The sequence below is a fragment of the Enterocloster sp. 210928-DFI.2.20 genome (genome assembly GCF_020554465.1).
GTDB classification, from domain to species: Bacteria; Bacillota; Clostridia; order Lachnospirales; family Lachnospiraceae; genus Enterocloster; species Enterocloster bolteae.
This window is the reverse complement of the sequence record NZ_JAJCHK010000012.1, coordinates 57,672-115,342: the sequence shown is the minus strand read 5'-3', so window position 1 is coordinate 115,342 and position 57,671 is coordinate 57,672. Positions and strand designations below refer to the sequence as shown.

Annotated in this window: 52 protein-coding genes (2 of these 52 cut by a window edge); 10 read left to right on the top strand and 42 right to left on the bottom strand. The window is 51.4% G+C overall.

All coding sequences use genetic code 11. The annotated features are described in order from the left end of the window. From LI015_RS12940 to LI015_RS12920, 5 genes are all read right to left on the bottom strand, one after another. Positions 1-457 carry the start of a branched-chain amino acid ABC transporter permease gene (locus LI015_RS12940; protein WP_227125293.1) on the bottom strand. It extends 563 nt beyond the left edge of the window, so the window shows 457 of its 1,020 coding nt (coding positions 1-457); its start codon is at positions 455-457; its stop codon lies off the left edge, out of view. Positions 458-471: 14 nt separating this feature from the next. After that, positions 472-1,347 carry a branched-chain amino acid ABC transporter permease gene (locus LI015_RS12935; RefSeq protein ID WP_002589537.1) on the bottom strand — a complete coding sequence of 292 codons (876 nt, stop codon included), beginning with the start codon at positions 1,345-1,347 and terminating at the stop codon, positions 472-474. Between the two features lie 23 nt (positions 1,348-1,370). Next, positions 1,371-2,615 carry an ABC transporter substrate-binding protein gene (locus LI015_RS12930; RefSeq protein WP_117565547.1) on the bottom strand — a complete coding sequence of 415 codons (1,245 nt, stop codon included), beginning with the start codon at positions 2,613-2,615 and terminating at the stop codon, positions 1,371-1,373. Positions 2,616-2,636: 21 nt separating this feature from the next. Continuing rightward, the gene (gene aroE / locus LI015_RS12925) at positions 2,637-3,485 is read right to left on the bottom strand and encodes a shikimate dehydrogenase (RefSeq protein WP_227125291.1); all 849 of its coding nucleotides are present in this window, start codon (positions 3,483-3,485) and stop codon (positions 2,637-2,639) included. A 65-nt stretch (positions 3,486-3,550) separates the two neighbouring features. Next, positions 3,551-4,537: a LacI family DNA-binding transcriptional regulator gene (locus LI015_RS12920; RefSeq protein ID WP_227125289.1), complete on the bottom strand. Its 987-nt coding sequence runs from the start codon at positions 4,535-4,537 to the stop codon at positions 3,551-3,553. 376 nt (positions 4,538-4,913) lie between these two features. On the opposite strand from LI015_RS12920, the gene LI015_RS12915 reads away from it, so the two are divergent. The 6 genes from LI015_RS12915 to LI015_RS12890 all read left to right on the top strand — a co-directional run bounded on the left by LI015_RS12915 (position 4,914) and on the right by LI015_RS12890 (position 13,940). After that, a complete protein-coding gene (locus LI015_RS12915; protein ID WP_227125287.1) occupies positions 4,914-6,845 on the top strand; it encodes a sensor histidine kinase in 1,932 nt (643 codons plus the stop codon). Positions 6,846-6,862: 17 nt separating this feature from the next. Continuing rightward, on the top strand, positions 6,863-8,431 hold the full coding sequence (locus LI015_RS12910) for a response regulator transcription factor (protein ID WP_118017429.1): 1,569 nt from the start codon (positions 6,863-6,865) through the stop codon (positions 8,429-8,431). A gap of 79 nt (positions 8,432-8,510) precedes the next feature. Further along, positions 8,511-9,926, top strand: coding sequence for an ABC transporter substrate-binding protein (locus tag LI015_RS12905; RefSeq protein ID WP_117625607.1), 1,416 nt, complete (start codon positions 8,511-8,513; stop codon positions 9,924-9,926). A 10-nt stretch (positions 9,927-9,936) separates the two neighbouring features. Continuing rightward, on the top strand, positions 9,937-10,836 hold the full coding sequence (locus LI015_RS12900) for a carbohydrate ABC transporter permease (protein ID WP_002568126.1): 900 nt from the start codon (positions 9,937-9,939) through the stop codon (positions 10,834-10,836). Next, positions 10,826-11,656 carry a carbohydrate ABC transporter permease gene (locus LI015_RS12895; RefSeq protein ID WP_227125284.1) on the top strand — a complete coding sequence of 277 codons (831 nt, stop codon included), beginning with the start codon at positions 10,826-10,828 and terminating at the stop codon, positions 11,654-11,656. Before LI015_RS12900 ends, LI015_RS12895 begins: the two co-directional genes overlap by 11 nt. A 13-nt stretch (positions 11,657-11,669) precedes the next feature. Then, positions 11,670-13,940 (top strand): glycoside hydrolase family 2 protein, encoded by a 2,271-nt coding sequence (locus tag LI015_RS12890; protein ID WP_227125282.1) that lies wholly within the window; start codon positions 11,670-11,672, stop codon positions 13,938-13,940. Positions 13,941-14,063: 123 nt separating this feature from the next. On the opposite strand, the gene LI015_RS12885 is transcribed toward LI015_RS12890, so the two are convergent. From LI015_RS12885 to LI015_RS12815, 15 genes are all read right to left on the bottom strand, one after another. After that, a complete protein-coding gene (locus LI015_RS12885; RefSeq protein WP_002568129.1) occupies positions 14,064-14,456 on the bottom strand; it encodes a NifB/NifX family molybdenum-iron cluster-binding protein in 393 nt (130 codons plus the stop codon). After that, the gene (locus LI015_RS12880; protein ID WP_002568130.1) at positions 14,434-14,829 is read right to left on the bottom strand and encodes a DUF134 domain-containing protein; all 396 of its coding nucleotides are present in this window, start codon (positions 14,827-14,829) and stop codon (positions 14,434-14,436) included. Before LI015_RS12880 ends, LI015_RS12885 begins: the two co-directional genes overlap by 23 nt. A gap of 207 nt (positions 14,830-15,036) precedes the next feature. Beyond that, positions 15,037-15,465, bottom strand: a complete 429-nt coding sequence (locus LI015_RS12875; RefSeq protein ID WP_002568131.1) for a type II toxin-antitoxin system PemK/MazF family toxin — start codon at positions 15,463-15,465, stop codon at positions 15,037-15,039. Between the two features lie 106 nt (positions 15,466-15,571). Beyond that, positions 15,572-17,530 (bottom strand): complex I subunit 5 family protein, encoded by a 1,959-nt coding sequence (locus LI015_RS12870; RefSeq protein WP_319638726.1) that lies wholly within the window; start codon positions 17,528-17,530, stop codon positions 15,572-15,574. Between the two features lie 30 nt (positions 17,531-17,560). Beyond that, positions 17,561-19,033, bottom strand: a complete 1,473-nt coding sequence (locus LI015_RS12865) for a complex I subunit 5 family protein (protein ID WP_319638725.1) — start codon at positions 19,031-19,033, stop codon at positions 17,561-17,563. 14 nt (positions 19,034-19,047) lie between these two features. Continuing rightward, complete coding sequence (locus tag LI015_RS12860; RefSeq protein ID WP_227125276.1) at positions 19,048-20,535, bottom strand: complex I subunit 5 family protein; 1,488 nt, start codon at positions 20,533-20,535, stop codon at positions 19,048-19,050. Between the two features lie 43 nt (positions 20,536-20,578). Beyond that, complete coding sequence (locus LI015_RS12855; protein ID WP_227125274.1) at positions 20,579-22,111, bottom strand: complex I subunit 5 family protein; 1,533 nt, start codon at positions 22,109-22,111, stop codon at positions 20,579-20,581. Further along, positions 22,098-22,478, bottom strand: a complete 381-nt coding sequence (locus LI015_RS12850; RefSeq protein WP_227125273.1) for a sodium:proton antiporter — start codon at positions 22,476-22,478, stop codon at positions 22,098-22,100. The genes LI015_RS12855 and LI015_RS12850 overlap by 14 nt, the downstream gene beginning before the upstream one ends. A 2-nt stretch (positions 22,479-22,480) precedes the next feature. Beyond that, complete coding sequence (gene mbhE / locus LI015_RS12845; RefSeq protein WP_227125270.1) at positions 22,481-23,497, bottom strand: hydrogen gas-evolving membrane-bound hydrogenase subunit E; 1,017 nt, start codon at positions 23,495-23,497, stop codon at positions 22,481-22,483. Beyond that, complete coding sequence (locus LI015_RS12840) at positions 23,490-23,741, bottom strand: hydrogenase subunit MbhD domain-containing protein (RefSeq protein WP_002568138.1); 252 nt, start codon at positions 23,739-23,741, stop codon at positions 23,490-23,492. The genes mbhE and LI015_RS12840 overlap by 8 nt, the downstream gene beginning before the upstream one ends. Further along, the gene (locus LI015_RS12835; RefSeq protein ID WP_002568139.1) at positions 23,728-24,048 is read right to left on the bottom strand and encodes a cation:proton antiporter; all 321 of its coding nucleotides are present in this window, start codon (positions 24,046-24,048) and stop codon (positions 23,728-23,730) included. The genes LI015_RS12840 and LI015_RS12835 overlap by 14 nt, the downstream gene beginning before the upstream one ends. Continuing rightward, complete coding sequence (locus tag LI015_RS12830) at positions 24,048-24,431, bottom strand: monovalent cation/H+ antiporter complex subunit F (RefSeq protein WP_227125268.1); 384 nt, start codon at positions 24,429-24,431, stop codon at positions 24,048-24,050. The genes LI015_RS12835 and LI015_RS12830 overlap by 1 nt, the downstream gene beginning before the upstream one ends. 11 nt (positions 24,432-24,442) lie before the next feature. Next, the gene (locus LI015_RS12825) at positions 24,443-24,943 is read right to left on the bottom strand and encodes a Na+/H+ antiporter subunit E (protein ID WP_002568141.1); all 501 of its coding nucleotides are present in this window, start codon (positions 24,941-24,943) and stop codon (positions 24,443-24,445) included. A gap of 53 nt (positions 24,944-24,996) precedes the next feature. Beyond that, complete coding sequence (locus LI015_RS12820; RefSeq protein ID WP_002568142.1) at positions 24,997-26,238, bottom strand: metal-dependent hydrolase family protein; 1,242 nt, start codon at positions 26,236-26,238, stop codon at positions 24,997-24,999. Positions 26,239-26,288: 50 nt separating this feature from the next. After that, complete coding sequence (locus LI015_RS12815) at positions 26,289-27,737, bottom strand: APC family permease (protein WP_117625727.1); 1,449 nt, start codon at positions 27,735-27,737, stop codon at positions 26,289-26,291. A gap of 220 nt (positions 27,738-27,957) precedes the next feature. Here LI015_RS12815 and LI015_RS12810 point away from each other — a divergent pair, with 220 nt between their 5' ends. Further along, the gene (locus LI015_RS12810) at positions 27,958-28,668 is read left to right on the top strand and encodes a LytR/AlgR family response regulator transcription factor (protein ID WP_002570189.1); all 711 of its coding nucleotides are present in this window, start codon (positions 27,958-27,960) and stop codon (positions 28,666-28,668) included. Between the two features lie 31 nt (positions 28,669-28,699). Next, the gene (locus LI015_RS12805) at positions 28,700-30,004 is read left to right on the top strand and encodes a sensor histidine kinase (protein WP_002568145.1); all 1,305 of its coding nucleotides are present in this window, start codon (positions 28,700-28,702) and stop codon (positions 30,002-30,004) included. Between the two features lie 73 nt (positions 30,005-30,077). Here the strand turns inward: LI015_RS12805 and LI015_RS12800 are convergent, their stop codons facing one another. Both LI015_RS12800 and LI015_RS12795 read right to left on the bottom strand, forming a co-directional pair. Continuing rightward, a complete protein-coding gene (locus tag LI015_RS12800) occupies positions 30,078-31,529 on the bottom strand; it encodes a HAMP domain-containing sensor histidine kinase (protein WP_227125266.1) in 1,452 nt (483 codons plus the stop codon). Continuing rightward, on the bottom strand, positions 31,526-32,227 hold the full coding sequence (locus tag LI015_RS12795) for a response regulator transcription factor (RefSeq protein WP_117625614.1): 702 nt from the start codon (positions 32,225-32,227) through the stop codon (positions 31,526-31,528). Before LI015_RS12795 ends, LI015_RS12800 begins: the two co-directional genes overlap by 4 nt. Positions 32,228-32,446: 219 nt before the next feature. Between LI015_RS12795 and LI015_RS12790 the strand changes: the two genes are divergently transcribed. Next, positions 32,447-32,923: a hypothetical protein gene (locus tag LI015_RS12790; RefSeq protein WP_002568148.1), complete on the top strand. Its 477-nt coding sequence runs from the start codon at positions 32,447-32,449 to the stop codon at positions 32,921-32,923. Between the two features lie 65 nt (positions 32,924-32,988). Here LI015_RS12790 and LI015_RS12785 read toward each other — a convergent pair whose 3' ends face one another. Beyond that, positions 32,989-33,864, bottom strand: coding sequence for a LysR family transcriptional regulator (locus LI015_RS12785; protein ID WP_002568149.1), 876 nt, complete (start codon positions 33,862-33,864; stop codon positions 32,989-32,991). Between the two features lie 181 nt (positions 33,865-34,045). Between LI015_RS12785 and LI015_RS12780 the strand changes: the two genes are divergently transcribed. Beyond that, positions 34,046-35,086, top strand: coding sequence for a YeiH family protein (locus LI015_RS12780; protein WP_002568150.1), 1,041 nt, complete (start codon positions 34,046-34,048; stop codon positions 35,084-35,086). Positions 35,087-35,154: 68 nt separating this feature from the next. Here LI015_RS12780 and LI015_RS12775 read toward each other — a convergent pair whose 3' ends face one another. The 19 genes from LI015_RS12775 to LI015_RS12685 all read right to left on the bottom strand — a co-directional run. Next, entirely contained in the window at positions 35,155-35,904 is a 750-nt protein-coding gene (locus LI015_RS12775; protein ID WP_002568151.1) for a GntR family transcriptional regulator, read from the bottom strand. Positions 35,905-35,917: 13 nt separating this feature from the next. After that, entirely contained in the window at positions 35,918-36,565 is a 648-nt protein-coding gene (locus LI015_RS12770) for a hypothetical protein (protein ID WP_118017412.1), read from the bottom strand. Between the two features lie 49 nt (positions 36,566-36,614). Beyond that, positions 36,615-38,744 carry a hydantoinase/oxoprolinase family protein gene (locus tag LI015_RS12765; protein ID WP_002568153.1) on the bottom strand — a complete coding sequence of 710 codons (2,130 nt, stop codon included), beginning with the start codon at positions 38,742-38,744 and terminating at the stop codon, positions 36,615-36,617. 132 nt (positions 38,745-38,876) lie between these two features. Beyond that, positions 38,877-40,220 (bottom strand): hypothetical protein, encoded by a 1,344-nt coding sequence (locus tag LI015_RS12760; protein WP_002568154.1) that lies wholly within the window; start codon positions 40,218-40,220, stop codon positions 38,877-38,879. 489 nt (positions 40,221-40,709) lie between these two features. Next, positions 40,710-41,540 carry a MurR/RpiR family transcriptional regulator gene (locus LI015_RS12755; protein WP_021894345.1) on the bottom strand — a complete coding sequence of 277 codons (831 nt, stop codon included), beginning with the start codon at positions 41,538-41,540 and terminating at the stop codon, positions 40,710-40,712. Positions 41,541-41,589: 49 nt separating this feature from the next. Further along, positions 41,590-42,486 (bottom strand): ROK family protein, encoded by an 897-nt coding sequence (locus LI015_RS12750; protein ID WP_002570193.1) that lies wholly within the window; start codon positions 42,484-42,486, stop codon positions 41,590-41,592. Between the two features lie 141 nt (positions 42,487-42,627). Beyond that, complete coding sequence (locus tag LI015_RS12745; RefSeq protein ID WP_002568157.1) at positions 42,628-43,083, bottom strand: YhcH/YjgK/YiaL family protein; 456 nt, start codon at positions 43,081-43,083, stop codon at positions 42,628-42,630. 23 nt (positions 43,084-43,106) lie between these two features. Further along, entirely contained in the window at positions 43,107-44,609 is a 1,503-nt protein-coding gene (locus LI015_RS12740; protein WP_002568158.1) for a sodium:solute symporter, read from the bottom strand. Between the two features lie 188 nt (positions 44,610-44,797). Continuing rightward, complete coding sequence (locus LI015_RS12735; RefSeq protein WP_002568159.1) at positions 44,798-45,715, bottom strand: dihydrodipicolinate synthase family protein; 918 nt, start codon at positions 45,713-45,715, stop codon at positions 44,798-44,800. A gap of 66 nt (positions 45,716-45,781) precedes the next feature. Continuing rightward, entirely contained in the window at positions 45,782-46,468 is a 687-nt protein-coding gene (locus LI015_RS12730; RefSeq protein ID WP_227125264.1) for an N-acetylmannosamine-6-phosphate 2-epimerase, read from the bottom strand. A gap of 229 nt (positions 46,469-46,697) precedes the next feature. After that, positions 46,698-48,311: a response regulator gene (locus LI015_RS12725; protein ID WP_002568161.1), complete on the bottom strand. Its 1,614-nt coding sequence runs from the start codon at positions 48,309-48,311 to the stop codon at positions 46,698-46,700. After that, on the bottom strand, positions 48,295-50,106 hold the full coding sequence (locus tag LI015_RS12720) for a sensor histidine kinase (RefSeq protein WP_227125261.1): 1,812 nt from the start codon (positions 50,104-50,106) through the stop codon (positions 48,295-48,297). The genes LI015_RS12725 and LI015_RS12720 overlap by 17 nt, the downstream gene beginning before the upstream one ends. A gap of 52 nt (positions 50,107-50,158) precedes the next feature. After that, positions 50,159-51,316 (bottom strand): MalY/PatB family protein, encoded by a 1,158-nt coding sequence (locus LI015_RS12715; protein WP_002568163.1) that lies wholly within the window; start codon positions 51,314-51,316, stop codon positions 50,159-50,161. Then, on the bottom strand, positions 51,307-52,659 hold the full coding sequence (locus LI015_RS12710) for an ABC transporter substrate-binding protein (RefSeq protein ID WP_227125260.1): 1,353 nt from the start codon (positions 52,657-52,659) through the stop codon (positions 51,307-51,309). The genes LI015_RS12715 and LI015_RS12710 overlap by 10 nt, the downstream gene beginning before the upstream one ends. Positions 52,660-52,694: 35 nt before the next feature. Further along, the gene (locus LI015_RS12705; protein ID WP_002570196.1) at positions 52,695-53,546 is read right to left on the bottom strand and encodes a carbohydrate ABC transporter permease; all 852 of its coding nucleotides are present in this window, start codon (positions 53,544-53,546) and stop codon (positions 52,695-52,697) included. Beyond that, the gene (locus LI015_RS12700; RefSeq protein WP_002568166.1) at positions 53,547-54,470 is read right to left on the bottom strand and encodes a carbohydrate ABC transporter permease; all 924 of its coding nucleotides are present in this window, start codon (positions 54,468-54,470) and stop codon (positions 53,547-53,549) included. Between the two features lie 157 nt (positions 54,471-54,627). Then, positions 54,628-56,043, bottom strand: coding sequence for an extracellular solute-binding protein (locus LI015_RS12695; protein WP_002568167.1), 1,416 nt, complete (start codon positions 56,041-56,043; stop codon positions 54,628-54,630). A gap of 94 nt (positions 56,044-56,137) precedes the next feature. Next, positions 56,138-57,175, bottom strand: a complete 1,038-nt coding sequence (locus LI015_RS12690) for a M20/M25/M40 family metallo-hydrolase (RefSeq protein ID WP_002570197.1) — start codon at positions 57,173-57,175, stop codon at positions 56,138-56,140. 272 nt (positions 57,176-57,447) lie between these two features. Beyond that, positions 57,448-57,671: the 3' portion of an AMP-dependent synthetase/ligase gene (locus LI015_RS12685; RefSeq protein ID WP_227125258.1), read on the bottom strand. 1,285 nt of this gene lie beyond the right edge of the window; 224 of the gene's 1,509 nt are visible here — the last part of the coding sequence; the start codon falls outside the window, past its right edge; it ends in the stop codon at positions 57,448-57,450.

The following is a 57,671-nucleotide window of genomic DNA, read 5'->3' as shown; positions in this document are numbered from 1 at the left end:
GTTTCTTGATAGCCATAATACCCAGAGGTCCCCTGGTGACGCTCATCCAGTTCAGCTCCACAATTCGGATAATCTCGCAGAACACCATAGTGACAATGGTAAAATAGTAACCATTTAATCTCAGTACAGGCATACCCAGAAAAACACCGAAAAGGCCAGACATAAGAACTGCTGCCGGTAGTGTCACCTGGGATGGCAGCCCCATTTTTGTGCAGAGGATAGCCGCTGTATATGCACCGATTCCAAAGAAAGCCGCATGGCCAAAGGACATCTGCCCCAGCATTCCGCTGAGCATATTAAGGCTCAACGCCAGAATTACATACATCAATGCGATTGTAGCGATTCTGATAACATATTGTGATTTGAACAGAAATGGAAATACAACTGCCAGGACAAGCGTCATTCCCATAAGTGGGTACTTATAACGAATCAGAATACAACTGAATTTTTCTAACATTCCGCTTCTCCCTTCTACACTTTATTAATCTGTTTCTTGCCAAACAATCCCACAGGACGGAATAGCAAAATCACAATCAAAACAGTGAACGCAATGGCATCCCGGTATCCGGAACTCATATACCCAGCTACAATTGTTTCAATAACTCCCATGCAAAGTCCACCCACCACAGCGCCTGGCAGCACACCCACTCCACCCAGAATAGCTGACGCGAATATCTTCATACCAATCATGGCACCCATAGTAGAATCAATTGCCTGGTAGTACATACCAACCATAGTACCTGATATGCAGGCCAGCACCCCGCTGCATATAAACGTAAAGGATATAACTCCGTTTATATTCACACCCATCAATTTGGCTGCCTCCATATTTTGACTTGTACTGAGCATAGCCTTTCCCAACTTTGTTTTATACACAATCAGTGACAAAACTGTCATGAGAATGAAAGCTACTGCCAATATAATGACCTGTGTCCAGCTCACTACTGCATTTCCTATATAAAATCGCCCCAAATCCAGTTTGTTTGGAAAAGATTTCGTCTCACTTCCGAAAAACAGCATGACAAAATTATCCATGATCATTGACATACCCAGAGTGGTGATTAAAGCCGAAAGATTAGGCGCATGCTTTTTCCTCAGGTACCGCAGCGCAAACCGCTCCAGACAATATCCTGCTGTTCCGGTCAGAATCAAGCTCAGCAAGAATGCCACCACAAAGTTACCAGTCAGAAGGTAGAGCATAAGGGACAGATAAGCTCCCAGCATGTACAGCGAACCATTGGCAAAGTTGGTCAGTTTGATCACACCGAATACCATTGAAAATCCAATGGCTACCAGAGCATATGTACTGCCAATTGTCAGTCCATTTATCAATTGCTGCAAAAACATACTCTTCTCCTATCCGCCAAAGGCTATTGGTCTACTCTCACAAAGTCCCCGTCTTTTAACTCGTACACATAAATACCCTTTATCATTTCTTTGCTTTCATTAAATGCCATGTTGTAACCAGATACCCCATTGAATTCCCGGATGGAGGCAATCTCCTGGCGCAGCGCTTCGCTGTCAGTCCCCACCTTTTTGATACAGTCTAACAGAATATTGGTAGTATCAAATGCCTGGGCAGCAAATCCGTCCGGAACCTCTCCATATTTTTCCTTGAAAGCAGTGATAAATGTCCTGGTCTTATCGTCCAGTCCTTCTGTATCTTCTACATTATCTGAAAAATAAGGTATGCTGCTGAGTATTAAAGCTCCATCCGCTTTATCTCCCACAATATCCAACAGTTCCTTTTTAAGGCACATTCCCGGCCCCACAAGCTGTGCGCTGATATCAAGGCTTTTCGCCTGAATAAATATTTGAGAAGCTTCATTATAAGCCGCACTTGCATATATAATTTCAGCTCCTTTATTTTTCACATTTGATAATATAGGTGTGAAGTCCTTGGTAGAGCCTGTAATAAAGGCCTCTTTAGCAACCACCTCTCCTCCCAGGTTTTCCCACTCATTTGCAAATAAATCTGTTGCCAGAACTCCCTGGTCCGTATTCTGATAGATGATAGCCAGCTTCTTACCGCCTGTAATCTTATATAATTCCTTGGCAAATTCAGAACCTTCATATTTCTGGCTCATGACACAGGAAAACATAAACTCTCCCATGCCCGGAAAATCCGTATGCGATGCTGCCGGACTTACCAGCAACAGCTTGTTTGATTCAAAAATAGGTGCTGCTGCCATGGCGCAGGAGGATGCATAGCTTCCTAAGCCTGCTATCACTGATGAGTCGGACACGATTTTATTGGCTACATTTACGGCTTCTGTCGCATCCCCTTTATCATCATTGAATTCCGTAATATAATCAGTTCCATTTTCCTTATTAAACAATTCCACCGCAAGCTCAGAGCCCCTCATAAGCATCTCTCCATACTGCATATTATCCCCTGTCAGCGGAAAGAAATAGGCCAGTTTATTCTTGCCGGCAGTATCTCCTCCTGAATCCGCACCGGTTCCTTCCTGGACATCATTTCCCGTTTTTCCACCAGCACTGGTTACCGCATCCGAGGTCCCCGCTCCCTGATTCTGGCTGCATCCGGCTAAAATAGCTCCACCGCAGCAGACCACACTTAACATCAACGCCAGCATCCTTCTCTTCAACATCATAATCCTCCTTCATCTCTTTTATCATGATTTAAATATCTGTTCCAACGCTTTGTACATCGCCTCTGCCGGTGGCAGCTCCCCAGACCACATCTGAGCGGCCAAGGCCCCCTGATACACAAGCATACTAAGTCCATCAAAGGTCAATGCTCCCTTTTCTTTAGCCTTTTTTAGAAATAATGTTTCTGCCGGGTTTGTAATAATATCCTGTACAATCATCCCTTCCTTTATATTCTCATAACAGATATCAGGACACCCCGAATCCGGATACAGCCCTGAATTCGTAGCATTTATTAATATATCGCAATCCGGAATTTGGAGCCCCGGCACCCATTTGATAAATGAAGACTTGCAGCAATCCATATTCCGGATAACTCTGCAGAGCTCCTTTCCCGGCTCCTCTTTTCTAGCCGCTACTGTCAGTTCCTTTGCACCGGCCAGGGCACACTCAACCGCAATCGCTCTGGCCGCGCCGCCTGCTCCTAACAGGACAATACGTTTCCCCTCCAGGGACACCCCCCTCTTTTCCATTCCAATGACGAATCCTTTACCATCCGTATTATCCCCTATCAGTTCTCCATCTCTGTTAATCACCGTATTTATGGCACCTATGAGTCTTGCGCTTTCCGACAGGCGGTCCATATAAGCCACCGCTGCAATCTTGTGGGGTATGGTCAGATTCACCCCCTCGAATCCTAATGCCCGGATTCCCTCCAGGGCAGCTTTCAAATTTTCAGGCTTAACCTCCATCAGCTGATAACGCCATGGTATTCCTAAAGCTTTATATCCTGCCTCATACATTTCCGGTGACGGATTCTCATCAATGGGGTATCCCAGGGCTCCTGTCAGTCTCTGTCTGAAACATGTTTTCATATGCATAATCCTCCAAACAAGGTCATATTTATTTAGCAAAGTTAAGTGATGCACGTTTTAATACTCTAAAATGATTTGCGTTTAATCATCTGCATTTTAAGCTGATACTCTTTATAATCAGTCCCGCCATTTTTAATCCTCCCAACTAAAAGCTCTGCAGCCAGATGGCACATTTCATCCACAGGATGACGCAATACCGTCAATGGAGGGTTGGTAATTTCCGTCCAGGCATTGTCTCCAATCCCGACTAAAGCGAGTTCTTCCGGAACCTTAATTTGATGCTCCATAAGACACTTCATCACTCCGATCTGCATATTGCCATTACAGATTAAAAGAGCGGTCATAGTGCGGTCTTTTATCAGCCTCTCTGTCTCCTCATAAGCGATGACAGCATCTGACTCCCCTTCTTTGATTAATTCCGAATCTATCTCAAGACCATGTTCCTTCAGCGCCCGTATGTATCCCCGGAGACGGTCCTCGGTATTTGAAATGCCTGACTGTCCTTTTAAAATTCCGATTCTCTTATGCCCTGCCTTTATCATCTGGCTTACAGCATCATAGACTGCCTCTTCATTATTACCAGTCACGCAATCCGCTTCCAGACCATCGGCTTTCCGGTCAATCAGAACAATGGGCACCCTCCGTTTGGTTCCGTTCAGATAGGAATGATCTCCTGGTGCTGGAAACATTATGACGCCATCCACCTGTTCCTGGAAGAAGAGGTCCATTTGTTCCTTTTCAGTGGATACATTTTCATAGGAATATCCAAGTATGACCTGGTACCCCTTCTCACTGAGTACTTCATTGATATCGCTGATAATATCCACAGAAAAGTAGTTGGAGATATTGGGAACCAGCAGCCCAATCTTTTTACTCTCATTGCTTCTCAGGCTCTTTGCAAGATTATTAGGAATATATCCCAATTCATCTGCAGCCTTTTTTACCCTGTCCACTATCTCACTGGAGACATATCTTGTATTGTTAAATACATGTGAGACAGTTGCAGTAGATACTCCGGCGCTGTGCGCTACATCTTTAATCGTCGCTTTCATATTCTACTCCCCTTTTTTGGTTAATCGATTACGTAATCGTTTAACTTGATTAAATCATATTTTGTACTATTTGTCAATAATAATGTGATAATGCTTTTTAAATATTGCATATTATTTGTTTTTTTATCTCCCCCTCCTATTCTTTTGAGCAATTATTTTAATTTTTTTATATTTTAATTTATTTTTCTAATATTTTTGCACACATCTTTTCTCCCTGCTTTTCAAAAAATTGTATTTGTTCTAACCCCTATTTCCTGCATATCATTAACAGCTTCAACAAAATGAAGTGTATATCCCCATCTCACTTTTAACATATTCTTGTATTGACCTCCCAAATCATGCTATTATTTAAACAGCACACACAAGAGGTAAAACCATGAAACCAATATTCAAAAGCAGCCTAATCAAAGACGTTGTTATCAGCTATGTCTGTATGATTGTCTTCCCCGTCATGATTATCTTAGGCATGGTGTTTTTGTTGGCGGGAAGATACATCTACCGCGCCGCTACGGAGTCCGTGACCGTGACCCAGCAGGCAGTGCTGGAATTATACAAAGAAGAGACCCGCGGCTCGGCCCTGGCCCTGTCTCGGGTGGTCAATATGAACGGGGGCACCACCATACAGGATGCGTCAGGTTATGATACACAAAGACAGGAACAGGCCATGGAGCAGCTATATACCATGTATCAGATGCTGGCCGCACCTGAGTATAAAATTCTGGACATCCATATTTACCGCAAAGACGGCACTGCCATCATCCCCAAGGGTGAGATGCGCTACAGCGTGGAGGAACTCCGCCAAAAGGAATGGTATCAGACGGCTCTCAGACAGCCCGGTCTGGTCCACACCTCCCTGGTGGAAGAGGACTATTTTTACCGCATCCGTTCTTCCCAGGAAATTCTGGAGATATCCGCCTATGCTCCCAGAGAGGATACGGAAGCTGAGTGCATTGTCCTGTACCGGGTTTCGAAGATACCGGATGCCATTAAAAACTATAACAAAAACGGAAGGATGGGAACCATCTGTCTCATCAACAGCCAGGGAAGCATTGTGGCTGACCCCGGCCAGAAGACCCGGCTTCCGTCTGCTGTCACCGAAAAAATCCGTCAAACCGCAGCAGACCTGGCTGCCTCAGGCCAGCCAGCAGCCGGCAATCCTCCTGCTTCAAATAACCATTTTGCCGCCAGCACCCAGCAGCAGATTTCATACCGCGGCATACGCTATATGATTCTGCCGCTGCCCGAACCCGGATATTATCTGGTCAGCGCGGTCAATGAGACTTCCCTGTTCGGGCAGTTTACCCTGTTCTCACTTATCAGTATGGCGGTCATCCTGTGCGTGGTGCTGATGTTCATTTTCTATTTCAAATGGTACATGAACCGGCTGCTGATTCCGCTGGGCCATCTGACAGAGGGCATGAGGCAGGTAGAGCACCGCAACCTGGACACCCGGGTGGAAATGTGCAGGCAGCAGGACATCGCCCGGATGATTTCCACCTTCAACAACATGGTGGAGCAGATTAAGGAGCTGATTCATGACAAGGAGCAGGTGGAAAAGGAAAAATACCAGGAGGAACTCCATACCCTCCAGTCCCAGATGAATCCCCATTTTCTCATGAACACGCTGAACACCTTAAAATTTATGGCTATCTCCGCCCACTATACCGGCATGCAGGATATGGTGGTGGCTCTGGAGAATATCCTTGCGGCGGTGTTAAACCGGGACGGGGGCTTCTATACAGTCAGGGATGAACAGTCTGTGTTGGAGAGCTATATCTATATCATGCAGTTCCGCTACATGGACAGTTTTGAGGTGGACATAAATTTAGGTCCCGGGATTCTGGACTGCAAAGTTCCCAAGCTGATTCTGCAGCCCATTGTTGAGAACTGCATCACCCACGGTTTTGACAACCTGGGGGACCGCCTGGGAAGGATAACCGTCAAAGGAACCATTCAGGAAGGAAGCCTGGTCTTTGAGATTACAGACAACGGCAAAGGTATGGATCAGGACACCATCCAGCAAATCCTTGGAAATCCGCTGGCTCCGGGACATCCCGAATACATGGCAAAACCGGAAAGCATGGACACTCCGGGCTCTTTGAAAAGCCCCGAATCACCCCCCTGCGCAGAGGCTGCCAGCCGCCCGGAACCCACACACCGCCGTACCATCGGCGTGAGCAACACGGACAGGCGCCTGAAGCTTAATTTCGGCCCCCTGTACGGTGTCTCTATTGACTCAAAGCCAGGAGTCTATACCAGGGTCACGCTGACCCTGCCTGTCATAACAAATACAACAGAGGACGAATAAAGCAAAGGATGAGGGCCATGTACACAGTATTGATAGCTGATGATGAAGCAATTGTAAGGATGATGCTGAGTTCCATGATTGACTGGGATGAGATGGAGCTCAAACTGGCTGGCTGCGTATCTAACGGCCGTGAGGCCCTGGCCTATCTGGAGCAGCATCCGGTGGATATCCTGATTACGGATATCCAGATGCCGGTGATAGACGGCCTGGAGCTGATACGCCGGGTAAAGGAATTCCATACCCAGCCGGAAATCCTGGTTCTCAGCGCATACAATGATTTCCCCTATGTTCGCCAGGCCTTTAAACTGGGAATCTATGATTACTGCCTGAAACGGGAAATCCATGAGGAAATGCTGAAACGGCATCTGACCAACATGAAGCAGCTTCTGTCGCAAAAGGGCAGGACTCAGACTTCAGGCGCCGAACATGTGAAAGACAGGAAACAGCTGCTGGCCCAGCTGCTGTGCGGGGAGCTTGAGCCGGAGGCAGCAGGGCTTCCTGAGCGATATTATATGGTCTATTTCTCAATCCAGAGGTATCAGGAAATCAGGAGAAATTTTGGAAACGATTTTGACAAAAACTTTCATGTCTCCCTGCTTAACCTGGCCGGCCAGATTTCACAGGTTGCAAACCACGGCGTTATCGTGCCGGACCATGTGACCAATCTGGTTATGGTCTATGAGACAGGCCCCCAGGACAACCAGGACCAGGCCCTGGAAGGCCTCTTGCGTGTCTGCCGGCGTCTGCTCAATGCCTGGAAGAACTACATGAACGTGGATGCATCCGCAGCAGTGAGCAGCCTGGCCCTTGGGCCTTCTGCCTTTGAGGAGAAGTTAGCAGAAGCCACCATGAACCTGACCATGAAATACGTCATGAAATCCCAGAACCTGTTTTCTTCCCTTGACTATTCCCGCTTTTCTCCCCTGGAAGCAATGGCCCGGGAGGATGAATTCCGTGAAATCATCCAGGCCCTAAAATCCAATAACACAGTGAGCTTCGAGTCTGCCCGCTCCCTTCTTTTGGCGCGCATACAGGAATCCCCTGTACGGCAGGCAGGCCTTCTGGCCCTCTATCTGGCCTATCATATTGCTGCCTCCCTGGTCCACCAGCTGGAGGATACGGACTATGTATACAGCACCAGTCTTCTGGAAGAAATATCCGGCCTAAAGACCAGCCAGGAAGTGTGTATATGGACCGTAAATTTTCTCAGCGACATGAAACGCTACGTACAGTTCCACTATCAATTCGATTTCCCGGACGAGATATCCCGGGCCATTAATTATATCGACAGCCACTACTATAAACCCGATCTGACGCTCTATGAAGTGGCATCGGAAGCAGGCTTCAGCGAAAAATATTTCAGCACGCTTTTCAGCCGCAAAATGGGTATGTCCTTTTCCAGCTATATGAAACATCTGCGCATACACCACGCCAAGACCATGCTAAAAGAAACCAGCATGAAGCTTAAGGAAATAAGCGAGGCAGTGGGCTACAACAGCGTGGAATACTTCGTGCGGGTATTTTCCGCCCAGGAGGGGGTGAGTCCATCCTCCTACCGGAAACAGAGCCGTACCATTGTACAGTGAATCGAACCTTTTTTCATTGTTTTCATCCATCAGAATTGTTACACTGAATCTGACAAAAGCAATCACAAAGGAGGAAGCTATGAGAAAGAAAAGATTTTTGTTAGGCGCAGTGGCTCTTACGGCTGCCCTGGCAGCCACGGGCTGCAGCAGCACCCCCAACGGTTCCCAGGCAGCGGACAGCGCAAAGAATCAGGCAGACACGGGTAAGGATTCCGGCAGTGCAGATTCCGGCAGCAGGGACTCCGGCAGTGAGGACACCAGCAAAGCCGCCGGGGCAGACAGGAACATCTCCTGTACCCTGACCCTGGCCACCTGGGACGTGGCGGCTGCCAAAACCTTTGAGGAACTGGACATGGAAGGACGGTTCCAGGAGCTCTATCCAAATGTGGAAATCGACATCGAAGAGTTCAATGCGGAACCGGAGTATTTTAATTCCATGAAAATCCGCTCCTCTGCATCTGAGCTTCCTGACCTTATGTTCCATAAATCCGACAGCATGAACCAGTACTCCGAGTACCTGGCAGACCTGACGGATACAGAAGCCAATAAAAATAACCAGATTGCCTCTGAGTATGCGGTGGACGGCAAGGTCCTGGGCATACCGGACCGCAAGGCAAGTGATTATGTGTATTACTGGACAGACATGTTTGATGAGGCAGGAGTTGAGGTTCCTGAAACCTGGGATGAGTTCGTGGAGGCCAGCGAAAAGCTCCAGGAACATTTCGGTCCCCAGGACCCTGACTTCGGCGCAATCTGCATGGGCGCAAAGGATGCATGGCCCACTTATCCCCTGATGGAGTATGGTCCTGCCGCACAGAGCGGAAACGGTTATTACTGGGATGCCATGACAACCGAGGACGCGCCCTTTGCAGAGGGTACGGATATCCACACGGTTTACGGCAAGATTTACGACCTGTTCCAGAAGGGCGTGCTGGGAAAAGATCCTCTGGGTATCACATACGACCAGAGCCGCGCTCTCTTTGCAAAGAAAAAAGGCGCCATGACCCTAAACAGCCCCATGTTCCTCACCGCATATAAGGCTGACGGCTACGACACTGCCGGTATGTCCACCTTCTACCTGCCATTTCGTGACAGCAGCCAGGATGAATTCAACCTTGTGACCCAGGGCGACTGCTTCTTAACGGTCACCAACAATTCTGAAAACCCCGAGGTAGCCAAAGCATTCTTAGAATTCTACTTCAGCGAGGCCTGGTATCCGGATTATATTGCCTCCATCAGCAGCGACAGCACCATGACTCCCTATGCCAAGGAGCTGGATCCTGTGCTTCAGACTGCATCCGAACTTCAGCCCGAGGTTAAATTCGTGACCTATGGGGCCGGCGGCAGCGACTTTATCAACATGGTATCCGAGACCAAGTTTGACTGCAAACAGCTGGGCGTGGAGATGCTGACAGACGGCTTTGATTATGCAAAGCGCTGTGAAGAGCTGAACCAGACCTGGGCGGAAGCAAGAACCAAACTGGGCCTTAAATAGGAGGACAGGCATGAACAGGCTCAACCGAAAAAGACTTACCTTTTTAAGCCTGTCCCTGGCAGTTCCGGTCATTCTGTTATGTGTATTTGTGGTTTATCCATTCTGGGAGCTCATCCATATGAGCTTCCTGGAATGGGACGGAGTTTCCTCGGTACGGTCCCTTGCAGGGTTTGACAATTACACACAGCTCTTTTTCAAATCCCCGGAATTCTGGCAGGCTTTCCGCAACAATTTAACGTATCTTCTCATACATGGAATCATGATGCCTGTGGAGCTGGTTCTGGCAGTTATGCTCTCCAGCAGGTTTAAAGGGTCCGGTTTTGTCAAGGCCATCATTTTTCTCCCTTTTATCATCAACGGCGTGGGTATCTCCTACTCCTTTTCCTACTTTTTCTCGCCTGTGGAAGGCGGATTCAACTATATCCTGACCAGGCTGGGTATGGAAGGCCTGATTCATAACTGGCTGTCCGACCCCAAAATCGTGAATTATGTGCTGGCCTCCGTGTCCATCTGGCGGTATATGGGCTTTCACATTGTCCTGTTCATGGCCGGCCTTTCCTCGGTGCCAAAGGATATGATGGAGGCTGCCGTGGTAGACGGCGCCAATGCATGGCAGCGCCTGAGATACATCCAGCTTCCGGCCATCCGTACCGTCATTGACTTCATGCTCTTTGATGTCATCAATGGCAGCCTGCAGATGTTTGATATTCCTTACATCATGACCGCTGGCGGGCCAAACGGGGCGTCCAACACATTTTCCATCTACACCATTGACACGGCCTTTAAATACAATAACTTCGGAATGGCATCCTCCATGGCTGTCATCATGATATTCATGATTGTATGTGTACAGATTGCCCAGCGCTTCATAACCAACCGTCTGAGAAGGAGGGATCAGCATGGCGCGTAAAAAAATATCCCTGGCAGGGAAATATGCTGTTTCTCTCATCCTGGTTCTCATGGTATTCCTGCCCCTTCTGGTGACCATCATAAGCTCCCTGAAGATTCCGGGAAGCCTGGACACCCAGTCCCCGCTGTGGATTTCAGCCAGTGACATGACCCTTAACAACTACCTGAGCGTATTCAAGGAGCGGTACCTTGTCAGGGCCTTTACCAATACCATCAAGATTGTTGCCGTCAGCATTTTCTTCAATGTCCTGGTGGGCTCAATCACTGCCTATTGCCTGGAACGCTTTGAGTTCCGCTTTAAGAAAATCATCTATATCCTGTTTTACCTGTCCATGATGGTCCCCACCAATATCGTGGAGATTGCCAGGTTCCAGGTTATCCGGGGCATGGGGCTCTACAATACATTAGGCGCCCCCATCGTCATATACATTGCAGCCAACCTGATGCAGCTCTATATTTACCGGCAGTTTATAAGCGGCATATCAGTTTCACTGGACGAAAGCGCCATGCTGGACGGCTGCGGTTATTTCAGGATATTCGCCCAGATTATCTTTCCGCTGCTGACACCGGCCACGGCCACCCTTGTCATTATCAAGACCGTGTCCATTGTAAACGACATGTACATTCCCTATCTGTACATGCCCAAAAACCAGAACAAGACCCTGACCACTTTCCTGATGCGCTATGCGGGCGCACAGCAGAATTCCTGGCCCCTGCTTGCCGCCGGAATCATCGTGGTGGCCCTTCCCACCGTGCTTCTGTATGTCTTTTTCCAGAAGTACATCATAGAAGGAATCACGGCAGGCGCCGTTAAAGAATAAAAGGAGATGAATTATGGACAAACCTGTTTTATGGAACCTGAACTGGAAATTTTACGACTATTTTGAGGAAAACCTCCTGACAGAGGATTCTGACCGCTGCTCAGATGTGAACCTGCCCCATACAGTAAAGGAGCTCCCCTTAAGCTACTTCAGCCACCAGGAGACAGCCATGATAAGCACCTATGTGAAACTGCTCTCCGTCACCTCCCGGATGCTGGAGAACAGAATCATACTTGTATTTGACGGCGTCATGACCTATTTTGAGCTCTTTGTCAATGGCCAGAGGGCAGGTGAGCACAAGGGCGGCTACTCAAAAAGCATGTTTGACATTACCGGTCTATGCAAGGAAGGCCCAAACCGGATAGTACTGCGGGTGGACAGCCATGAGCGGGAGGACATCCCACCCTTTGGATACGCCATTGATTATATGACCTACGGCGGCATTTACAGGGATGTCTGGCTTTACTGCTGCAGCCAGGTCTTTGTGGAACGCGCCTTAATCCGCTATGACCTGGAGAACAAAAATGCCATCCTGAAGCCTGAACTGTTCCTGGATAACAGCGGCCCTGAATGCTCCCTGACAGCGGATATCTGCCTGAAGGACAAAGAGGGCGCCATTGTGGCTTCCTACAAAAGATGCATCCAGGCCACCCCGGGCAAAAGCAGTATTATCTTAGAGCCACAATGCGTCCCGTCCCCCATTCTGTGGGATCCGGACACCCCTTACCTCTACACGGTGGATATAACCCTTGAATCGGGCGGACGCGTGCTGGACAGGCACCATGTGAGAACGGGTTTCCGCACAGTAGCCTGCACACCGGAGGGCCTCTTCATTAACAACAGGAAAATCAAGATAATGGGCCTGAACCGCCACCAGTCCTTCCCCTATGTGGGCTATGCCATGGGCAGGCGGGCACAGGAAAAGGATGCGGACATTCTGAAGAATTACCTCAATGCCAACACGGTCCGCACTTCCCACTATATGCAGTCCGAGTATTTCCTGGACCGCTGCGATGAGATTGGGCTTCTGGTGTTCTCAGAGATACCGGGCTGGGGCCACATAGGCGGGGAAGAATTTAAAAAGGTGATGATGCAGGATGTGGAGTCCATGATTCTGACCCAGTACAACCACCCGGGTATCTTCATCTGGAGCATACATATCAATGAGTCCCTGGATGACGACGAACTGTATACCAGGGCCAACGCCCTGGCCCATAAGCTGGATTCCTCACGGCCCACCACAGGCGTGCGCTACATCACCAACAGCCATCTTTTGGAGGACGTGTACTCCTTAAATGATTTTACCTACTCAGACTGCAATCCGGACGGCACAAAGCTGTTCAAGGGCCGCCGGGAGGCCACGGGCCTGGAATACCCTGTGCCCTTTATGATTACCGAATTCTCCGGGACGGCATTTCCCACCAAGCTCTGGGACAGTGCGGACAAACGCACCACCCACGCCAGGGCCTATGCCAGGGTATACAGTCACTCCAACCTGTCAAAGGACCTTCTGGGAATCATCGGCTGGTGCGCCTTTGACTACAATACACATGCGGATTACGGTTCAGGCGATAAGATCTGTTACCACGGCGTCATGGACATGTTCCGCATTCCAAAATACGCTGCCTATGTGCTGCGCAGCCAGAAGAACCCGGAACAGGAAATCGTGATGGAGCCCACCACGGAATTTTCCAGGGGTGATAATAAGGGCAACCGGCTGGTGTCCCCGTTTATGGTCCTTACCAACTGTGATTACATCGAAGTGGAAATGTATGGTAAGCCCCCGGTCCGCTATTACCCGGATAACCGGTATATAGGCCTGGAACATCCGCCCATTGAAATCGAGGAGGAAATCGGCGTGTGGCAGGATTTGTGGCAGGACGGATCCATCACCGGGTATTACAAAGGCAAGGCTGTCATCCAAAAGAAATTCCTTCGCGACTCCAGCCTCCACGATATGGAGGTCACTGCTGACGACACCAGGCTTTATGGGGATTATACAGATGCCACCCGTGTGGTATGCAGGGTTACGGACCGTGTTTCCACTACCCTGGTGTATTTCCCCGGCATCATCCAGGTGGAAAACAATGGCCCAATCCAGGTAATCGGCCCCTCAGCCATTCCTGTAAGGGGCGGCTACGCTGCTTTCTGGGTTAAGACAAATCCCCAGAGCTTCTCAGGAAATGCTGAAACAGCAGAAGTTCACATCCGGCTGACAGACACGACGGTAGAGAAGAAATGTGTGAAAATAGATGTGGTAAAATCTGATATGGAGGTGGGTTAAGATATCATGACCGTTTAAGATATCTTAGCAGTTAAGATATGTCAGGCCCGCATGAACACTGTTTTATATACCGTGTTCATGCGGGCCTGGTTTTTTCTGGTTTTCTGTTGCTTTTCCTTATTATTAATTATGTCCCCCGCAGCTGTGGCCGTGTCCATGGCAGTTATGCTCGCCGCCCTCATGGTGATGGCTGCACATGGTATTCGGATCATAATCCAGGCTGCCGTTTAACAGGGCCTCCACTGCCTGGTCCGCATCCCCGGACGCGCCCGGATACAGTTCAATTCCTGCCTGGGACAGGGCTGTCCTGGCGCCGCCGCCGATTCCTCCGCATATCAGCACCTTTACTCCCAAATTTTTCAAAAATACAGCCAGAGCTTCATGGCCGCTTCCGCCGGTTCCCACTACCTGAGAGGACAGGATTTTCTTATCCTCTGTGTCATATACCTTGAACTCCTCTGTATGGCCAAAATGCTGGAATACCTGTCCGTTTTCATATGTTACAGCAATCTTCATTACAATCTCCTCCTGGTTTGTTATTACAGCGGCGTCTGCGGCACCCGCGTTTTTCGCAGTTCTTCCCGCAGCAGTTTCCTCCGTCCGGACACAGCTGGTAGTTGCCTCCCCGGATTTCCAGCCTTTTTCCATTGACCAGACAGTCCGCCAGCTTTTTCCTGGCTGAATTATACACTGCCTGGACCGTGGTCCTGGCCACCCCCATCTGGTCTGCGCACTGTTCCTGGGTGCAGTCCAGCCAGTCAATGAGCCGTATGGTCTCATATTCCTCCAATGTCAGCTCCACCGCACTATCCATCTCCTGGTTCAAAGGACCAAAGGTGTCTATGGCTGGCACGGAACAGATTCTTCTGGCTTTGTACGGTCGCGCCATATGCCTTCTCCTTCTCCGCTGTCTCACTTTGTTTTTGACTTATGTCAATAATTATAGGGCAGTTTATGACATATGTCAATATCTTTTTTACCTTTCGGTCCCATCTGACCGTCCAAACTAACAGGGCCGTCCCCTGCCTCATAACAATGTATGCAGAAAACGGCCCTGTCATTATTATTTCTTTGTGCCTCAACCGATATCTCCGTCTTATGAATAAGACGGCAGAAAGACCTGTCCCATATTGCCTGTCAGATGCCCCAGCCCCAAGCTGGTAACCATGGCCTGTTCAATTCCCGCCATCTGACCGGAATCCAGATGTCCTATGTATTCCTTCAAACGGTTCCGGTCTATGGTGCGAATCTGTTCTGCCAGTACGGTGGAATCCTGCTTTAAACCGCCGCGCATCCTGCGGATACAGACATGGGTGGGAATGGCTGCCTTGGTGGATCGGCTGGTGATGGCTGCCACGATTACGGTTGGGCTGTATTTGTTCCCCACATCATTCTGGATGACCAGTACCGGCCGGATTCCCCCCTGCTCAGACCCCACTACCGGCGACAGGTCCGCATAATATAAATCCCCTCTCAGAATGGTCTGGTGTGCGTCCTGGTTCATATTTTTGTTCTCTCTATACATATCATTACCTCGCTGATTCGTAAATGGTGTTTTCTAATGAAGAGTATCACCATCCCTGAGGTAATTAATCATATGAGGGACAACCTTTTTTCACACACAAGGTTTCTCATAAAAACAGCACATATGCTGTCATCAGTATAAGCCCTGCCCCCAGCATCATGAACCCGTATCCCATGCTGGAATAAATCATGTGCAGAAGCCTTACATCCTGGGCCTGCCTGAAAAACCGGCTGGACTCCCCCGGTGCCACCACCTGGTTCTTTTCCGGCCTTTTCATAAACAGGGGAAGAGGGCCTTCGCAGATCCCGTTGACGCATCTGGCCAGCACGGCTCCCAAAAAGGGCAGCACGGCAAGTACCAGGGGGCGGTAAACCCGGTCCTCCAGGTTCAGCCATGCCGGCCATCTGTCCACATAGACCCTGGTCCCGTCCTCCCCTGTCTCCATAAGGTATCTGCGAATGAACAGCACATACACCAGAATTCCTATCGTTATGCTGATACAGGCTCCCCTGAGATTGGCCTCTGAAAAATACTCCACCTGGTGCGGGACCTGTGCCCCCCTTAAAAACGGACGGCTGATATCTGCCATACGGTCCATAATCCGGTGGGGGGCCATCCCCATAAGAGGGAGGAGACAAGCAGAGCCGCCCAGGGCAAAGCAGGCAGCCGTGCCGGCGTACCGCTTTTCCCTGTCATCCCTCTCCCGGCCCATTGGGGCCTTTTCCAGAAAAATGGCCGCAAACAGCTTTGCCATGTAGGCAACCGTAAGCCCTCCCGCCAGGAGGAAGGCCCACTCCAGCACCTGAAAGGGCAGGGCATCGGCGCCCTGGGCGCCCAGCACTTCTATATACTCCACTATACTCTCATGAAGCAGCGTCTTACTCACATACCCGTTCCACAGCGGGATACCGCATATGCCATATGCACCCATGGCAAAGACCAGCATCAAAAACGGCTTGTTCCTGCCATATCCCCGAATCTCATTCAGATCCAGCTTATGCAGATTCATATAGATACATCCAGCCGCCATGAACAGCACCAGCTTAATCATGGAGTGGTTCACCATATGCAGCACGGTTCCGCTCACAGCCAGCCCGTTTTCCTCTCCCAGCAGACACTGCATGGCGCATCCCGTAAGGATGAAGCCAATCTGGGACATGGAGGAACACGCCAGGGTACGTTTTAGGTCAATGGAGAACACGGCCAGTATTGCTCCCAGCACCATGGTCACGGCTCCCGGCACCAAAAGCACCATTCCCCAGGCCATGTCATGCCGGAACATGGTCACGGTAACTGCCAGGATTCCGAACACGCCCGTCTTGGTCAGGATGCCTGACAGCAGGGCGCTGGCAGGCGCCGGCGCCACAGGGTGGGCATTGGGAAGCCATACGTGCAGCGGATACATCCCTGCCTTTGCCCCGAATCCGGCAAGCAGCAGCGCTCCTGCCAGATACAGGGGCCATGTTCCCCCTGTGGCCTTCCTGAACTGTTCCAGACTGTCCATGGATAGATTTCCTGTTCCCGCTGCAATCATAAAGATACCGAACAGCGCGCACAGCCCCCCTATAACTGCAATGGCCAGGTAGGTCCTGGCTGCCCTTCCCGCTGCCTCTGTCTCCTCCTGTATGACCATCACAAAGGAGGTAAGTCCCATTATCTCAAAGAACAGGAACAGGGAGAACAGGCTGTCGGACAGAAATACGCCCATGGTTGCCCCGCAGGTTAACAGGGAAAAGAAACAGTATCTTCCGCGATTGCCGTGTCGGGCAAAATATTCCATGGAAAACAGGGTGGTCATCATCCACATAAAGGCTGCAATGGTACTGTAGAGCCACCTGAATCCGTCCGCCCTCAGCCATATGCCCATCTCACAAAATCCGGCCCAGGAAAAAGCTGCCGGACTGTTAACGGGATAAAGGCAGAGCATGCCTGTAAATTCCATGACCATGGCGGCCGACGCAAAAACATCCCGGTTGCTCTCCCCTTTTTTTCCTGCCAAAAGACTGATAAAGGCTGCCAGAAAAGGCCAGGCCACAGCCCCCAACAGCCATATATTTCCTTCCATTTCCGCTACCCCCTTCATCTTTTATCCTTCCTACATACCTCCTGCCGCAATCCGGTTAAACACCTGAATCAGAGGGCCGGACCACAGGCCCAGGACCATGCTCATGGCAGTAATGGCAATCAAAGGAAGCTTCATATTCCAGTTTGGGTCACAATGAGTATTCCAATGGGAATCCTCCCTCCCCTCTGCCGGGAACCAGGCAGCCCCTATGATGAGTACCATATAAAACAAAGTAAAAAAGGCGGATATAATCAGGCATGCCACCCCCAGCATTCCCAGACCCCCTGCCTCTGCGGCAGCCGACCCAAGCATAAACTTGCTCACAAAGCCCGCAAAGAGCGGGACCCCCACCAGCCCCAGCCCGGCCAGGGTAAAACAGGCCATGGTAACCGGCATGGCCCTTCCCACTCCCCGCAGTTCATACACATATTCCCGTCCCCCTTTATACAGGATGGCTCCCGCGCAGAAGAACAGGGTAATCTTCATCAGGGCGTGGCATACCATATGGGTCAGGCCTGCTGCCAGCCCCGCGGGAGTCATAAGCATGACGCCCATAAGGATATAGGACAGCTGGCTTACAGTAGAATAGGCCAGCCTGCGTTTCAGATGCTGGGTGCAAAGGGCCCTGAGGGAGCCATAAAGGATGGTGATGCAGCAGACGCACAGAACCGCTGCCTGCACCTTTGTCCCTATAAGGAATCCGGCCCCGAAGCACCAGTACACCACCCGCATCAGCGCAAACACGCCCCCCTTCACCACTGCCACTGCGTGCAGAAGGGCTGATACGGGAGTGGGGGCCACCGACGCAGCGGGAAGCCAGCTGTGAAACGGGACCACTGCTGCCTTTACCCCAAACCCGAAGAAGGCCAGAATAAATGCGCCGTACAGATGACGCCGTTCCACATGGGACAGACCCTGGGGTATCACACCGCCCCAGGTAAAATCCAGGGTGGTTCCATATTCATGAAGGCTGATAATGCTGACAAATACCATGGCAGCCCCCGCCATGGAAAGAAGCAGATATTTCTTGCCCGCATAGATGGCCCTGGTATCCATGGCATGCATGACCAGCGGCAGGGTAGCCAGGGTCATAAGCTCATAGAAAAAGTACAGGGTAATCAGGCTGTGTGACAGCGCCACTCCCGCCACCACCCCATATGTAATGGAAAAATATCCGAAAAACTTGTTTTCCTTCCCCTCATGCTTCATATATTCAAAGGAATACAGTGCGGTAAGGGGCCAAAGCACTGCAATGAGACAGGCAAATACCCCGGACAGACCGTCCAGTCCCAGCGATATATTCATTCTGCTGCCAAAACGGTACAGCACCAGCGGCTGTCCGGGACGGTTTAACACCAGGGCCCCAATCACTGCCGAGGCAGCCAGAATTCCTCCCATTACCAGTATCTCCCGTTTTCTGCGCTCCTTTGGACGCAGTCCAAGCACAGCCGCGCCAGTCACCATGGGAAGAAGCACAGGCACCAGCAGATAATATGGATTCACACCCATCCCCCCTTTCACACCATATCAGAGGCAATGCCCCTCAGTAATTCAAAAACAGGATTTCCCAGGGCCCCCAGCACCAGCAGGGAGATGCCTAACACGGCCAGAGGCACCCCCATAAATGCAGATACAGACAATCTTCCATCTTCTGATTGATCCGTTTTCCGCCAATCCATTCCCGGAAAAAATCCCGCCACAATAACAGGAAACAGATACCCCGCCGTCAGAAGGGCGCTGACCATAAGCACCACAGGCCCCAGCCATGCAAACACGCCGGCATCTGCCCTCATGGCACCCACGGCCAGATGCCATTTTGCCAGAAAACCGCCTGCCGGGGGAATCCCCACCAGTGACAGGGATGCCAGGGCAAAGCATACCATCACAGCCGGCATCCGCTTTCCCATCCCCCTTAACTCCTTTACCCTGGTGCAGCCCGTTTTACATATCACAGCCCCCGCGCAGAGGAACAGGGCGTTCTTTGCCAGGGCATGGAACACCATCTGGAGCAGGGAGCCGTAAAGCCCTTCCATGGACAGCAGGAATACGCCTAACAGCACATAGGACACCTGGCTGAAGGAGGAACAGGCCAGACGCCTTTTCAGCTTCTTTTCCTTATAGGCCAGCATGGAACCGGTAAATATGGTCACCACAGCCATGGACAACAGGGCGTACTGCACCCATGTCCCCCGAAGGAACGCGGGACCGGCCATATTGTACACCACACGGATGACAGCCACCACCCCTGCCTTGGTAATCAGGCCTGATAACACAGCGCTGGCAGGGGCAGGCGCAACCGGATGCGCGATAGGCAGCCACGGATGAAGGGGCATAAGACCTGCCTTACAGGAAAATCCGGCCGCCATACAGAAAACAGCCAGAAGAAGAATCTGCGGCCTGCCCTGGACCATTCCCGCTGCCTCCATCAGAACCCCGCCCGCCTTAAAATCCGTTCCGCAGGCATACTGGCGGAAGAAGAAATATCCTCCCAGAGCAATGGATGCGCCCAGCATGGAATAGGCCAGATATACCATTCCGGCACGAAGCGCTTCCCTCTTCCTGGAATGGAATACCAGGGGAACGCTGAAAAATGTCATCATTTCAAAAAACAGGTACAGGGTAACAAAATTTCCTGCCCAGGCAACTCCTGTCAGGGCTCCCAGGGACATAATAAGGCATCCGAAAAACCGGGCATCTTCCTTCTCATGTTCCATATATTCAAAGGCAAAGAAAACCACCAGCACCCATATAAGGGATGCCAGACCGGAAAACAGGGCTCCGGTTCCATCCAGCCGAAGGCACAGCTCCATGCCCGGTCCGATGCTCCACAGAGGCAGCTTCATCCCCATGCAGTTCAGGATGACCAGCCAGGAACACACAGCCTCTGCCAGGGACAGAACCGCCGCAGCTGTGTGAATTTTGTTTTTTCCCGGCTTCCATATCCACAGGGCCCCGCCGGAAACCACTGGAAACAGCACCGGCGCCATCATCCACATTTCTCTCATGTCCTATGTCCTCTCCTTCTCATATACTCTCCTGCTGCCGGGGTCACCCGAAGTTGGCAAGCCCTGTCTCTATCATCCGGACCACAGGGCCGTAGCAAGTCCCAATCAGCACATTCCCAGCCATAAAACAGGCCATGGCTGCCGCGAAAGAAACATCCTTTACAGGCTCTCCCGCCTCAGGCACAGCCGCGTCCTCCAGACCTGCCGCCTCATAGTCCGCCTTCTCCGGCCCTCTTTCTGAAAACACGATGATGATGAGCGGTATGTAATACATGGCATTGAGGACCGTGCTGACAGCCAGGGCCCCCAGCACCAGAACCGTCCGGTCCAGATCATGAAACGAGGCCATAGCAAAGGAAATCTTGGAAACAAACCCGGAAAAAAAGGGGATCCCTATCATGGCCATACTTCCTACCACCAACCCGGCTCCGGCTGCCGGATTCCGCCTTGCGCTTCCCCTAAGGGCCGCTATCTCCTTCTGATGGCCGCAGCAGTCCATGAGGCCGCCTGCGGCTGTAAACAGCATGGGCTTTGTCACCGCGTGGACAATCATGTGCAGGACTGCGGCTGCCAGCCCTGCACTGGTTCCCATACCGATTCCCATGAAGATATATCCAATCTGGGCAATGGATGAATAGGCAATGACCCGCTTGACCATATGCTGCTGCAGCGCCTTGGCCGAACCAATGACCATGGCCAGGATTCCGAACACGAAAAGCAGGTCATTGATCCGCAGCCGGATAATCAGATCCATTCCCAGAATCCGCATATAGACTTTGAGAAGCAGGATAATGTATCCCTTCAGAACCAGACCCGACAAAACAGAGCTGGAAGCAGCCGTGGCATTGGCATGGGCTCCCGGCAGCCAGGAGCTGAAGGGATACAGGGCGCTTTTTACTGCCAGCCCGGAAGTCATCATCACCAGAGCCATCTTAAGGGGAAATAAATCCTTTCCTGAGGATGCCAGCTCCCTGACAGCCCCTGCCATGGGTTCCATAAGGAGATGGCCTGTCTGGCAGTATAAAAGGGCAATGGAGATAAGGATGAGCCCGCTTCCCACCAGGCTCATGATGAGATACCTTATGGCTGCCGCCACGGTCTCGCCGCTTTCCTTTGCGCACACAATGGCACAGGCTGAAATGGTATTGATTTCTATGAATACATAAGCGGTAAAAAGGTCATTGGTGTAGATAAGGGCCAGAAGAGAACTGAACAGAAGGTTCATCATCACATAATACAGGCCCGCCCGCTCCCCGGGTATGTCGTGTTCCAGGGACCGTTTATTGGCAGCCACCGTGAGAAACATCACAAGGGAAAAGACCAGGCTCATAAGAGCTTCCAGGGCGCCGGCCCTGACCTCATTCCCCCATGGCGCCGGGAAATGTCCCATCATGAAGCGAAAACAGGTACCGTCCGCCGTATATCCCAGAAGCAGGCCTGACATCACTGCCACTGCCCCCACCAAAACCAGGTGTAGAACCCTGGCCCGGTTCCTGCCTCCCAGAAGGGGCGTCACGATTCCCCCTGCCATCATGATGAATATACTGAAAAATGGAATGTTCTCAACCAGCCTCACCGTCTGTCTCCTCCTGTCCTTCATACAGCATGCCGTCCAAATCCAGTGTCTTGTAATAGTAGTGGAATCTCTGAATCAGTGAAAAGAGAAAGGCTGACACGCTGACAGACACCACGATTCCCGTCAGCACCAGACCGCTGGGAAGGGGATTGATGAATCCTTCCACAGATGTCCTTCCATCTGCTATGGGCGCCCTTCCACCGGCTATGTACCCCTTGGCCGCCAGGAACAGATACACGGACATATCCATAATGTTCAGCCCGATGGCCTTTTTAATCAGGTTTTTCTGGAGCAGCAGCATGGTAAACCCAATGGAAAACAAAATCATGGCCGCTGTCTCGTAGTAGTTGGTCACAAGCGCCTGCATTATCACACCTCCCCTTCCCGGAACAGGGAATAAAAGCAATACATGGTCCCGGCCACCACCAGACCCACACAGATATCCAGAGGCAGTATCAGGCCTGCGCTGAAGATGTTTCCCGGCCTTCCCAAAGGAATACCCGACTCCAGGTGGTTTGCCCCCATAAAAAAGGAATAGCCTTTTGAAAGGGCGTATACCATCAGCGCACTGCTGCTCATCACAGTAAAGGTTTTAAAGCTGAAAAAACGGTGAATCCGCCGGTGCCCAAATGCATTGGCATATAGTATCAGGCCGGCCCCCATCACCGTTCCTCCTGAGAACCCGCCTCCGGGGGACAGATGGCCGTTGAGCACCACATAGACGCCAAACATAAGAATAAAGGGAACCAGCAGCCTGGCCACCTGTTCCAGTATGATATCCCTTTCCTCATCCTCTTCATGCTCCGTTCCCCCACTCCGGTCTTCCTTCCCGCTATACCCGCTTTCGGTTTTGAGGCGCAAGAGGGCAATGACACTGACGGCCGCCAGGAATAAAACCACGGACTCGCCAAAGGTATCAAAGGCCCGGTAATCCAGTATGATTCCAGCAACCGTATTCACGGCCCCGGTCTCGGACAGCCCGTTTTCCAGATAACGGCCCACCACCTCATTATTGGCCGGATTGTCCGCGGAGCCAAAGGCAGGCAGATGGGTTACCATCATGAGAAGCACTGCCATGCCTGCCAGACAGACGATCTGCGCCACAGCCCGGTAGACACGGCCGAACACACGCAGGGCATGTTCCTCCGTAAATTCCGCAAACCGCCTGCCCATAGTCCGTTTTGTATTTCTCTTTACAGCCTGCCCCGAAGCGTGCACGGTGTCTGCCGCTCCATGCACGGTGTCTGCTGCTCCATGCCCGCCATTCTCCCCGCCATGCCCGCCGGCCCCGCCTTCATGCACACCGGCCTCATCGTCCCAGTCCGGACCGTTTTCCACCCAGTCCACGAATGCGCGCAGACCGCGCTTACCGCTGTCCTCACTCACTGTCTTCCCCCCTTAACCCATCGACCTTATACAGTGTAATAAAAAGCAGGATTCCCGTGACCCCTGCGCCCACGGCCGCCTCTGTGATAGCCAGGTCCGGGGACTGCAGAATCACCCATATGATGCTCATGATAAGGCTGTTGGCCATAAACAGGATGGCTGCCACCAACAGGTTCCTGCACAGGAATACACTTAAGGAACAGGCCATCAGAAACAGCAGGAGAATGATCTCAACCGCCTTCATATTCAGACACCCCGCATTCCTCTTTAAGGTTTGGATTGCTCCTGGCCTCTGCCCTGGCCACCATGTGGGAGGCCGCCGGGTTGCCAATCCAGATAAACAGAAGAATCAATCCGATTTTGGCCGACTCCATATTCCACCCGTTGGAGATTATAAGGCCGGCCAGTATAAGCATGCTCCCCAGGGTATCGCATTTGGCAGCCACATGGATCCGGTTCAGCGCATATTCAAACCGGAATATGCCAAAGGTCGCCACACAGAGCACAAACACTCCCAGCACGATGAAAATTCCTCCTGTCACCAGACCCATTACAGCACCGCCTCCTTTTTTGTATTTTCCTTTCCTGCCCCACCGCTCTCTCCACTTTCCTTTTCACAGCCCATATGCCGGCCCAGAAGCCCTGTCAGAACCACAAAGGACAGGAAGCTGATAAGGGCATATATAAGACAGATATCCACCAGATAATCCTCATGGAACACCTTTATGAGCAGGGCAATCATGAGAACAGTCTTGGTTCCTATCATATTGATGGCAATGAGCCGGTCGGAAAAGCGCGGTCCCAGTACGGCCCGCAGCAGGCAGAATATCATATTGATGCTGAGTATGATAACCGACAGAATCAGGATACCTGTAAACAGCCCCTCTGCCGCCCCCATCTCTGCCCCTATCTTTGCCCCTATCTCTGCCCCCATGTCCCTTCCTCCTATCTTACTTCCTCGATCCGCGCCAGCTGCCTTGCCACATGCCAGTCCTTAAGCCCCTCTGCCATCTCAGCTGTCAGCGCGTGGACCCACAGCACATCATCCTTCACATCCACCGTGATGGTGCCCGGCGTCAGGGTAATGGCATTGGCCAGGGCCGCCCTGGCTCCGGCGCTCTTTAAATCCGTCTTAACCGGCACCAGACAGGGCGTGATTTCCATGTGGGGGGACAGCACTATGCGGATAATGGCCACATTGGCCTTCACCACCTCCCAGGCCACCATGGCCAGGAATACAAGAATATGACCCAGGCGCTTCAGGAGAAGCAGGTCTCCGGACAAACGGTAACCCAGAGCCAGATACCCAAAGCCGTATACCAGCCCTGCCACCGGGACTCCCACCGCCAGAATTTCAGCCGTGACCCTGCCGTTTAACAGAATCCACAGAAGATACAGCAATACATACATGTTCTTTCCATCCCCCTTGGCTTTCCAAACCGGCAAAGGGCTGCCGCCTGTTATAGCAGCAGCCCTTTCCTCTCATCCGGGAGTACCGGTCAGCGTTTTACAAAATATCCTTCTTTCATGATTACGTCCATGTTCTCAACAGCGATTGCACGGATATTCTCTAACGGGTTGCCGTTAATTACTAACAGGTCGGCGCTCTTTCCCTCTGCCAGGGATCCGGTCACATTGTCCACCTTCAGCATCTCGGCGCCTGCCTTGGTAGCCGCCACAATGGTATCCATCTCGCTGATGCCTGCTTTTTCCACAAAGGAATACATCTCTCCGATGGCTGTTGTTCCGTATGGTGTAAGGCTGGAGCAGAAGGAGTCCGAACCAATGGTAAGTCCGATGCCTTTTGCCTTTGCTTTTCTTAAGTTAGCGTACACGCGGTTCAGCTCCTTCTCCGCTACGGTATCGCCAGGATACTGGTCATGCACCTCCGGGATGTATGGCGGAGCGTATGTCTTGAACCATTCGTTTAAGAACTGGATGGTGGGACAGAAATAAATGCCTTTCTCTGCCATGATATCCAGACACTCGTCATTTAAGGTCTGGCCGTGGATAATGAGATGTACCCCTGCCCTGGCAGAATCCAGGGCGCCGCCGTAGCCCTCTGCATGGGACCATACCGGGATGCCTACCATCCTGCACTCATCCACAACAGCCTGAATCTCCTCCAGCGTATAGTGCTGGTCCAGCTTCTGGTCCCAGCGCCAGATGCCGCCGCCTGTGGACCAGATTTTAATTGCATCCGGATTCTGGCGGAGTCTTCTTCTAACTGCCTTGCGCAGATCCCATGGTCCGTCCACACGCTCAGCCCATGGATGGGATTCGTCGTTATAGTAGCTGGGAAGCTTGTGGGAATCCCCGTGTCCGCAGGTACGGCAGAATCCAAGTCCGGTTGCCACTACCCTGGGGCCCTTCATGACGCCGGCTTCCACCATGTTGCGGATTTGGATGCCGGAACGGGAAATCTCGCCAACCGTGGTAAGGCCGTTCTCCAGACACTCATGGGCCTGCTGTACCGCCACCACTGTCTTCTGTACCACATCCTCCAGTACCCAGTCGCTGTCATCGTCTGTCAGGTTTCCTGAAAAATGCAGATGGGAGTCAATAAGACCAGGCATAATAGTCTTTCCGGTAATATCCACAACCTCGTAGTCAGGTCCGATTTCCTTGTCCGCACCGGCGTACGCAATCTTGTCATCCTCTGTCAGCACCAGACTGTTCACCACTGGCTCCGCGCCGGTACCGTCAATCAGTAAACCGCCTTTAAAAGCTACCTTCTTCATTGAAAAATCCTCCTTTATTTGATATATGTTGATGTATGATTTTATTGCCGTTATTTTGCAGCGGCTGCCGCCTTATTATTTGCCTTTGCCCTGGTAACAGCGCTAAGGCCCAGCCCGATGACCAGCCATGCAACCACGATGGCCCACTCTACAGGCTTAAGGGCTGCGGGGCTGAAGGGAACCACCATAAGCCCGATGATGATGGTACCTGCCAGACAAGCCATGCAGATGCCTGCTTTTCCGCCGGGAACCTTGTAAGGCCTTGGAAGGTCAGGCTCCGTATAGCGCATCTTAAGGCAGGCAAAGCTTACCATGGTGCAGGAGAAGATGAATGCCAGCGCCGACACATTGGTCAGGGATACCAGCATGTTTTTACCCAGGAAAGGACCCATAATGGTCAGGACTGCCAGCACTGTGTTGGCCATCTTCGGCGCCCCACTTTTTTCATCCAGAACCGCAAAGCTGTCCGGGAGCTGTCCTTTACGTCCCATGGCCAGCATGATGCGGCTGGTAGCTCCGTAGAAGGAATTCATGGGGCCCATGGGGCCTAATGTGGCGATTATCAGCATTGCCACATACAGAAACATGTTGATGTTCTTAAGACAGGCCAATGCCGGAACCGTGCTCTTTATAAAATCAGTCCACGGTATGATGGTGCCGAAGGAATAAATACAAATCATATAGAAACCGCCAGCCGCCAGGAGCGCCATGCTGATAACCTTGCCGAACTTGTTCCAGTCCAGGCCTTCCGCTGCTTCCTCAGCCTGCTGCGGTATGGTATCAAACCCTGCGTAGAAGAACGGGGTCATTACCAGCACCGAGATAATGCCTGCAAACATGTTGTTTGCGCTGGTTACCGTGGACGGTCCCTCCACCTGTGTAAAGGAGGGAAGGATGTTGGACGGCCCGCCTTTCACGAAGGAGATTGCCATTGCCAGGAGCATGCCCGCCAATAGGGCCTTTGTCAGAAATGCCTGCAGCTTAGCGGCTGCGCTGGCGCCCCGGAAGTTAAGGAGAATCACATAGACTGCAAATCCCAGCGCTATGACAGTGGGGAACAGGTACACATCCGCCCCCATGATGGTATAGAGCTTAACCGCCCTGAGAACCGGGAACAGGCCCCCAAACATATCGGATACTAATGTGGAGATGGCGATGGCCTCCCATGGGCAGAGGATACCGTTGCCCAGCGCCAGGAACCATCCTGTTATGTATGAGGCATTGCGTCCGTAGGTCCTGTCCACATATTCAATGATTCCGCCGGAGATAGGGATGGCCGCTGTCAGCTCCCCGAACACGGCTCCTATGGGAAGCAGGAACACGGCTCCTATGGCAAATGCAATCATGGCCGCTATGGGTCCGCCTCCAATCACCATCCAGTCACCTACCAGCAGCACCCAGCCAGTACCGATGATGGCCCCGAATCCAATGGTAAAGAAATTCCATATGGACAGGGTCTTTTTCATTCCGCCTGCATCATTTCCACTTGGTCCAGACATAAGATCTGTTTCCCCCTTTTTCTTGTTTTTTATATTGTTTCTCAACTCATATCCTCATTTTACACAAGGAAAAAATTAACGCAATACTTTGTGCACAAACGATAATTTCAGTGTAATAATTGGTCAGAAATGTATTTTTTGTCCAAAAAACCTATTTACAATACCACTGAAAGAATTGTATAATCGTTATGCGTTTAACTAATTTCAGGGGAGAATGGTCATGTTCAGAATTGTACTTTGCGATGACAGTCCCGCGGACCTGATGGTGCTGTGCGGACATCTGGAACAATTAAAAGAAAAACGGCCTGTGGATATCATATCCTACACAGACGGCCTGGACCTGCTTAAGGATTATAAACAAAAAGGGTTCTGCGACATCCTGGTGTTAGACATGCGCATGGAAACCATGGGCGGCATCGAGGTGGCAAAGCACATCCGCCAGCTGGACGACGAGGTTCCCATCCTCATTGTGACAGCCACTGTGGATTACGCGGTGGAGGGCTACAAGGTGGGCGCCTTCCGCTATATCGTAAAGCCAGTGGAGAGCGGCGACTTTCTGTCCGCCGTGGAGGAGCTGCTTGACAGGCAGCAGAAAAAACAGGCATCCATCTTTTCCTTTCCCAGCATAAACGGCACCACCAAACTGATGACCGACCATATCTATTATCTGGAATCGGATTTAAGGACCATCCGTGTGGTTGCAAAGGAAGGCACATTTACATTTACAGGCACCATCAGTTCCCTGGAAGAGCAGCTCCGCCCGGACGGCTTCATCCGGATTCACAAGAGCTTCCTGGTCAACGTAAGCCATATTTATAATATATTCAAGGATTCCGTAACCATGGACAACAAAGAGGTGCTTCCCATGAGCAAGCACAAGCGCAGGGAAGTGAACCAGGAATTCTTAAGCTATATGGAGGCAAATCTATGATGAAATTCCCAGCCTGCATGGAGGCAGACCTATGATGAACGTCATTCAGCATGCCTGGGTCAGCTTTGTGCTGTCCGTGGCCGAGACCCTGATTCTTTATTGGCTGTGCAGCAACTTTCTTCACCGGAACCTGCGGCCCATGTCCCAGTACACGGTGGGCATCCTGATTTATTTTATATTCCAGTGGGTAACCTACTGGTTCAACGCGCCTCTGTTCAGCATGTGCGTTTTTTACTGCGCCTTCACAATGCTGGTAAGCTGCATATTCTTTACGGATTCCCTCAGGACCAAGGTGCTGGTTGCTTATCTGTTCGTTGTCCTCAACTATGCCTGCAAGCTGCTGTCCGCAGTGCTGTTGCGTTTTCTGCACAACGAGCCCCTTCCCTCAGAGCCCAATTTCCTGATTCAGAGCCCCCTGGCCCAGATGACGGCCTGCATCCTTTTTTTCTTCTTCACCCTCTTGTTCATCCTGTGCAGAAACATGAGAAAGAGCAACAAAGCCACCCTTTACAATGCCATTTCCTTCCTGGTCCCCTCCGTGATCCTGTTCATTACCATCCAGATTTTCCACATGAGGAACAGCGTATCCCACTTTTACCTGGAGATATCGGGAATCCTTTTCTGCTCCTCCATGTTCCTGTTCTATCTGGTGGACGATTATGCCATTATCAACGAGGAGAGCCAGAAAAATATGATTGCGGACAAACTCCTTACCATGCAGTCCTCCTACTATCAGAAGGTGGAGGACTCCCAGAGGGAAATCACCTCCCTGCGCCACGATTTAAAAAAACACCTCCATTCCCTGGTGGTGTTTTTAAAAGCAGGCCAGTATGAGGAGGCCCTTACATACATTGAACAAATCTATGAATCCGCCAACGGCATGAAGGTGCCCCTAACCGGCGGAAACAGCATGGTCAACATCCTGGTCAACAATGCCCAGCAGCAGGCCGCTGCCTGCTGCGTTCCCCTGACAGCCAACATCATGGTGCCTCCTGAACTGCCGTTTGAGAACGTGGACCTGTGCATCATCCTGGGCAATCTCCTGGACAATGCCCTGGAGGCATGCTGCCGTATGGGAAAGGGAGCCAACCGGTTCATCCACACGGAAATCCGCTGCCAGAAGGCATTCCTGATCATCAGCATCTCCAATTCCTACAATGGCCAGCTGCGCATAGAAGGCAACCGGTACGAAAGCATCAAGATTGGAGAGCAGTACTGCGGCATAGGGCTGTCCAACGTATCCACGGTCATCCATAAATATAACGGCGACATGAAAATCAGCCACAATAACGACGTATTCACGGTATCCGTCATGCTGCCTCTGGTTTGCAGGTAAGCGCCTGCTGCCGCCTGCCTCTGGTCCGCATAAGCGCCTGCCGATGCCTGCCTCTGGTCCGCATAAGCGCCTGCTACCCTTTCCTGCCAGCCGCTTCCTCCACAGGCAGCATCAGCCGGAACTCGGCTCCATGACAGGGCGGACGCCTGTTGCGGGCTTGGACCCGTCCTCCCATGTACTCCATGGCAGCGCGCGTGATGGAAAGCCCGATTCCAAAATTCCCTTTATTGCCCTTATAAAACCGCTCAAACAGATGGGGAATCTCTTTTTCATCCAGGCCGGGCCCATCGTCCTTTACACAGACAACAGCCCATTCCCCCTCCCTTTTAAGAGAGACTGTGACACTGCTTTTTGCATATCTGGCGCAGTTGTTCATCACATTCTGAAACGCTTTTCCAAGCAGGGACGGGTCTGCACTGACCCTGATATCCTCCTGCTCCTTTTCCATCCCAATGCTCACCTTCTCCGCTATCCCTAACCCCTGTAAAATGTCAATCTGCTCCTCTATAAACTCCCCAAGGCTTATGACCTCTGTGCGCAGCCTTGTGTCATGGCTGTCCAGCCTGGATATGGTCAGTATGCCGTCCACCAGCTCCTTCATCCTCATGGTTTCAGACAGAATCACAGCGGCTGCCTGGGCATGGTCCGGGAACACATTGCACTGAATTCCCTGGGCATAACCGCAGATGGACATAAGCGGGGTCCGAAGCTCATGGGATGCATTCTGGAAAAAGGCCAGCTGTTTTTGTTCGGTCCGGTCCAGCTCTGCCGCCATGCCGTTCATTGCATTCTTTAAATCTTCTATTTCCGAGATCGGATAATGAACCCAGGACGGCTCAAATTCCCCTTTGCCTATGGCGCCGGCCTGCCTGCACAGCCCCTTAAGCTGCCCGGATATGCTGCCTGCCACAAACCAGGCAGCAACCAGGGACAGAAATGCCAGAACACCGGCAATGGCAGCAAGAAGCCCTCCCGTGTAGGACAGAAGGGCTTTTGTGTCGGGTATCTCCACATATCCCACCAGATATTTTCCCCTTATATTGCCGGAGCTCTCTGTCTCATAGAGCCGGAACATGTACTGCCGCTTTCCCACAGCAGCCGTGACATCCGCCCCTTTATTTTCCTCAAACATCCCGCCGGCAATCATCTCACGGCACGCCCCGCTGATTTCCTCTCCTTCCCATTCCTCCTCCCCCTGCCTGGGAAAGGTAAGCTTCAGCCGGGAATTAAAGGCAATGAGACTGGCTTCCGGGCGTCCCTTTCGTATATACTCCCTGACCTGGCTCAGAAATTCCCTGGAATACATCTTCTCCTCATCCCTGGTCAGAGTTTCGTTTCCATCCCGCGGATACACCTGCTCCGCCATGGACTGGACGGATTCCATCAGATGCTCTAAGCTCTGGCTGGATATCCGCTTTACGTACCAGCCTGAGGCAGAGGAAAACAGTGCCCAGGAAAGGACAGGAAACAACACAATCAGGATTACCACAGGAACAAAGATGCGTGAACGAATGGCAGACATCATGACCGCTCCCCCCTGTCTTCCTCCAGCCTGAATCCATAGCCCCATACGGTTTCAATGGCTGCCCTGCACCCGGCCTCCCTGAATTTGCGCCTGAGGCGTTTTACCAGATCATCCGCCACCCTGGTATCCAAATCGTAATCCGGCAGCTCCCACACTTCCTTCAAAAGCACCTGCTTGGAGACCGCCTCCCCCCTGCGCTCCATCAGATACTGCAGGAAAGCAAATTCCGTGGGTGTCACGGAAAAGTGGGCGCCGTCCACGGTCATGCAGCGGGAGCGCGGGTCCAGGCTTAAATTAGCGCAAACCAGCGTCTCCCCTGCATCCTGCCGGATGTATCCGGCCCTGCGAAACAGCGCCTTGACCCTGGCTACCAGCTCCAGAGGAAGAAAGGGCTTAACCATATAGTCATCGCTGCCAAGGGTGATGCCCGTGACCCGGTCCATGGGAGCGTCCTTGGCTGACACGATGATAATGGGAACCCGGCTCTCCCTGCGGATCGCCGTACACAGGGCAAAGCCGTCCATTCCAGGCATCATGATATCCAGAATGATCAGGTCCGGACAGGATGTATGGAATGCCTCAAACAGGCTCTTTCCATCCTCAAATGTCTCCACCTCATATCCCTCGTTGACAAGGAATGTCTGTATCAAAGTGCGGATATGCAGTTCATCATCCGCCACATATATGCGTTTCGCCATAATAACCTCCCTGCATGTAACAGTATTTACGGATAGCATACCATCCCGTCAGGAATCCGTAAACCGCTGCCACATTTTTGCCGCATTTTTAACCTGTATCCGCCCTGTGCATCTGTGCTATCCTGTTGGTGTGGACGGCGGATACCGGTACCGCTGTTCCGTATTATCCCGGACATATTCCGGACTGACATTCACAGCCACAGAAAGGAGTTTTCATTCATGAAAAAAATAACAGTCTTTATATGCGCTGCAGCCCTGGCCTGCTCCATGAGCTTCCCTGCCTTTGCAGCCCAGACAAAAAAGGAGTATAACACCGAAACAGCCCAGGTCCGCCAGGAACTGGCCGACACATCTGCCTCCATCAAAAATCTCCAGAAGAGCAGCCGCACTGCCTCCGATGCAGCCAAGACAGTCCGCCAGGGCTGGAAGGACAGCGGCCAGTTAAAGGAACACAAGGATACATGGAACCAGGTCAGGGAATTAAAGGATGATATCACAGAAGTGCAGGTGTCCTATACGGAAGCCAGCGGCCAGGCCAGGCTGTTGAAGGCCCAGGCAAAAAACGATGTGAAGGATGGAAAGTATGACGAGGCCATCGCCAAACTGAACCAGTGCCTGGAACAGAAGAAAAAAGCCCTGAGCTCCATGGAACAGATAAATGGAATCTGGGCGCAGATTGACAGTCTGTTAAAATAACAAATAAGGCATTGTCCGTCCCTCCGGGGTTACGGCAATGCCTTTCTTTTGGCCGGATCATTCCTTCACTGCAGTTCCCTGCAGATCTTCCTGTACGTATCCGCGTATATGCTTCCCTTATTCCATATAAAGGCAAAGTCATGTTCCATCTGGAAATCCCTCAGCTCCAGTTCCCTGAACACGCCCTCCCTTATCCCCTCCTCCACCGCGGTCCGGTACAGGAAGGTGATTCCCGCATCCTTTTCCAGCAGCTGGAGAATGACATGCATACTTCCGATTTCCGTAATGTGGGCAAAATCAGACAGGCGGATATTCTTGATATCCAGATTCTTCTCCAGGATATCCCTGGTTCCCGACCCAGGCTCCCGTATGAGCAGATGTTCCTCTAAAAGGTCCCTTAACTGGACCGGCTCCCCGGCAAATACATGGCCGGCAGCACATACAGGTATGAAAGGCTCTGTCCTGAAAACCATGGAATCAAAATCCACGTCATCGTAGTATCCCTCAACCAGGGCAAACTGAATCTCCCCGGAAACCAGCTTGTGCAGAAGCTCGTCCGTGTTGTTGATGACAACGCTGATGCGGTCCTTGGGATGGCTGTGGATATAGCGGGCCAGGGGGGTGGATATCACTGACTCCCCGATTGTCCTGGTGGTCCCAAACCGCAGGCTCAGTCCCTTCCCGGCCCCCTCAAACATCTGTTTTCGCAGGAATACCTCATCGTTCTTAAGGGTGGTGGCTGCGTGAAGCAGACGTTCTCCCGCCGGGGACAGGTGTATCTTCTTTCCCTCTGCCAGGAACAGCTTCACCTGGTACATGTTCTCCAGATACCGTATATGCTGTGACACGGCGGGCTGCGTGATGTGCAGCGCCTCAGCAGCCCTTGTATAATTCATGTACTCACAGACAGCAAGAAATGTGTAAACCCTGAAATCCAGCATCTGATTTCCTCCTTTTGTTCTCCCTCTGTTTCTCTTAATCATAACACATTCTTATTAAAATATAAATATATATAATTTTACTTTATGCTTTCCATAAGTTACCATATAAACCGTGTGCTGGGTTTTACACCCGGCACACGGTCAAATATCAAGCTATCGGGAATATGAGGAGGAAAAAGAAATGGCATCATTACAAAAGAAATGGAAAGGATTGGCATTCTGCCTGCTGCTGGCTGTCCCTTCCTGGTTTCTGGGGAAAATGTTCCCCATCATCGGCGGCGCTGTCATCGCCATCCTTGCCGGCATGGTCATAGCCGTATTCATGAAAACTAAAAACGGGCTGGAGGACGGTATCAAGTTTACCTCCAAAAAAATACTGCAGTGGGCGGTCATCCTTCTGGGCTTTGGCATGAACTTAAATGTGGTGCTGGAGACGGGAAGGCAGTCCCTTCCCATCATTGTGTGCACCATCACCACCTCCCTGGTGATTGCCTTTGTGCTCCATAAGCTCATGCATATCCCATCCAACATTTCCACTCTGGTGGGTGTGGGCTCCTCCATCTGCGGCGGTTCCGCCATTGCAGCCACGGCGCCTGTAATCAATGCGGATGACGATGAGGTTGCCCAAGCCATATCCGTTATTTTCTTCTTTAACGTGCTGGCAGCCATCCTGTTCCCCACCTTCGGCAAGTTCCTGGGATTTGACACCGCATCCGGCAATGCCTTTGGCGTCTTTGCAGGGACAGCCATCAATGACACGTCATCCGTCACTGCCGCGGCAGCCACCTGGGACAGCATGTGGAATCTGGGGGCAGCCACCCTGGACAAAGCAGTCACGGTAAAGCTCACCAGGACCCTGGCCATTATTCCCATCACCCTGTGTCTGGCCTTTATCCGGACCAGGAAAGAAGAAAAGGCGGATCAGGCCAGCGGACAGTCTGTAAGCTTTAAAGATATCTTCCCGTTTTTTATTCTCTACTTCATCGGGGCTTCGGTCATCACCACCATTGCCATGGGAGCAGGGATTCCTGCCTCAGTCTTTGCCCCCATTAAGGAGCTGAGCAAGTTCTTCATCGTCCTGGCCATGTCAGCCATCGGACTGAACACGGATCTGGTAAGGCTCATCCGCACCGGCGGCAAGCCCATCCTCATGGGAGCCTGCTGCTGGGTGGGAATCACCGCAGTGAGCCTGGCACTTCAGAGCACGTTGGGAATCTGGTAAAATACATACATGTAACTTCAAAAGGGCTTTCCCGGCAGCAGTTAAAATGCAGCCGGGAAAGCCCTTTTTTACGCATGATATTTAAGTTTTGTCTCCACCAGGAAATCCACGCCCAGCTCGTCCGGCTCCCTTCTCACCTCCACATTTTCCCGTTCAAAGAGGTCCGGATATTTGGACAGCAGGGCACGCTCCTGATTCACAAGGCGGTTCAGATGAAAATTCAAAATAGTGTGAAGCCGCTCCCAGTCCTTGGCCAGAATGGCGTCTGTTATCTCCTTATGCTGCTTAAGGGCTTCCCGGTCTATGCCCTGGTCCGCCATGGCCAAAAGACGAATCCGCATGTAATGGCCTGAATTGGCCGATATGATGTCGTTGCAGTATCCCTTGTTGACCCCCACGTAAAAAATAGAATGAAAGTACATATCCTCGGCCAGAAATGCCCGTATGTCCTCCTCCTCCACAAACTTCTCCTGACGGTCCAGGGACATCTCCAGCTCTGTGATGGCCTTTAAATCACACACTGCCATAAACTCCAGAATCACCTTCTCCTCCACACAGGTCCTGAGAAAGCGCTCGTTAAGCACCTTGTCATAATTAATCTTGGATATCATGGTTCCCCGCTGGGGAAGAAAGGTGATAAGCCCCTCCTTGGAAAGGCTAATGAGGGCATCCCTCACCGGCGTCCTTCCCACCTGGTAGGCCTCGCTGATATCCCTGATGCTGAAAATCATCCCGGGACGCAGCTTCAGGTTCAGAATGTCCGTGCGCAGTACGTCATATATGTTGTCTTCCGAATTCCTGCTGTCTGTGCTGCCCATAGAACTCCTCCTGTCAGATCTCTGCTACCTCCCTGTACATGTTCAGGGCTGTCTCTGAATTATAATTATAGTACAAAAGGATATCTAAGGCAAATGGGGAATAGGGAAAACCATTTAATTTTTTGGAAAAATACATTCCGGCTATCTCCGACAGGGCCCTTATGGTGGAACGGTTCTCAAAACCAAGGATTTTCCACAGGCGTATCTTCTCGGTCCTGGTATAAATCCCATCGTACTCCTCTTCCAGATAGTGGTAAATTTCATGGCCCAGAATCAAATCTTCCAGCTGCTCCCTTGTGGTGAAGCCGTCCAGTGAACCGCCTTTAACCGCCTTGTCGATAGGCTCCCTCATAATTTGTATCAGGCCGGGAGGGGTGAAAAGGGCAAATAGCACCCTGTCCGCTATCTGCCCCTTATCCAGGTATTCCACCCTGAGTCCCAGCTTTCCGGCAATCTCCCGGGGATTTGAAGTACCCGTCTGGTCCATGATTTTATCCGCTGTTTCATAGCCGCAGCAGATGGATTTTTCTATCATCTCTTTTTTCCGGCCGCAGTCCACCTTATCCCGGAGCGCATCCCTGGAGAATGCGTACATTCCCCAGGTCATGTCGTCCACGGCAGCCAGCCCCTTCATCATTTTCCTCAGGTTCATCTCTTCCATATCTCTGTCCTCCAGACCGGTCCCATGGCCCCCTTAGCGGGTCCGCGCCTTAATTCTGCCTGATGTTGGCAGCCACCACCAGGATTTCTTCATCCGGTTCCAGTGAAGATACCTCCAGGTCCGTCAAAAGCTCCAGCTGCTCAAAGTCCTGGGCCGTAAAATCCATGACCCTGGCGCCCATGCACAGGTAGTAATCCGGCCTTGCAATCAGCTCTGTCTGGTATACTGCCATATCGTCCCAGAGCTGTTTCAGCGCGTCCAGATAGGCTGCTGCCGTGGTTTTTAAACACATGGCCCTTCCCCGCTGTACCTTTATGAATCCCTTCTTATCCACGATGCGGACAGCGCCCGGCGTACCCGGCTCTGTTCTTTCGCCGTACACATAGAAGTAGGGTGACGTTGCCAGAAGGGCTGTATCCCCATCCGCCAGCCTCATGTCCTCTGCTGCCAGATGCCTTGCCTCAGTCTCATCGCATTCCTTTAGCAGGTCCGCTGTCTTCACCTCCGTTGAACCGGTGGCAATGGCCGTCACCTTGGAGGTCTGGGGATCTATTTCAATATGAATCTCCACGGATTCCGCTGTTGCACCTGACTCAATGGCCTTGTTAAGGGCCTCATTTTTAATGGCCCGGATATCGTCCTTGGACGGGGAAGGCATGATGCGCTCCACCACGTCACGGACCATGGACAGGGCCACTCCTATGGATGAAATGACCTCGGCATTCTCCGGAATGGAGTACTTGACCCCCATCTTATTGCTGAAATACACGATCAGGGAAGCGGCTCCGCCTCCGACGCCCACCAGGGATATCTGGTCCTTTTCCAGCTTATATTTCTCAGCCAGCTCCAGTATCACCGGCTCAATCTTGGCATACGCCTTTTCCATAATTTGCTTTGCAATGTCCTCCACCGTTGTACCGCAGTAGTCAGCCAGGGCTTTCATGGCCTTTCTGGCGGATTCCACGTTGCCGTAGGAGAAATGTTCCGGCTTTACCAGTCCCAGCACATTGGCTGCGCAGGAGTTGGTGAGGGTGACAGCGGATCCGTCCTCCATCCGGATTCTCACATAGTCGTCCGGATCCCCCTGCTTGGGTGAGAAGAATTCCACCTTCGGCCCCCTGATTTTATCCGTATCCGTGAACACGGCATAGTCCAGTCCTGCTATATGGGCGGAACGTGGTCCCACATCCACCACGCCCTGCTTGTTAGCCCGGACCATGGAGCCGCCTGCCACGCCCAGCACCCGCACATCCAGGGATGAGATATAGGTGGCATGGCCGCCTACGATGGAATAGTCAATGGCAGGCCGCCCGTTCTTGATAACGCCTATATTGGTGGTGGTGCCGCCCACCTCAAAGTACACGCCGTTGGAGGCCCTCAGATACATAAGGGATCCCATGACAGAAGCAGCCGGGCCGGACAGCATGGTCAGCACGGGGCGCTTCTTCATCTCCGTAATCTCCATGACTCCGCCGTCGCCTCTCATAATCATCAGAGGCACATGAACCCCTGCTTCCCGGACAGAGCCTTCCGTTGAATTGGCTGTATCTAACATCTTTGGAAGGATGGAGGCATTGATGGCAGCGGTTCTGGTCCTTCTTGTAAGACCGTAGAGCTTGGTGATGTCGCTGGCCATGGTGGTGGGGATGCCCCTGGCGCTGGCCGCCTCATACACCTCTGCCTCAGGGCCTCCGTCGTCCACGCCGAACGCCATGGAGGATACCAGTACCTGGGCCCCTGACTTCTGCATGCTATTTATAGTATCTTCAACAACGGCCATGTTCATTTTCTTCACGTTGATGAAGTCATTTACAATTTTAATTTTCTTCTGGTTGCCCAGGTCTATATCATCCAGTTTTGTCTGTTTTTTTGCCAGGAAACCTTCCAGGCCTCCCTTTGCCATGCCGATGACACCTACAGTGGCCACATCGCCCTCAATCAGGGCATTGGTTGCCTGGGTGGTGGAGTGGGCCACAAATACCACATCATCCGGGCTGATTCCATTTTCATTCAGGCAGTTTTCAAAGGACTTAACCACACCCGCGGCCACGCCTCTGGGGTCGTCGTGGGTCGTCTTAACGGAAGATTTCCCGATAATCTCATGGGTGGCGTTATCAATTGCCACTGCCTTTGTGTGGGTGCCGCCTACGTCTATACCCATCCTAACTGATCTTCCCATTTTAAAACCTCCTCATCTCAAATCATCAAACCGTCTTATAAGGGGGAGCCGGCAGGTATCCCGCCAGCTCCCATCCGGACAGCAGGGAATCCTTCCCTGCTGCAGCCGGCCGTCTTATACTCCCGTTCACATCTACATCAGGCCGCCGTACAGTACGAATACTGCAGCGCAGCAGATAATGCCTACAATCCATCCGGTAGGAATGGACATCTTCATATAATCCTTGGTGGAAACCTTGGTATATCCAAATCCCCATGCAACCCAGGACTGGGTGATATCCAGATGCTGAGGCGCAATGGTGGTCACTGCAAACAGCGGATACAGGAAGGCTACCGGTGCATTGGGAAGGGTGGCCACTACAACTGCCAGGATTGCGGTTCCGCATCCAACCAGGTTCATGGGGCCGCGGAAGAAGCCGAGAGGTGTCAGTATGGCGAACACGATGGCCAGGGTAATGGCTGTGGTAGGCACAAATCCTCCCAGGATAGCTGTAAAGTAAGGCGCTGCATAGGTTGCCGCGTTATTGAACATGGCCAGGGTAAGCAGGAATCCTACCATGGGGGCCACATCAATGGAACCATCGGTAAACAGTTTTGCAAAGAGGCGGCAGATTTCGGAATAGCTGCCCTTCATTTTTCCCGTTGTAATCAGTGCGTAGATGCCGGAAAGACAGAATCCTAAAATAATGGGAATCTTGAAGAGCACCACGCCCAGGACAGGAAGGATAACGGAAATCCAGGAAATGGCCGGGGCATTGTCACTTGCCGAGGAAGCAGTGGCCGCCCATGCGTGGGCTGCCTTTTTGTTCATGGAAAGGTTGGCAACCACCAGCACTACCACGATGGCTACCACCATGCAGGTAACGCCAATCTTGAAGTAATCGTTGTAGGTGTAATCAGCTGCCGCCGCATTAAAGCCCGCATATATGGTCTGGTACTGCTGGAAATTGACGATATTTCCAAAGATGCCTGCCATGATAGATCCCATAAAGCTGAACATGGCCACAGGAGCCGGAATGCCCAGTGAAAGCAGAATGGGCAGTACGATAACCGCGATGGAAATAACAGGTCCGATACCGGTCATGGACATAAAGATAATGGCCGTAACGATACACAGGAGCGCCATGGTGATTCTGGGCTTATCGCCGCCCAGCTCAACCACCTTACGAATCAGGGTGGCCGCTATGCCGGTGTCCACCAGGACCCTGCCGAAGAATGCTCCGAAGAATACATTGACCAGAATGGACTTTGCATATCCGGCAGGACCCTCTGCATATACATACTCCAGCACCTGGATGAAGGTTTTGCCTTCCATGGCCGATGTGGGCGAAAATGCGTTGCCCACCAATGCCAGGGCAGTCCAGAACGTTGCCATGATTGCAAATCCCACCATCAGGTTGAATCCCTTCACACAGTACCATACCATGCCTAAGAAGGACAGAATCATGATAATACCGATAATTACATTGATGTTCATACGAACCCTCCTTTGATGAAAATAGTTGAATGCTCTCCCTCAGAGACTCCCTTATGCCTCTGCTTTTCTGTACCGGAGCGCAGGAATGACGGGAATGAATCTCCGGATACGTTCTGGTTACATACGCACCTTTCATTCATCTTAACCCCTTGTTGCTGATACTAATATATTAGTACTGATATATTAGTTTGTATAGAGTCATTTTCCACTGTTTTTCATCTTATTTTTATACATATTTCACAAAATATCACATTTTTATACAGTGTTTTTACACCGTTTTAGCGGCTTTTTAACATTGTCGCATCTCGTTTATTGCTATCTAATATATTAGCTCGTCCAAAACAATCCAAGGATGCGGTAAGAGTTCATACTCTAACAAAAAAATCGGCATGCCGTGATTAACAGCATACCGAAAGTTTAATAGCCCTCATGGTCCTGAAACGTCCTGAGATACATTTTATCCCGCCGGGAATGGGCATCTCCCGGCATTTACATTACATTCTCTCTCCTCCCCTTTTCCAGGGCCCTCAATGTACTGTCATGGAGCACTTCCTTCTTATACGGGTCCTGGGACAGATAGTAGGAATAGAGGATGTCCGTCAGCAGGAGAATGGGGAACTGGGGTGAAATCACATTTCCATGGTTCAGATGGAGCAGCGACGGAAGAAGCACCACCTCATCGCAGAAGGCATCGAAATCAGGCCTGTTCCTGGCAGTGAGCATCACGGTCCTGGCGCCCCGCTTGTGGGCTTCCTCCAGAAGGTATAATACTTCCTCCTTCTCACCGCTGATGCTGACGCCAAAGACAAGGCAGTTCTCGTCCTGGAACACGCCGCGCATACGTATCATGTCGCTGTGGTCCATGGACGTGATGTCCAGGCCGATACGCATAAAACGCAGCTCCATCTCCCTGGCAGCCAGGCCTGAACTTCCTGTTCCGCAGACAAACACGCGTCCCGCCTTGGCCATATACCGGCACACCCTCTCAATCTGCTTTTCATTTACCAGGTTATACGTCTTATTCAGAAGTTCCTGGTAGGCATTGAGCACAGTCCTGGTGTTGCCTGTCATGGAGTCCTGCCTGACCACAAAATTTTCCTCATACTGGTAAATGAATTCCCTGTAACCCCTGAATCCGCACTTCTTTGCAAACCGCGACAGGGACGCCTCCGACACAAACAGCTTTCCGGCCACTGACTTAGCTGAAAAATCCATCTGCTCCCTGTTATAGATAAAAAAATCCGCAATACTGCGCTCCACCGTTGTAAAATTCACATAATTGGATTCTATGACCGGTATCACTGATTTCAGATATTCCATAATACCTCCTCCTGGTTAAGACCACAGACCTGCTTTCGGCCAATACCGGTCAGCTCCGGGCCTTTCCCTGCCTCTCCAGGAAATGATAGTAGGCTCCCCGCATCCCCGCGTCATTCTGGTGCCTGGCAAAGGCCAGCTCTGTCTTTTCATATATGCTGGATACCAGATACCGGGCAAGAGCCTTTTCCAGTCTGGGACGCAGGTACGCCTCCTGGGCCATGATTCCCCCTCCCAGCACTACGATCTGGGGATTCAGCACATAACATATATTGGAAATGCCTTTTCCCAGACAATCGCACATCTGGTCAATGGCCTCCACGCATATAGAGTCCCCTTCCCCGGCCAGCTGGAAAATACGGTAGCCGTTCCACTGGGCCTCAGGCTCCCCCTTGGCAGCCGCCACCCGTTTTACCAGTATGCTGGCAGCTCCCAGGGTCTGGAAATCACTTCCGTCCATGTGCATGTATCCCACCTCGCAGGCGCTTCCGCTCCACCCGTGATACACCCTGCCGCCGATGATGATGCAGCCGCCGATTCCGGTTCCAACCGTAAGGCACAGGGCCGACTGGGCCCCTGCCGCTGCCCCGGACACAGCCTCCGCCAGGCCGGCGCAGTTCACGTCATTCTCCACCTCGCAGGGAAGTCCGAATTCCGCCTCCATGCTGGCCTTGATCTTTGTTCCCGCATACTCAGGAATCAAAGGGGCTGCATAGAATATCTCCCCCTTTTCCACATCCACCATGCCGGCAGTGGACACACAGATTCCCTCTGTCTTCCGGTCCTTCAGGTAGTCCGCCGCAATCCCCATGACCTTTTTTAACAGGGCAGGCCCGCCTTTAAAGGCCTCGGTGGGCACCTTACCCTTTGCAAGAAATTTCTCATTTTCGTCCAGCACCCCGTGCTTGATTTCCGTTCCCCCGATATCAATGCAAATATACTGTTTCATCGTAGCACCGCTCCTTTAAATCTTCTTTTCACCCTGACGCCGCCCTGCCGCAAAAGGCAAACCTGCCCGGAGCGCAGACGGGATGCTCCGTCCTGCGTTCCAGGGTCTTTGGTTTGCCTCTGTATCCGGGTCTATATGCTTTTAATGGTCAATCCGCACCTTGAATATGGCCTTCTTGATTTTCTCAGGTTCGTTTACGGCCACGGCTGTGCGGTGTCCGTCCTCCGGGTAGCAAATCAGGAAATCCCCCGGCCTGAGCACCACATGGCTGTTGGGTGCGCCGTCCATGGGAAGGAAGTCATCCTTCTCCACATACTCCTTCTGCTCCATGTTCTCTATAAAGTTTAAATCAATCTGCTCCTGCCCGTCAAGCATTAAATGTACATCCAGGTAATTCCTGTGGGCTTCCCAGAAGCGGTTCTCAGGCCGGGTGGTCTCATACTCCACCACATTGACAAACAGCCTTTCTCCGTCGATGGGATGGCATCCTTTTTCGTAAGACGCCAAATCATGCTCCTTTGCATAGGCAAAGCATTCCTTTAAATCCTCAGGAAGAAAGGCATAGGTCTTTTCCTGTGTAATGTTTCCAAATATCATGATTACCTCCTGTTAATGAATCATTAATTGTGGTAAATCGTAGCGTCCTTTACAGGCTTGGATGTATCCCCGTCCATCTTTCTTGTAATCATGCTCACCGGGATTCCCACTACCAGTGAGATGGCGATGGAGATGATGGAATAGGACCAGATGGATACGGAGCCCGCAGGAGCCATGTACTTGATGCAGACCATGGTAACCGCTGCCACAAAGAATGCCACGTATGCGCCCTTTGCATTGGCCACCTTTGTGAATGTACCCAGGGCAAATGTACCGCCCAGCACGCCCAGCACCAGTCCCATGAATCCGTTGAACCACTCATAAGCTGACTTGATTTCGCCGTTTGCCAGTACCATGGACACCAGAATGGCCACAATGCCCACGCCCAGGGATACATACTGTGCGATTTTTGTCTGAAGGGCAAAGCTCATCTCCTTCTTGGAAAGACGCTCCTGGATATCCAGGGTCCAGCTGGTTGCCACTGAATTAAGGCCGGTGGACAGAGTGGACTGGGATGCCGCATAGATGGCTGCCAAAAGCAGTCCTGTGATACCTACCGGAAGCTCATAAGCAATATAGGACGCGAAAATCTGGTCCTGCTGGGCTGCCGGAGGAAGCGCGTTCTGGCTGTAGAATACATACAGTCCTGTACCGATGAGGTAAAATACGGTTGCGATGAAGATGGACAGAGCGCCGTTGGTCAGCATCATCTTGTTCAGTTTCTTCATATCTGTGGTGGTGGTGAAACGCTGCACAATATCCTGACTGGATACATAGGAGGAACAGGTGTTAAGACCTGCGCCCACAATCAGCAGGAATACGCTGTCCTTCAGTATATTGGGATTAAAAATAGGCTGGTCTGCCGCCAGGAATTTACCTTCGCCCATGGTCTGGAAAATGGCTCCGAACCCGCCGTTTATGCCGTTGGCCAGGTAGAACAGCGCAAAGGTAACGCCAACCAGAAGGACGCTGCCCTGGATGAAATCGGTCCAGAGAACGGATTTAAGTCCGCCTGTGTAGGAATAAATAATGGCAATCACACCCATGGCAATAATCAGGAGATTTACATTAAGGCCTGTAAGCTTGGAGAGTACCATGGATGGAAGATACATGATGATGGACATGCGGCCCACCTGGTACACGATGAACATGACGGCGCCCAGGACACGCAGGCCCTTGCTTCCAAAACGGATTTCAAGATAATGGTAGGCTGTGTCGATGTCCAGCTTGCTGTAGATTGGCAGGAAGAATTTAATGGTAATGGGTATGGCCACAAGCATTCCTAACTGTGCGAACCACATAATCCATGTTCCTGCATAGGAATTTCCTGCCAGGGACAGGAAGGAAATGGGACTTAATAATGTTGCGAATATGGAAACGGAAGTAACCCACCACGGAATGGTGCCGTCTCCCTTAAAGAACTCTTTTCCCTTCATCTCCTTTTTGGAGAAGAAGAGTCCGGCAAATAATACAGCCGCAAGATAAACAATCAGTATAATCAAATCAATTGTAGTAAAACCCTGCATAAATCAATCTCCCTTCTTTGCTATACGGAAAACCCTGGGAAACATCCTCCTTTTCCCAAACGCATTCCGGTCCCATGCCGGCCCTTTCTCCCTCCAGAAAGGACCGGGGACCATTTACATTATCTTCAGTACTGCACAGGTAACTGTGATCAGAGCGCCTGACATCCCCGTCAGAAACACACCTGGTCTTAGCAGTATGCTGCAACCGCTTCCTTCACCATGCGGGCTGCTTCCTGTGCAATGGCAAGGTCGGATTCAATCAGCTGAGGCAGCGGTTCCCTGACCCCGCCCAGATCCAGGGACTCGTTGATGCGAAGCATCTCTTTAATCATACCGTACATATTGCCGTGTCCGGAGCACATCTTGTAGATAATGTCGTTGGCAGCATACTGTACCTTCATAGCCTCTTCCATCTTACCTGCCTTCACCAGCTCATCCATTTTCAGGAACAGCTCAGGCATCACGCCGTAGGTTCCGCCGATACCGGCCTCTGCTCCGATGACACGGCCGCTGATAAACTGCTCGTCCGGGCCATTGAAGATGATGTAGTCATCCCCGCCTGCCAGCTTGAACATCTGGATATCCTGCACAGGCATGGAGGAATTCTTTACACCGATGACCCTTGGGTTCTTCCTCATCTCGGCGAACAGGCTCTGTGTCAGGGCCACGCCTGCCAGCTGGGGGATATTGTAGATAATGAAATCCGTGTTGGGAGCTGCCTGGCTCATGGCATTCCAGTAGGCGGCAATTGCATACTCCGGCAGATGGAAGTAGATGGGCGGGATGGATGCGATGGCGTCAACGCCCAGGCTCTCTGCATGCTTTGCCAGCTCCACGCTGTCCTTGGTATTATTGCAGCCCACATGTGCGATGACGGTCAGCCTGCCCTTGGCAGCTGCCATTACATTTTCCAGTGTAATCTTGCGGTCTTCCAGGCTCTGGTAGATGCACTCTCCTGAAGATCCATTTACATAAACGCCCTTAACGCCTTTTCTGATATGGTACTCAGTCAGAGCCCTTACCCTCTCCGGGCTCACATTTCCCTCTGCGTCGTAGCATGCGTAAAATGCAGGAATAACACCTTTATACTTTTCTAAGTTTGCCATAATCTTACTTCTCCTTTCAATGACCCGTTGGGTCCCCTTTATAATGAAATGGTTAACATGTTTGTACTAATCCAGCGCCTCTGCAAAAGACTTTGTTATCAGCTGGGGCCTGGTGATAATGGAACCCACCACCACACTGAAGGCCCCCAGTTCAATAACCCTCTTCGCCTTTTCCGGCGTGTTGATGTTTCCCTCCGCAATGACACGGTGTTTCACCTTTTCCACAATCTGGCGGATGATTTCAAAATCGTTGGATTCAATTTTAAGGTCTCTGCTCTGGTCCGTATAGCCCACCAGTGTGGTCCCGATAAAGTCAAATCCCAGCTGGTCTGCGTGAAGGGCTTCCTCCACTGTAGAGCAGTCCGCCATCAGCAGCTGTTCCGGATAGCTTTTCCGGATTTCCCTGTAAAATTCATCCAGGGTCCTGCCGCCCGGCCTCAGGCTGTGGGTAGCGTCCAGCGCTATGATATCAGGTTTGACTTCCATCAGCTCGTTGATTTCCTTCATGGTAGGCGTAATGTATACCTTGCTGTCCTCATAGTCACGTTTCACGATGCCGATGACAGGCAGGTCAACCCGGGCCTGGATTTCAGCGATATCCTCCTTGGTATTGGCACGTATTCCGTACGCTCCGCCCTCCTTGGCAGCCAGTGCCATCCGGCCCATGATAAAGGACGAATGAAGCGGCTCATGGGGCAGGGCCTGGCAGGATACAATCAGCTTCCCTTTCAGGCTCTCTACTTTTTCGTTCATATGAGTTCCTCCTTGTTATGAATGCCTGGCAGCCTTGTTCCGGCTGCTCATCTCTTGTAGCTTTAGTATAACAGGTTTGATTTTATTTTCAATAGCACTTAGATGTTCAGAAAGTTCTTTCACTTTTTTTAAATCAGGGCGCCATATTACACAAGTTTTTGTCAGGTGATTTATATATTATGCACAATAAAACGTTCTTTGTTTCTTCATAAATGCAAAAAAAGGAAGCCTACAAGGCTTCCTGACATCGATCCCGGTACTGGGCCGGCGTTTCCTGGGTATGTTTTTTGAAAAACTTGGAAAAATAGTTGGGGTCCTCGATGCCCACGCTGCGGGCCACCTCATAAATTCTCAAATCCGTTCCCTTCAGAAGCTTTTTGGCTGCCTCGATGCGGATGGATACCAGATAGTCCATGAAGTTGATTCCCATAACACACTTGAAGGTCCTGCTGAGATACGAGTTGTTGATATAGTTGATCTTTGATATCTTAGCCAGCGACAGAGTGGAATCATCCATATGCTCGTTCATGTACTGGACAATCCGGTGGACCAGCATGGTGTTTTTCTTGTTCATGTACTCTTCAATCTGGCAGACCGTAAAGTCTGTAAACTGGCTGATATACTTCTCAATCTCCTCTGCCCCGGTGAGACGGAGTATCTTCTCATAGGGCAGATGGTCCGTGCTGTATATCTCTATGTAAGGAATTCCATTGTCGCTCAGGGTGGACAGGGTCACATTGACAATGGAATAAGATATAACAAGATAATCCGAAAGGCTGCTCTGCGGCAGGCCCTTAAGTGTCCCGTAGGCCGTGCCCACCAGCTGCCTCACCTTGTCCCCGGAAGGTATCCCCAGATATAGGGGCAGCTCCTCTGTCAGGGTCTGGATCAGCTCCTGGAGGCCTCCCATATCGGATTCCCTGCCCGATGAAAGAAATGCCTGGTTGTGGCTGTAGCTGGCAATCATGGCATTCTTATATGCCTGCTTGTAGCTGTAGCGGATCTCCTCCAGGGAATCCACCGGATTTCCGCAGCCCGCATAGATTCCCATGGACAGCTTTTCTTTAATCAGTACGGTAAAATGGGCGCCGTAGGACATGAGGCTGATTTTCTTATTCTGGCTCAGGAGAATCAGGTTCTGGTGTATGTCCTTTAGCAGCAGCACATCCGTAAGGCGGCTTACCGCCGGGGACAGCACCTCCATGCACTGCTGCCTTCTCAGCTCGTCCTCCTCCGGGTCATTGTGTTTCTCCGGCATCAGCACCATTACATTGTAGTGCCCTGTATCCCTTCTCAGAGGAATATCATAGTAGCGTATGGTACCCCACAGGCTTTCCTGGTCCACCTTATTCAAAAGCAGGTTGTTGAGGAAATTCTGGACAATCAGCGTCCTGGACTCCGCAATCCTGCTTTTAAGCCCCTCAAACTCAAAAATAGCTCTGCGCTCCTCCATGATATCGGTCCGCACATCCTTCATGACCTCAATCAGTTCCGCCCTCCGTATGGGCTTTAACAGGAAACTCTTGATGCCCAGCTCCACGGATTTCTGCGCGTACTGGAACAGGTCATGGGCCGTCAGAACGATGACCACGATCTGCGGATACTCCTCCGCCAGCATCTGGGCAAATTCCAGGCCGTTGATATAGGGCATCTCAATGTCCGTGATAACCACGTCAGGATGCTCCTCTTCTATCAGTTCCATGGCCTGGTTGGCGCTGGCCGCGTCCTCCACCGGCTCATAGCCGATGGACTGCCAGTCCACAAAAACCCTGAGAAGTTTCCTGGTTTTCTCCTCATCATCCACAAACATCACTTTTAACAGCTGGTCATATCCAGTCTCCATGGTCCTCTTCTCCCCCGCAGGTCACCGGCAGAAGGAAGGTGATTTCCGTTCCTCCCTCCGGCACGCTTCTAATCTGGTAAGACGCCTGTTCACCGTATATCAGTACGATTCTCTGTATGGTGCCAATCAGGCCAATCCCGGTTCCCGACACGTCAATATCAATATTCCATATTTTATGGTAGTCCTGAAGTTTTGACAGGGCGGAAGCATCTATGCCCACTCCGTTGTCCCGCACCTGTATTTTCATCCGGCCGCCCTCCTCCGGTCCAATCCGGATGCGGATATGCCCGTTTCCGCCCATTGGCTTAATCCCGTGGTACACGGCATTCTCCACTAACGGCTGGAGAATCAGGTGGGGCACCAGAACCCTGAGGCAGCTCTCATCCACCTGGTACTCCACATCGAACAAATCCCCGTACCTGAGCCTCAAAAGCTTTACATAATCGTTTACAATGGCTGTCTCCTTTTCAACGGTTATCATCTGGTCCCCCTGGCTCAGGCTCTGCCTGTAAAAGCTCCCCAATGTCTCTATGGCCTCATAGGTCTGGGACGGCTCCTCCGTCAAGGCCATATAGCCGATAGCATCCAGGGTGTTGTAGAGAAAATGAGGCTTTACCTGCTCAAACAACGCGTGCAGCTCCGCCTTTTCCTTGATTTTCTGCTCCTCCACCAGCCTGGACAGCAGGGATGATATCTCGTCCACCATGTTATTGTAATTCGTCTGTAAAATCCCAATCTCGCTTTTGGGGTATTTGACAGGTATCTTCCTGAAATTCCGGTCCTTTACCGTATTCATCATTCCAATCAGCGCATAGATGGGATTGGATATGGACTTGGATATGTAAAGGGAGCCGAAAAGCATCAGCACCACATTCACCAGAAAAATAAGGGTGGCGATCAGGAACAGGTCCTTAAAAGCGCTGCGGTTCACCTGACTGGGTATCCTGGCAATCAGGTGCCATCCATAGTCCGGCAGGTAAAGGGAAGTGGTATGCTCCCCATCCCCCTTGCGGCTTACCAGAAGTTTTTCCTCATCACTGCTTCCGGCCGGCGTTTTAAGGAAATCCTGGTATTCAAATCCGGGCGTACCCGCAATCAGGTTTCCATCCTGGTCCATAATCCCTATCATGGCCTGGCTTCCATAAGCAGCCGCGCTGCAGATTTCCGCTATGGCGTCTGTGGGAATATTCATAATAATGAATCCCTGGGGCTTCTGGGTCTCCAGACTGTTGATGGTCCGGATGACAGACACAAACCTGGAATTGTATCTTTTATAGAAAATGCCTCCTGCCTCATACTCCAGTATATAGCTCCCCCCTGCTTCCAGGGCTTTCCTGTACCACGGACATTTCAATGTGGAATCCACGCTGAGCCGCTTCATGTCATGCTTGTCCACGCCGTACAGGTGCGCCGAAAAATCCAGAAGATAGATGGACTCCAGATAATGGTTGCTGTCAAGAGCGGTAAACAGCATGTTGTCATATGTTTTTCTGTCCTCCGGCCTGGGAAGATGGTTCACCACATCCAGGGTGCCTCCTTTTAACAGCATATTGAAATCATCGTTCACATTAAGGACCATCTCATCCAGATTGTTTCTGACCCCAGTGACCATCTGCACCGATGACTGCTCTATCATGGAGTCCTCCTGCTTCCTGGCAGCCCACGAATACAGGGAATAGGTCAGAAAAAAGCTGATGAGGAAAAATATCACGAACACGGCCATGATTCTGCGTGAAATATGTTCATGGAACAGCCAGTCCCAGGCCCCTTTTACATTCTCACATAACCCTTTCATATACATCCCCATAACCGGCTCATGCCGGACCTGGGACCGGTGTTATCCGGCCCTATGTCCAGCACAGCGCAAGTCTCTCAAGTATTTTATTTACCTGTTCCCCTGAGGTCCCCATGTTCAGCCTGAACCAGCCTCTGCCGGCCTCCTTGAAATGGGTTCCCATAAGCGGTATCAAATGGCCCTTTTCTTCCAGCAGCCGTCTCATGTCCTCCTCGGATAAACCGGTGCGTCCGTATCCAATCCACATAAGATAGGTGCCGTCAGGCACATAGGCATCCAGCCAGGGCAGTTCCCTGTTTATGAACTCCTGGGCAGTCTTTATGTTTTCATAGACCTGCGCCCGCATCCGGTCCACCCACTCCCCGCATTCCCGGTAAGCAGGTTTAAGGATATCGGCCGCGAACACATTAGGGTTGTGAAGCCCCCACCGGTCTATGGTTTCCTCCATGGCCCGCCGCATTTCGGGATTAGGGAGAATGACACTGGAAAAAATCAGTCCGGGGATATTCAGGGTTTTTGTCAGGGAATTGAACACAATAACCTTTTCCTGCTCCGGATTATGGTACATCGTTAAAAGCGGCTTATACACATGGCCCGGCCACACAAAATCCCCGTGTATGTCATCTGACAGCAGAAGCAGGTTATGGCGTTTGCAGAAGGCGGTGACCCCTGACAGTTCTTCATCCGTCCACACCCTTCCGGTGGGATTGTGGGGATTGCAGAGGATATATGCCCTGGTTTTCTGGTCCGCCAGCCTTTCCAGACCGTCAAAATCAATGGTGAAACGCCCATTTTTAAGAATCAGGGGACTTTCCTTCAGATTCCGGCCCCATTTTTCTACTGCCCCTGTCAGCGCAGGATAGGCGGGTGTATTGACGATAATGGAATCTCCCGGCTCTGTGAAGGTGTCCACCGCCATGTTAAGGGCCATGTTGATCCTGGGAGAGAACAGCACCCATTCCTGCTTTACCTCACAGTGATACCGCTCACGCATCCAGTCTGAAACCAGTTTCTCATAACCGTCCGGCAGTTCGGTATAACCAAAAACCCCATGGTCCAGCCTGCGTTTCATGGCTTCTAAAACCGGATCCGGCGGCGCCAGGTCCATATCCGCCACCCCGCAGTACAGATAATCGGGATTATCCCTGTATTCCTGTCTGTATTTTGCGCAAAGGGTGTCATGCCGGTCCGTTACATATCTCACTTCCATCCTGTTTCCCTCCTGTCATCTGTTTCCTCTTGCTTTAACCCGTTCATACGGCTTATAAATTCCTCCGGCATGATATCCCCGCGAAACAGGCATTCCAGGCTGTCCAGATATCTGGCCGCGTCGGTTCCTTCCAGGAGATTATCCCACCATATGGTATAGCTGGCGGCATGGTCCGTGTACTCATGAATCTCCTGCATAAGCGGGTTTAACTGGGCGTCACCCGTATCCACGTTGATATAGGGGAGGTCATTTGACTTGCATTTATAAAGCTCCACTGCCAGCCCCATGGCCATATACTCAGCCAAATCCACGGTAAGTTCCGGGTCCTTTGTACTGCTGCTCACTGCAAAAGCGCTGTCAGGCCCCCCTGTGAAATCATATATAGTGGATTTTCCTGACCCTGTCACCGGAAAGGGCGCGGCCTTCACCTTGCCCGCCACCCTGGATGACTCCCTGTAGACACGGGATGAAGTCCAGCTGCCGTTAAGATACATAGGCGCCTGACCCTGCATGAAAAGAGCCTCTGCCTCCTCCCTGAGCGCAGTGGCCGAGTCAGCCGTAAACGCCCCCATATCCACCAGCTGACGCAGTTTTCTGGCAGCTTCCAGGAAACCTGGGTCGCTGTAGTCCGTCCGCTTTGCTGCCGCATCCGCAACCTTTTCCGGCCCCACTTCCCGGAGCGCCAGAAGGTCATAATACATGGCAATGGTCCACGGCTCATTGCCTCCCACCGGCATAGGGGTTATGCCGTTGTCCACAAAAGTCTGGCATACCCGGATGAACTCATCCCAGGTCACAGGTATTTCCAGGCCATACCGGTCCATCATTTCCATGTTGTAATACACCATGGCCACAGAACTGTCCAGGGGCAGCGCATAGGTCCCGCCGTCAAACTGGATTCCCTTCATCATGGCATCGTTCAGATGGGACTGGAAATCATCACTGTAATACCGGCTCACCTCCAGCACCTTTCCCGCGTCCACCATGGGTTTTAAGAATTCATGGCTCCAGGTATAAAAGATGTCCGGAAGCTCATTGGCCGCGGCCGCGGCCTTAATCTTTGTCTTATAGCCTTCATTTTCAGCTGTATCCACTTCTATGGTAACATTAAATTTATCCTCTGCCTCCCTGGTCAGCTGCTCCATGATACGCGCGGCCTGGTCGTCATCACTTCCATAGATATGCCATAACCGTATGACCGGCCGCTCTCCCGGACTGTCCTTTGCAGGCGCCGTCATATCCACCCGGACATCCTCATCCTTTTCCGCCCTGCTGCATGCCCCCATTCCAAGAACTGCGGCCAAGACGCACATCCATATGGTTAAATGTCTCAAACCCTTCATACCTTCCCTCGCAGCATCTTTTTCCGGTACCTGCGTTATCCCTTTACAGCACCGGCCGTGGCGCCTTCCAGTATGCGTCTGGAACAGAGCACAAACATGATAAGTATTGGGATAACCGACAGAGCGACTCCGATATACACAGTTCCATAATCATTCTTATATACTCCCTGCATCTGCTGCACCAGAATGGGAAGTGTGAATTTGTCCTGGGAGAACAAAAGAATGGACGGCTTCACAAAGGCGTTCCAGGATTCCACAAAGGTGAAAATGGCCTGGGTTGCCACTCCCGGCATTATGATTGGAAAAATGATTTCGTTGAAAATACGGAACTCCCCGCATCCGTCTATGCGGGCGCTCTCGATCAGCTCATCCGGCACATAGGAATCAATGTACTGCCTGTTCCAGAATACCATGGCCGGCGGTGCAAAACAAGTGATAAGAAGGGCCGCGTAATTGTCCAGCATATGTATGTTGTTCATGAGCTGGAAATACCCGATGATTCCCAACTGGCCCGGAAGCATCATGGTAGCCAGCACCAGCCAGAATAACTGCTTGTTGTACTTAAATTTATACTTGGCAAAGCCGTAGGCTGTCAGCGCGCCCACGTAAACCGTAATCACCGTGCTGGCAAGGGAGATAAACAGGCTGTTGAGCAGCCCCCTCCATATATTTACATTGGCAGCCAGGTGTTGGTAATTGGTTTTTAAGGATTTTCCCGGCGTCATCTGGAAGGAGGTGGCCAGGGCGGCGTTGTCATGGGTGCAGTTGATAATCATGTTGTAAAAGGGCACGATGCAGATTAGTGCCAGCAGAACCAGGACCCCGTAGGTAATTGCCCGGAAAAACTTTGTCTTTACACTGTACTTCTTGAGTTCCTTTTTTTCCATTTAAAAATTCCTCTCCTTCCCTGCCGTATATTTCATAAATATCAGAGAAAATACGATGATGATGACAAACAGGCCGTACGAAATAGCGGAACCATATCCGTAATCATAATTCTGGAACGCGATGTTGTACATATACATGACCATGGTGAGGACAGATTTGCTGGGTCCTCCCGTGGCCCCCGCAAAGGTGAAGGGCAGATCGAAAAGCTGGAGTCCGCCTATGATGGATGTGACAAAGGCATAGGTCATGATATTGCGCAGCTGGGGCAGTACAATGTGGAAAAAGGTCTGGAATTTATTAGCACCGTCCACCTCGGCTGCCTCCATAATATCATAGGGTATGCCCTTGATTCCCGCGGTAAATATGATGGTATAATATCCAAAATACTGCCAGAACAGCACAAAGGCCACAATCAGCTGGGTAAACAGCCCGTTCATCTTCCAGTTAACCGGCTCCGCTATGATATGTAAGGCCATCAGAAGCTTGTTTACGCTTCCCGCCTTAAAGTCAAACAGCAGGCTGAACAGGACGCCCAGGGAAACTGCGGTTACGAGGTTTGGAAAATAAAAAATGGTTTTGAACAGGTTCCCGCCCCTGAACCGGTGCTGGTTCAGCAGAAAGGCCAGAATCAGGCCGAATATCATCTGGGGCGCCATGGCCAGCAGGGCGATGAACACTGTATTGAAAATAGATTTGAAAAACACCGCGTCATTTAAAAGACGCCTGTAGTTTGCCAGGCCGGTAAAGACAGGAGTCCCCAGGCCGTCCCAGCTGTGAAAGCTGAGTTTAAACGTGTACAGTATGGGATACAGTGTAAAACATAAAAATATAATAAAATAAGGCAGGATAAAAAGCAATCCCCGATTGCTCTTATCCAGGCTTCTCCTTTTTGAGGGCTGTATGCTCTTCCCCTTCTCCGTCATGAAATCCTCCCATCTGAAGGCAGGCCAAAGGCTTCTTTAAAGCCCTGCCCCTTCTTCCGTGAAACAGATGCAGGATATGAATTATCTCACACCCTGCATCCTCTGGTCATTTACAAATCCGGCAGCCGCACTCAGGTCTGCCGTGGTCCGGCATGTTCTAGTCAATTACTATCTCAGGATAGATGCGCTGCATATCCTCCTTGAATCCCTGGCATGCCTCCTCCGGAGTGGCGCCGCCGCCTGCCAGTAAATCCATCTGGGCAGTCATGCTGGTCCATGCCTGGCGGTCGTACTTGGTCATGGGGTCTGCCTTGACGTTCATTGCCGTGTCATAGAAGCTCTGGAAATACTGCTGGTCGCCTGTGACGATGTCCGTATGCCCCTCTTCGATACACTGCTCGATAGCCGGTATATATGCCGGGAAATCGCCTAACTGGCCGGCCAGGCCATTGACCAGGTAATCCTTGTCAGCTGTCATGGTCTTTACCCAGGCATAGGCAGCTTCCTTGTTCTTGGAACCAGAGTAAATGCCGTACCAGGTTCCTCCGTTCTGGTAAGGCGCGGGTGCCTCCATATAGCCCCATGTATCCGCTGCCTTCTCCATTTCTCCCTCCGGGATGCCCGGCTTGATGCAGAAGTTAAGGGCCCAGCTGGGAAGTCCGATCAGGATAAACATATCCTGGGAGTACATGCCTGAGGTCCAGCCTGCCGACCACTGGTCTGCCCTGGCATCCACATTGTTGTCAACCACGCGCTGCATCAGGTTGAGCTGCTCCATCAGGAAATCATCGGAGATGATATGGTTGTTCTCATCCACCCACGGAGCGCCTTTATAGGAACAGTAAATCTGCTCTACGGTCTCAATGTCGTCCAACAGTCCTATTTTGCCCCCGGATTTCTCATTCACCTGCTTGCCCACCTCGATGATGGAATCCCAGTCCTTTAACATCTCATGTAATTCTTCGGGATCATCTGTTCCCAGATATTCCCTTGCCAGAGCCTTTTTGTACCAGAAACCGCCTGGAGTAGCCTGGTAGGACAGCCCTCTTAAATTACCGCTGTTATCCCTTGAGAGCTCGTCCACATAGGGAATCATATCCTTGGAAAGAGCCTCTGCGTCGTAGCTCTCCGTACTCAGGTTCTCCAGCAGGTCGGTGTTCTTGTACATACCAAAGTCTGAAATTTCAAAGGTAGCCACGTCAGGCGCATTGGTGCCTGTGCGGAATGCGTTCTGGAGTTTTGTGCGGTACTCGTTGCCCGGCATGACAGTGACTGTCACCTTTACGCCGGGAACCCGCTTGTTGAATTCTTCCACATAGAAGTTCATCTCGCTCTGGCTTAAGTTGGTCCACACATTGATTTCCCCGGTGGCTCCGGACACGTCCACGCCGGCTGCGCCGCCAGCCTGGCCCGCTGCCTCTGTCTTTCCCTCTGCTGCCTGGGAGGATTCCTTACCGGAAGCCTCTGCCTTTTGCGCTGCTCCGGTGGGCGCGGATGCCGAAGAACCGCATCCTGCCAGCGTACCTGCTGCCAGGGCTGCTGCTGTCAATAAAGCTAATGGTCTTTTTCTCATGATAATTCCCCTTTCTATTCTGCATTCCGGGACATGTTCCCGAAATGTTGTTACCGTTATCCTGATACCTTGCTGTTTCCGTCCGGCTGTAGCACTAGCATGGCCGCAAATCAGTCTGTCCGTCCACCATGCACACAAACTCGCTGATCAGTTCAATACAGTCCCTGACATCCTTCAGGGAACACACTTCCGCCGGAGTATGCATATACCGCAGAGGCAGGTTCACCAGCGCTGCCGGCACACCGTGTCCGCTGATATGTATGGCGTCCGTATCTGTAAAGGTTCTTCCGGGCGTTATGACCGGCTGCGTGCGGATATCCAGCCGCCCGGCTGCCTGTTCCAGAATCCGGTTCATTACCGGATGTCCCATAATCCCCACACAGAGTCCGGGACCGCCTCCCAGGGCCACCCTGCCGCGTACCCCGTCATCCCCGCCCGGTCCATCGCTGGCAAAGGTCACATCCACCGCAACGGCCATGTTTGGCCTGATACCGGCGCCGGCCCAGGCCCCGCCGCTAAAGCCGGTTTCCTCTCCCACCGTTGTCACGGCATAGACTCCGTTTCTGCATTTCTTTTCCTTTGCCCGTCTTAAGGCTTCCATGACAATGAATGCGCCGGAGCGGTCATCCAGGGCCCTGGAGGTGATGCATTCCCCCAACAGGGGCCTCCAATCCGTATCAAACACCACACCGGACCCCACAGGCACATGCCTTCTGGCCGCCTCCCGGTTTCCGGCCCCGATGTCGATAACAAGGTCTGTATCAGACAATTCTTCCTTTTTCTGCAATTCCCCGGAACTTGCCACTGCCCCGTATACCAGGTCCTTTCCCGTGTCAATCCGCACCTTCTGTCCCAGATACATCCGCGGGGTAATTCCCCCCACTCTGGCTGCCCGCAGAAAACCTTTCTCTGTATGGTCCGTGACCATAAGTCCAATCTCATCTATGTGGCCTGCCAGCAAAATCTTAAAGCTGCTGTCCGGATTCAGTATGCCGGTCACATTGCCGTTTACCTCACGCCTAACCTCATCCGCAAAGCCTTCCATATACGCTGCTGCTGTTTTCTGGATATTCGTTTCCCTGCCCGATACTCCCTGGCAGGAGAGCAGCCGGTAAAAAAATTCCTGGTCCATAACTTCCCTCCATCTGAACACGTTTTAAATTATATCTTTTTTCAGCTCCGGTATGAATAAAATAAATTGATGGAAAACCGTATGATTTTGACTGATTTTCGCCCGGATTTTCTTTGCAGATGCCGGACAGGACAGGAAATGACGTTTAGAATGGACAGCTTTTACTATTTATAGTAATCTTTTTACCTTTCCGGGCAGCAAAAAAGCGGTTAGCAGGAAAACAGAGTATATATCTGCTTTCCCCTAATCCGCTCATAATGTACGGCAGGGTTCTAAAATCTTTTAATTTTCTTTGACGGCGTCTTCTCAAACTCCGTCTCCCTGACAATCAGGCTGTAAATTCGCTTATAGACCGGCATATCCTTGTTAAACCCGTCAATCAGTTCCTGTAGTTTTCCCTGGATATCCTTGATATGCTTTTTCTTCGCGTACTCGTAATCCGGGAAAATTTCCGCCTCTATTATCTTATCTTTTTCCCGGACCAGGATTTCCTTTA

Bases quoted from the DNA above. Each gene is read 5' to 3' on its own strand.
- LI015_RS12840 (WP_002568138.1), bottom strand. From the start codon at position 23,741: ATGAAGGCGGTTGAGATCATTCTCCTGCTGTTTCTGATGGCCTGTTCC.
- LI015_RS12860 (WP_227125276.1), bottom strand. From the start codon at position 20,535: ATGAGAGAAATGTGGATGATGGCGCCGGTGCTGTTTCCAGTGGTTTCC.
- LI015_RS12740 (WP_002568158.1), bottom strand. From the start codon at position 44,609: ATGCAGGGTTTTACTACAATTGATTTGATTATACTGATTGTTTATCTT.
- LI015_RS12695 (WP_002568167.1), bottom strand. From the start codon at position 56,043: ATGAGAAAAAGACCATTAGCTTTATTGACAGCAGCAGCCCTGGCAGCA.
- LI015_RS12870 (WP_319638726.1), bottom strand. From the start codon at position 17,530: ATGGAAGGAAATATATGGCTGTTGGGGGCTGTGGCCTGGCCTTTTCTG.
- LI015_RS12805 (WP_002568145.1), top strand. From the start codon at position 28,700: ATGATGAACGTCATTCAGCATGCCTGGGTCAGCTTTGTGCTGTCCGTG.
- LI015_RS12760 (WP_002568154.1), bottom strand. From the start codon at position 40,220: ATGAACATCAATGTAATTATCGGTATTATCATGATTCTGTCCTTCTTA.
- LI015_RS12915 (WP_227125287.1), top strand. From the start codon at position 4,914: ATGAAACCAATATTCAAAAGCAGCCTAATCAAAGACGTTGTTATCAGC.
- LI015_RS12750 (WP_002570193.1), bottom strand. From the start codon at position 42,486: ATGAAACAGTATATTTGCATTGATATCGGGGGAACGGAAATCAAGCAC.
- LI015_RS12730 (WP_227125264.1), bottom strand. From the start codon at position 46,468: ATGAACGAAAAAGTAGAGAGCCTGAAAGGGAAGCTGATTGTATCCTGC.
- LI015_RS12725 (WP_002568161.1), bottom strand. From the start codon at position 48,311: ATGGAGACTGGATATGACCAGCTGTTAAAAGTGATGTTTGTGGATGAT.
- LI015_RS12810 (WP_002570189.1), top strand. From the start codon at position 27,958: ATGTTCAGAATTGTACTTTGCGATGACAGTCCCGCGGACCTGATGGTG.
- LI015_RS12785 (WP_002568149.1), bottom strand. From the start codon at position 33,864: ATGCTGGATTTCAGGGTTTACACATTTCTTGCTGTCTGTGAGTACATG.
- LI015_RS12820 (WP_002568142.1), bottom strand. From the start codon at position 26,238: ATGAAGAAGGTAGCTTTTAAAGGCGGTTTACTGATTGACGGTACCGGC.
- LI015_RS12880 (WP_002568130.1), bottom strand. From the start codon at position 14,829: ATGGCGCGACCGTACAAAGCCAGAAGAATCTGTTCCGTGCCAGCCATA.
- LI015_RS12770 (WP_118017412.1), bottom strand. From the start codon at position 36,565: ATGGAAGAGATGAACCTGAGGAAAATGATGAAGGGGCTGGCTGCCGTG.
- LI015_RS12930 (WP_117565547.1), bottom strand. From the start codon at position 2,615: ATGATGTTGAAGAGAAGGATGCTGGCGTTGATGTTAAGTGTGGTCTGC.
- LI015_RS12795 (WP_117625614.1), bottom strand. From the start codon at position 32,227: ATGGCGAAACGCATATATGTGGCGGATGATGAACTGCATATCCGCACT.
- LI015_RS12835 (WP_002568139.1), bottom strand. From the start codon at position 24,048: ATGGGTCTGGTGACAGGAGGAATTTTCATCGTGCTGGGAGTGTTTGTG.
- LI015_RS12775 (WP_002568151.1), bottom strand. From the start codon at position 35,904: ATGGGCAGCACAGACAGCAGGAATTCGGAAGACAACATATATGACGTA.
- LI015_RS12710 (WP_227125260.1), bottom strand. From the start codon at position 52,659: ATGAAGGGTTTGAGACATTTAACCATATGGATGTGCGTCTTGGCCGCA.
- LI015_RS12765 (WP_002568153.1), bottom strand. From the start codon at position 38,744: ATGGGAAGATCAGTTAGGATGGGTATAGACGTAGGCGGCACCCACACA.
- LI015_RS12745 (WP_002568157.1), bottom strand. From the start codon at position 43,083: ATGATATTTGGAAACATTACACAGGAAAAGACCTATGCCTTTCTTCCT.
- LI015_RS12900 (WP_002568126.1), top strand. From the start codon at position 9,937: ATGAACAGGCTCAACCGAAAAAGACTTACCTTTTTAAGCCTGTCCCTG.
- LI015_RS12890 (WP_227125282.1), top strand. From the start codon at position 11,670: ATGGACAAACCTGTTTTATGGAACCTGAACTGGAAATTTTACGACTAT.
- LI015_RS12800 (WP_227125266.1), bottom strand. From the start codon at position 31,529: ATGATGTCTGCCATTCGTTCACGCATCTTTGTTCCTGTGGTAATCCTG.
- LI015_RS12935 (WP_002589537.1), bottom strand. From the start codon at position 1,347: ATGTTTTTGCAGCAATTGATAAATGGACTGACAATTGGCAGTACATAT.
- aroE (WP_227125291.1), bottom strand. From the start codon at position 3,485: ATGAAAACATGTTTCAGACAGAGACTGACAGGAGCCCTGGGATACCCC.
- LI015_RS12905 (WP_117625607.1), top strand. From the start codon at position 8,511: ATGAGAAAGAAAAGATTTTTGTTAGGCGCAGTGGCTCTTACGGCTGCC.
- LI015_RS12910 (WP_118017429.1), top strand. From the start codon at position 6,863: ATGTACACAGTATTGATAGCTGATGATGAAGCAATTGTAAGGATGATG.
- LI015_RS12780 (WP_002568150.1), top strand. From the start codon at position 34,046: ATGGCATCATTACAAAAGAAATGGAAAGGATTGGCATTCTGCCTGCTG.
- LI015_RS12850 (WP_227125273.1), bottom strand. From the start codon at position 22,478: ATGCAGGCGCTTGTGACCAACTACTACGAGACAGCGGCCATGATTTTG.
- LI015_RS12705 (WP_002570196.1), bottom strand. From the start codon at position 53,546: ATGGAAAAAAAGGAACTCAAGAAGTACAGTGTAAAGACAAAGTTTTTC.
- LI015_RS12790 (WP_002568148.1), top strand. From the start codon at position 32,447: ATGAAAAAAATAACAGTCTTTATATGCGCTGCAGCCCTGGCCTGCTCC.
- LI015_RS12885 (WP_002568129.1), bottom strand. From the start codon at position 14,456: ATGAAGATTGCTGTAACATATGAAAACGGACAGGTATTCCAGCATTTT.
- LI015_RS12920 (WP_227125289.1), bottom strand. From the start codon at position 4,537: ATGAAAGCGACGATTAAAGATGTAGCGCACAGCGCCGGAGTATCTACT.
- LI015_RS12715 (WP_002568163.1), bottom strand. From the start codon at position 51,316: ATGGAAGTGAGATATGTAACGGACCGGCATGACACCCTTTGCGCAAAA.
- LI015_RS12700 (WP_002568166.1), bottom strand. From the start codon at position 54,470: ATGACGGAGAAGGGGAAGAGCATACAGCCCTCAAAAAGGAGAAGCCTG.
- LI015_RS12895 (WP_227125284.1), top strand. From the start codon at position 10,826: ATGGCGCGTAAAAAAATATCCCTGGCAGGGAAATATGCTGTTTCTCTC.
- LI015_RS12755 (WP_021894345.1), bottom strand. From the start codon at position 41,540: ATGGAATATCTGAAATCAGTGATACCGGTCATAGAATCCAATTATGTG.
- LI015_RS12720 (WP_227125261.1), bottom strand. From the start codon at position 50,106: ATGAAAGGGTTATGTGAGAATGTAAAAGGGGCCTGGGACTGGCTGTTC.
- LI015_RS12735 (WP_002568159.1), bottom strand. From the start codon at position 45,715: ATGGCAAACTTAGAAAAGTATAAAGGTGTTATTCCTGCATTTTACGCA.
- LI015_RS12875 (WP_002568131.1), bottom strand. From the start codon at position 15,465: ATGTATAGAGAGAACAAAAATATGAACCAGGACGCACACCAGACCATT.
- LI015_RS12815 (WP_117625727.1), bottom strand. From the start codon at position 27,737: ATGTCTGGACCAAGTGGAAATGATGCAGGCGGAATGAAAAAGACCCTG.
- LI015_RS12830 (WP_227125268.1), bottom strand. From the start codon at position 24,431: ATGGGGGCAGAGATAGGGGCAAAGATAGGGGCAGAGATGGGGGCGGCA.
- LI015_RS12690 (WP_002570197.1), bottom strand. From the start codon at position 57,175: ATGGACCAGGAATTTTTTTACCGGCTGCTCTCCTGCCAGGGAGTATCG.